Annotated in this window: 55 protein-coding genes and 3 tRNA genes; 20 read left to right on the top strand and 38 right to left on the bottom strand. The window is 66.9% G+C overall.

The genetic code is table 11. The features are described from left to right. Positions 1–300 precede the first annotated feature (300 nt). The 4 genes from EV216_RS18345 to EV216_RS14925 form a co-directional block, all read right to left on the bottom strand. Positions 301–459, bottom strand: a complete 159-nt coding sequence (locus EV216_RS18345; RefSeq protein WP_165899273.1) for a hypothetical protein — start codon at positions 457–459, stop codon at positions 301–303. Positions 460–602: 143 nt separating this feature from the next. After that, positions 603–860 (bottom strand): DUF2274 domain-containing protein, encoded by a 258-nt coding sequence (locus EV216_RS14935; protein WP_132696333.1) that lies wholly within the window; start codon positions 858–860, stop codon positions 603–605. 1 nt (position 861) lies between these two features. Next, on the bottom strand, positions 862–1,260 hold the full coding sequence (locus EV216_RS14930; protein WP_132696332.1) for a TraB/TrbI/VirB10 family type IV secretion system protein: 399 nt from the start codon (positions 1,258–1,260) through the stop codon (positions 862–864). A 168-nt stretch (positions 1,261–1,428) separates the two neighbouring features. Further along, positions 1,429–2,010 (bottom strand): hypothetical protein, encoded by a 582-nt coding sequence (locus tag EV216_RS14925; protein ID WP_132696331.1) that lies wholly within the window; start codon positions 2,008–2,010, stop codon positions 1,429–1,431. Positions 2,011–2,144: 134 nt separating this feature from the next. Between EV216_RS14925 and EV216_RS14920 the strand changes: the two genes are divergently transcribed. Continuing rightward, positions 2,145–3,524, top strand: coding sequence for an SLC13 family permease (locus EV216_RS14920; protein ID WP_132696330.1), 1,380 nt, complete (start codon positions 2,145–2,147; stop codon positions 3,522–3,524). A 75-nt stretch (positions 3,525–3,599) separates the two neighbouring features. Here the strand turns inward: EV216_RS14920 and EV216_RS14915 are convergent, their stop codons facing one another. The 3 genes from EV216_RS14915 to EV216_RS14905 form a co-directional block, all read right to left on the bottom strand. Further along, a complete protein-coding gene (locus tag EV216_RS14915) occupies positions 3,600–4,085 on the bottom strand; it encodes a hypothetical protein (protein ID WP_132696329.1) in 486 nt (161 codons plus the stop codon). A 49-nt stretch (positions 4,086–4,134) separates the two neighbouring features. Then, positions 4,135–4,437, bottom strand: coding sequence for a YcgJ family protein (locus tag EV216_RS14910; protein WP_132696328.1), 303 nt, complete (start codon positions 4,435–4,437; stop codon positions 4,135–4,137). Between the two features lie 119 nt (positions 4,438–4,556). After that, positions 4,557–4,955: a hypothetical protein gene (locus tag EV216_RS14905; protein ID WP_132696327.1), complete on the bottom strand. Its 399-nt coding sequence runs from the start codon at positions 4,953–4,955 to the stop codon at positions 4,557–4,559. 316 nt (positions 4,956–5,271) lie between these two features. Between EV216_RS14905 and EV216_RS14900 the strand changes: the two genes are divergently transcribed. Both EV216_RS14900 and aqpZ read left to right on the top strand, forming a co-directional pair. Continuing rightward, positions 5,272–6,615, top strand: a complete 1,344-nt coding sequence (locus EV216_RS14900) for a YbaY family lipoprotein (RefSeq protein ID WP_165899271.1) — start codon at positions 5,272–5,274, stop codon at positions 6,613–6,615. A 193-nt stretch (positions 6,616–6,808) separates the two neighbouring features. Next, a complete protein-coding gene (aqpZ, locus tag EV216_RS14895; RefSeq protein ID WP_132696325.1) occupies positions 6,809–7,507 on the top strand; it encodes an aquaporin Z in 699 nt (232 codons plus the stop codon). Between the two features lie 445 nt (positions 7,508–7,952). On the opposite strand, the gene EV216_RS14890 is transcribed toward aqpZ, so the two are convergent. Both EV216_RS14890 and EV216_RS14885 read right to left on the bottom strand, forming a co-directional pair. Beyond that, positions 7,953–11,366 (bottom strand): AAA domain-containing protein, encoded by a 3,414-nt coding sequence (locus EV216_RS14890; protein WP_132696324.1) that lies wholly within the window; start codon positions 11,364–11,366, stop codon positions 7,953–7,955. 6 nt (positions 11,367–11,372) lie between these two features. Continuing rightward, on the bottom strand, positions 11,373–11,708 hold the full coding sequence (locus tag EV216_RS14885) for a hypothetical protein (protein WP_132696323.1): 336 nt from the start codon (positions 11,706–11,708) through the stop codon (positions 11,373–11,375). Between the two features lie 468 nt (positions 11,709–12,176). Here EV216_RS14885 and speD point away from each other — a divergent pair, with 468 nt between their 5' ends. Both speD and speE read left to right on the top strand, forming a co-directional pair. Continuing rightward, a complete protein-coding gene (gene speD / locus EV216_RS14880) occupies positions 12,177–12,683 on the top strand; it encodes an adenosylmethionine decarboxylase (protein ID WP_132696322.1) in 507 nt (168 codons plus the stop codon). Continuing rightward, the gene (gene speE / locus EV216_RS14875) at positions 12,680–13,525 is read left to right on the top strand and encodes a polyamine aminopropyltransferase (protein ID WP_132696321.1); all 846 of its coding nucleotides are present in this window, start codon (positions 12,680–12,682) and stop codon (positions 13,523–13,525) included. Before speD ends, speE begins: the two co-directional genes overlap by 4 nt. A 73-nt stretch (positions 13,526–13,598) precedes the next feature. Here the strand turns inward: speE and EV216_RS14870 are convergent, their stop codons facing one another. After that, positions 13,599–14,021 carry a PaaI family thioesterase gene (locus tag EV216_RS14870; protein ID WP_132696320.1) on the bottom strand — a complete coding sequence of 141 codons (423 nt, stop codon included), beginning with the start codon at positions 14,019–14,021 and terminating at the stop codon, positions 13,599–13,601. 59 nt (positions 14,022–14,080) lie between these two features. Between EV216_RS14870 and EV216_RS14865 the strand changes: the two genes are divergently transcribed. Then, positions 14,081–14,869 (top strand): enoyl-CoA hydratase, encoded by a 789-nt coding sequence (locus EV216_RS14865; protein ID WP_132696319.1) that lies wholly within the window; start codon positions 14,081–14,083, stop codon positions 14,867–14,869. Between the two features lie 66 nt (positions 14,870–14,935). Here the strand turns inward: EV216_RS14865 and EV216_RS18340 are convergent, their stop codons facing one another. From EV216_RS18340 to EV216_RS14845, 5 genes are all read right to left on the bottom strand, one after another. Beyond that, a complete protein-coding gene (locus EV216_RS18340) occupies positions 14,936–15,100 on the bottom strand; it encodes a hypothetical protein (RefSeq protein ID WP_165899270.1) in 165 nt (54 codons plus the stop codon). Between the two features lie 194 nt (positions 15,101–15,294). Then, positions 15,295–15,531 (bottom strand): hypothetical protein, encoded by a 237-nt coding sequence (locus EV216_RS14860; RefSeq protein WP_132696318.1) that lies wholly within the window; start codon positions 15,529–15,531, stop codon positions 15,295–15,297. A gap of 72 nt (positions 15,532–15,603) precedes the next feature. Next, entirely contained in the window at positions 15,604–17,082 is a 1,479-nt protein-coding gene (locus EV216_RS14855) for a carboxypeptidase M32 (RefSeq protein WP_132696317.1), read from the bottom strand. Positions 17,083–17,085: 3 nt separating this feature from the next. Next, complete coding sequence (locus EV216_RS14850; RefSeq protein WP_132696316.1) at positions 17,086–18,234, bottom strand: COX15/CtaA family protein; 1,149 nt, start codon at positions 18,232–18,234, stop codon at positions 17,086–17,088. Positions 18,235–18,316: 82 nt separating this feature from the next. Further along, positions 18,317–19,054, bottom strand: a complete 738-nt coding sequence (locus tag EV216_RS14845) for an RNA methyltransferase (protein ID WP_132696315.1) — start codon at positions 19,052–19,054, stop codon at positions 18,317–18,319. Positions 19,055–19,171: 117 nt separating this feature from the next. Between EV216_RS14845 and EV216_RS14840 the strand changes: the two genes are divergently transcribed. Beyond that, positions 19,172–19,792, top strand: coding sequence for a thiamine phosphate synthase (locus tag EV216_RS14840; protein ID WP_132696314.1), 621 nt, complete (start codon positions 19,172–19,174; stop codon positions 19,790–19,792). Here the strand turns inward: EV216_RS14840 and olsA are convergent. The 3 genes from olsA to EV216_RS14825 form a co-directional block, all read right to left on the bottom strand. Next, a complete protein-coding gene (gene olsA / locus EV216_RS14835; protein ID WP_132696313.1) occupies positions 19,789–20,607 on the bottom strand; it encodes a lyso-ornithine lipid O-acyltransferase in 819 nt (272 codons plus the stop codon). The two genes, EV216_RS14840 and olsA, sit on opposite strands and share 4 nt — an antisense overlap. Beyond that, positions 20,604–21,380: an L-ornithine N(alpha)-acyltransferase gene (olsB, locus tag EV216_RS14830; RefSeq protein ID WP_132696335.1), complete on the bottom strand. Its 777-nt coding sequence runs from the start codon at positions 21,378–21,380 to the stop codon at positions 20,604–20,606. The genes olsA and olsB overlap by 4 nt, the downstream gene beginning before the upstream one ends. Before the next feature lie 159 nt (positions 21,381–21,539). Next, a complete protein-coding gene (locus EV216_RS14825; RefSeq protein ID WP_132696312.1) occupies positions 21,540–21,722 on the bottom strand; it encodes a DUF3553 domain-containing protein in 183 nt (60 codons plus the stop codon). A 38-nt stretch (positions 21,723–21,760) separates the two neighbouring features. On the opposite strand from EV216_RS14825, the gene EV216_RS14820 reads away from it, so the two are divergent. The 5 genes from EV216_RS14820 (at position 21,761) to EV216_RS14805 (ending at position 25,105) form a co-directional block, all read left to right on the top strand. Next, positions 21,761–22,354 (top strand): histidine phosphotransferase family protein, encoded by a 594-nt coding sequence (locus EV216_RS14820; RefSeq protein WP_132696311.1) that lies wholly within the window; start codon positions 21,761–21,763, stop codon positions 22,352–22,354. A 95-nt stretch (positions 22,355–22,449) separates the two neighbouring features. Then, entirely contained in the window at positions 22,450–23,415 is a 966-nt protein-coding gene (locus tag EV216_RS14815; protein WP_165899269.1) for an SGNH/GDSL hydrolase family protein, read from the top strand. Positions 23,416–23,552: 137 nt separating this feature from the next. Further along, complete coding sequence (locus EV216_RS14810) at positions 23,553–24,257, top strand: corrinoid protein (protein WP_132696310.1); 705 nt, start codon at positions 23,553–23,555, stop codon at positions 24,255–24,257. 60 nt (positions 24,258–24,317) lie between these two features. Next, the gene (locus EV216_RS18335; RefSeq protein ID WP_165899268.1) at positions 24,318–24,476 is read left to right on the top strand and encodes a hypothetical protein; all 159 of its coding nucleotides are present in this window, start codon (positions 24,318–24,320) and stop codon (positions 24,474–24,476) included. Next, the gene (locus EV216_RS14805; RefSeq protein ID WP_132696309.1) at positions 24,473–25,105 is read left to right on the top strand and encodes a DUF1638 domain-containing protein; all 633 of its coding nucleotides are present in this window, start codon (positions 24,473–24,475) and stop codon (positions 25,103–25,105) included. Before EV216_RS18335 ends, EV216_RS14805 begins: the two co-directional genes overlap by 4 nt. 18 nt (positions 25,106–25,123) lie before the next feature. Here the strand turns inward: EV216_RS14805 and EV216_RS14800 are convergent, their stop codons facing one another. Continuing rightward, positions 25,124–25,555 carry a SufE family protein gene (locus EV216_RS14800; RefSeq protein WP_132696308.1) on the bottom strand — a complete coding sequence of 144 codons (432 nt, stop codon included), beginning with the start codon at positions 25,553–25,555 and terminating at the stop codon, positions 25,124–25,126. Between the two features lie 133 nt (positions 25,556–25,688). Between EV216_RS14800 and EV216_RS14795 the strand changes: the two genes are divergently transcribed. Beyond that, positions 25,689–26,156: a hypothetical protein gene (locus tag EV216_RS14795; protein WP_132696307.1), complete on the top strand. Its 468-nt coding sequence runs from the start codon at positions 25,689–25,691 to the stop codon at positions 26,154–26,156. 19 nt (positions 26,157–26,175) lie between these two features. Here EV216_RS14795 and EV216_RS14790 read toward each other — a convergent pair whose 3' ends face one another. The 6 genes from EV216_RS14790 to purM form a co-directional block, all read right to left on the bottom strand. Next, positions 26,176–26,547 (bottom strand): hypothetical protein, encoded by a 372-nt coding sequence (locus tag EV216_RS14790; RefSeq protein WP_132696306.1) that lies wholly within the window; start codon positions 26,545–26,547, stop codon positions 26,176–26,178. Between the two features lie 61 nt (positions 26,548–26,608). Then, positions 26,609–26,953, bottom strand: coding sequence for a hypothetical protein (locus EV216_RS14785; RefSeq protein WP_165899267.1), 345 nt, complete (start codon positions 26,951–26,953; stop codon positions 26,609–26,611). Positions 26,954–27,165: 212 nt separating this feature from the next. Next, positions 27,166–27,594 carry a hypothetical protein gene (locus EV216_RS14780; protein WP_132696304.1) on the bottom strand — a complete coding sequence of 143 codons (429 nt, stop codon included), beginning with the start codon at positions 27,592–27,594 and terminating at the stop codon, positions 27,166–27,168. A 136-nt stretch (positions 27,595–27,730) separates the two neighbouring features. Continuing rightward, entirely contained in the window at positions 27,731–28,894 is a 1,164-nt protein-coding gene (rnd, locus tag EV216_RS14775) for a ribonuclease D (protein ID WP_132696303.1), read from the bottom strand. A 149-nt stretch (positions 28,895–29,043) separates the two neighbouring features. Further along, on the bottom strand, positions 29,044–29,634 hold the full coding sequence (purN, locus tag EV216_RS14770; RefSeq protein ID WP_132696302.1) for a phosphoribosylglycinamide formyltransferase: 591 nt from the start codon (positions 29,632–29,634) through the stop codon (positions 29,044–29,046). Beyond that, a complete protein-coding gene (gene purM / locus EV216_RS14765) occupies positions 29,631–30,677 on the bottom strand; it encodes a phosphoribosylformylglycinamidine cyclo-ligase (protein ID WP_132696301.1) in 1,047 nt (348 codons plus the stop codon). The genes purN and purM overlap by 4 nt, the downstream gene beginning before the upstream one ends. Positions 30,678–30,920: 243 nt before the next feature. Here purM and EV216_RS14760 point away from each other — a divergent pair. Both EV216_RS14760 and EV216_RS14755 read left to right on the top strand, forming a co-directional pair. Then, a tRNA-Ile gene (locus tag EV216_RS14760) sits at positions 30,921–30,997 on the top strand. 272 nt (positions 30,998–31,269) lie between these two features. Next, on the top strand, positions 31,270–32,826 hold the full coding sequence (locus EV216_RS14755; RefSeq protein WP_132696300.1) for an alkaline phosphatase: 1,557 nt from the start codon (positions 31,270–31,272) through the stop codon (positions 32,824–32,826). A 78-nt stretch (positions 32,827–32,904) separates the two neighbouring features. Here EV216_RS14755 and EV216_RS14750 read toward each other — a convergent pair whose 3' ends face one another. Beyond that, complete coding sequence (locus tag EV216_RS14750; RefSeq protein WP_132696299.1) at positions 32,905–34,224, bottom strand: ATP-binding protein; 1,320 nt, start codon at positions 34,222–34,224, stop codon at positions 32,905–32,907. Between the two features lie 58 nt (positions 34,225–34,282). Between EV216_RS14750 and EV216_RS14745 the strand changes: the two genes are divergently transcribed. The 3 genes from EV216_RS14745 (at position 34,283) to EV216_RS14735 (ending at position 36,563) form a co-directional block, all read left to right on the top strand. After that, positions 34,283–35,182, top strand: coding sequence for an MBL fold metallo-hydrolase (locus tag EV216_RS14745; protein WP_132696298.1), 900 nt, complete (start codon positions 34,283–34,285; stop codon positions 35,180–35,182). Positions 35,183–35,251: 69 nt separating this feature from the next. Then, positions 35,252–35,326 (top strand) — tRNA-Asn (locus EV216_RS14740). 235 nt (positions 35,327–35,561) lie between these two features. Further along, positions 35,562–36,563, top strand: coding sequence for an SDH family Clp fold serine proteinase (locus EV216_RS14735; RefSeq protein ID WP_132696297.1), 1,002 nt, complete (start codon positions 35,562–35,564; stop codon positions 36,561–36,563). Positions 36,564–36,768: 205 nt separating this feature from the next. Here the strand turns inward: EV216_RS14735 and EV216_RS14730 are convergent, their stop codons facing one another. The 12 genes from EV216_RS14730 to EV216_RS14675 form a co-directional block, all read right to left on the bottom strand. Further along, complete coding sequence (locus tag EV216_RS14730; RefSeq protein ID WP_132696296.1) at positions 36,769–38,007, bottom strand: type II restriction endonuclease; 1,239 nt, start codon at positions 38,005–38,007, stop codon at positions 36,769–36,771. Continuing rightward, positions 37,994–38,422 (bottom strand): very short patch repair endonuclease, encoded by a 429-nt coding sequence (locus tag EV216_RS14725; protein WP_481404353.1) that lies wholly within the window; start codon positions 38,420–38,422, stop codon positions 37,994–37,996. The genes EV216_RS14730 and EV216_RS14725 overlap by 14 nt, the downstream gene beginning before the upstream one ends. 31 nt (positions 38,423–38,453) lie before the next feature. Beyond that, on the bottom strand, positions 38,454–39,728 hold the full coding sequence (gene dcm, locus EV216_RS14720; RefSeq protein ID WP_132696294.1) for a DNA (cytosine-5-)-methyltransferase: 1,275 nt from the start codon (positions 39,726–39,728) through the stop codon (positions 38,454–38,456). Positions 39,729–39,837: 109 nt separating this feature from the next. Next, a complete protein-coding gene (locus tag EV216_RS14715; RefSeq protein WP_132696293.1) occupies positions 39,838–40,197 on the bottom strand; it encodes a hypothetical protein in 360 nt (119 codons plus the stop codon). A gap of 598 nt (positions 40,198–40,795) precedes the next feature. After that, positions 40,796–43,243, bottom strand: coding sequence for a phage/plasmid primase, P4 family (locus tag EV216_RS14710; RefSeq protein ID WP_132696292.1), 2,448 nt, complete (start codon positions 43,241–43,243; stop codon positions 40,796–40,798). Positions 43,244–43,264: 21 nt separating this feature from the next. Next, the gene (locus tag EV216_RS14705) at positions 43,265–43,666 is read right to left on the bottom strand and encodes a hypothetical protein (RefSeq protein WP_132696291.1); all 402 of its coding nucleotides are present in this window, start codon (positions 43,664–43,666) and stop codon (positions 43,265–43,267) included. Beyond that, positions 43,663–43,905, bottom strand: coding sequence for a hypothetical protein (locus EV216_RS14700; protein WP_165899266.1), 243 nt, complete (start codon positions 43,903–43,905; stop codon positions 43,663–43,665). Before EV216_RS14700 ends, EV216_RS14705 begins: the two co-directional genes overlap by 4 nt. A 7-nt stretch (positions 43,906–43,912) precedes the next feature. Next, positions 43,913–44,449 (bottom strand): hypothetical protein, encoded by a 537-nt coding sequence (locus tag EV216_RS14695; RefSeq protein ID WP_132696289.1) that lies wholly within the window; start codon positions 44,447–44,449, stop codon positions 43,913–43,915. Further along, entirely contained in the window at positions 44,439–45,074 is a 636-nt protein-coding gene (locus EV216_RS14690; protein WP_132696288.1) for a hypothetical protein, read from the bottom strand. Before EV216_RS14690 ends, EV216_RS14695 begins: the two co-directional genes overlap by 11 nt. Next, entirely contained in the window at positions 45,071–45,262 is a 192-nt protein-coding gene (locus tag EV216_RS14685) for a helix-turn-helix transcriptional regulator (protein ID WP_132696287.1), read from the bottom strand. Before EV216_RS14685 ends, EV216_RS14690 begins: the two co-directional genes overlap by 4 nt. Before the next feature lie 89 nt (positions 45,263–45,351). Then, positions 45,352–46,041: a hypothetical protein gene (locus tag EV216_RS14680; RefSeq protein WP_132696286.1), complete on the bottom strand. Its 690-nt coding sequence runs from the start codon at positions 46,039–46,041 to the stop codon at positions 45,352–45,354. Further along, complete coding sequence (locus EV216_RS14675) at positions 46,038–47,399, bottom strand: site-specific integrase (protein WP_132696285.1); 1,362 nt, start codon at positions 47,397–47,399, stop codon at positions 46,038–46,040. The genes EV216_RS14680 and EV216_RS14675 overlap by 4 nt, the downstream gene beginning before the upstream one ends. 142 nt (positions 47,400–47,541) lie before the next feature. Between EV216_RS14675 and EV216_RS18330 the strand changes: the two genes are divergently transcribed. Next, positions 47,542–47,625: transfer RNA gene (locus tag EV216_RS18330), tRNA-Asn, on the top strand. A 158-nt stretch (positions 47,626–47,783) separates the two neighbouring features. Then, positions 47,784–48,134: an integrase arm-type DNA-binding domain-containing protein gene (locus EV216_RS14670; protein WP_132696284.1), complete on the top strand. Its 351-nt coding sequence runs from the start codon at positions 47,784–47,786 to the stop codon at positions 48,132–48,134. Positions 48,135–48,206 lie beyond the last annotated feature (72 nt).

The following is a 48,206-nucleotide window of genomic DNA, read 5'->3' as shown; positions in this document are numbered from 1 at the left end:
GCCTCGGTCAGCCAGTAAAGATTGCTCATAGATCAGGTCTCCTCGCGGAGCCTGAATCACGCCAAAGACCTGAAATCAATGGGTCTGGAGCCTAGGCACCCGGAACGCAAAGACCGCGCCGCTCGCGGGCTGCTGGCGCAGAACGTCCTGGGCCATACCCGCAGGGGCATCGTGACCGACAGGGGAACACCGCTGCGGTCTGTCGCAAGCGGTCCGCGTAGCGCATTGAAAGCGCGCCATCCGCGGCGATCTCGACATCCGCGACATGCAGCGCATCGAACCAGATCGGCACGGATCGCGTCACAGGTAGTCTCCGAGACCATAGCCTTCAGCGGGGGCATTGCCACCGGTGCTGGCGTCGTCAGTTTGATCTTCGAGCAGGGCCGCGACCGGTACGCGCAGCGCCCGGAGGCGTCGCCCGACATGGGCGAGCAGGTTTGGTTCGATTTCCATGGCCATCGCGATACAGATTGCCTTTTTCGGTAAAATTGGCGACTGGGGGTCCAGGATTTCAAATCGACTTATCTTTATCGGTAAAACGGTGCCGATTTTAGCCGAAGCCAACCCGCTATTACCGTATTCGATAAGAGCCGCGGCGCCAATCAGGCCTCCCCGCGCCCAGATGGCGCCTTTGCCGCCCCGCGCGGCCCACGCCGCGCCTTGGCGAAGCCGCGATCCGTTGCGATGAACCGCTCGAGCATGGGACCCACCAGCTTCTTCGGTTCGATTGGCCCACGCCCTGATTCCCGGCCGAGGAGTTCCCCATAGGCGATCAGGTCACGATGGAGCTCTGCGGGCACGTCCACGGTCAGTTTCACAGGCTTGTCGTCCGGGATCGGTCCGAGTTTCAGCTTGGTCATGTCAGCCTCCGAGTGGCGCGAAGACGAGGTCGCGCGTGACGATCACGCGGACGGGGAAGCCCGGGCGGATGGTGAGCGTTGGCAGGACTTCGAGCTGGCGTTGAACGATGCGCTGCCCGGCCTCGTTGATCGTGTCGAGGGCCCCGTCGCGGAGGGCAGTTGCGAGGCGATCCTTCTCGTCGAGAGAAAGCTCCGCGCCGACGGCGAGCAGGGTCGAAAGCCCTGCTGCGCGCAGGATGCTGCCCAAGTGATTGTCGACGCGGTCCTCGAGACCGGCATAGCCCGCCGTATCCGCCCCCGGCTGGCGTTCGAGGACAAGAGATCGCACATCGAGGAAGATCAGACGGGTCCAGAGATCAAAGCTGCACCGAAACTGTTGGTTTTTCAAACGGATGCACATGTATCGCACATCTGACCCACCTATCCGTTTCCAGATGCGGCTCTTTCGCTCCGATCCTCCATGGCCTCAGGAAAGGCATCGACGCCCTTGCAAGTTCTGGATGGGTCGGGACCGGGAGCGAACGTTCTCCATGTCAAACCTGGTCGGAGAACACGAAACGGCATGGAGCTAACGGGAGACCTGCCTTTCGACATCGGATGCCCTGTCGGAACCGGCGTGTTCGCGTTTGGAAGCAGCCGTTCGTTCGGAATCGGCGAGGTGCGCTGCGCCTAGCCTCAGCATGGTGTTGCTTACGGTCAGGAAACGGTGCGCCATGCGCTCGGGAAGTTCGTCTTGGCCGAGTCGGGCGAGCGTGCCGCCTGACGTCAACAGGCAGCCGCGGCTTCTTTCCACGATCATGCCGCGCGCGAGCAAACCGGCGACCGTGCGGCGCACGGTTTCGAGGGGAATGTCGAGCGTCTCCGAGATCCTTCGTCGGGAGATTGAACCGGCCGCCTCTGGCGGAAGGGGCGTACGACCAAGCCAGCTTTCGTTTGGGTTACGGTCGCGCGCGAAGCGCTGGACGGTAGACATGACGATCAGCATGAAAACCTGGAACTCTTCGGCGCGCAGCCCGAACGTCCTTTGCAGTTCAAGGTTTAGCATCAGAAGCGTGTTGCCGATTTCGTAGGCGACAAGGCGTTCCCGCGCGGCGTAGCCTTCCGGGTCCAGCATCAATCGCTTACTGCCCTTCTCGCCAAAGTCGCGCATCAATGTTGCTCCCATGTTGTCATTCTTGACATATCATGATCCGGAGTGATTGGAAGCACAGGGATTTTCAGCATGCTGGACGGGCTTGCCGCGCGCACGGTGAGGGCTGGGCCTGATCCACGAGATGTCGCGAGATGCGCTCCCTACCTCTCCTGATAGGGCCGATCGGCCCATGCGCAGCGGCGCTGCTTCCGCCGCCCGGCGGGTTGACTGCCGAGGCGTGGAACACCGCCGGGATCGCCTTCATGATGGCGGTGTGGTGGATGACGGGCGCGCTGCCGCTGGCGGTGACGGCGGTGGCGCCGCTCGTTCTCGCACCGGCCTTCGATCTCGGGCCGTTCGATGCCGTAGCCCGCTCTTACGTCCACCCGCTCCTGTTCCTTTTCCTTGGCGGGTTCCTGATCGGGCGCGCGATCGAGCGCTGGGGCCTGCACCGGCGCATCGCGCTCTGGATCCTCGGGATCGCGGGCGATGCGCCCACGCGCCTGATCGGCGGCGTGATGCTGGCCACGGCGTTCCTGAGTCTGTGGATCAGCAACACCGCCGCGGCGATGGTAATGCTGCCCATCGCCGCCTCGCTGACGCTTGCGCGGCCCAAGGGCGACCGTTTCTCCACCGCGCTGATGCTGGGCGTGGCCTATGCGGCCACCATCGGTGGCATGGGATCTCTGATCGGCACGCCACCGAACGCGCTCTTCGCCGCGTATGTCAGCCAGACCTACGGGCGCGAGATTGGCTTCGCGCAATGGGCCGCGGTGGGCCTGCCGGTGGCGGGGCTGCTGCTTGGGGCGGCATGGCTGGTGCTGGTGCGTCTGAGTCCGGGCGTGGGGAATGTGCGGGCGGCCGACGCGGGGGTCGAGCGCCCAGGCGCGTGGACGGCCGCGGAACGGCGCGTCGCCGTCGTGGCAGGGTTGACCGCGACCGCCTGGATCGCGCGGCCCTTCGCCGGGCGCCTGCTGCCCTGGCTGGAGGTCAACGACGCCATGATCGCCATGGCGGGCGGCGCGGCGCTGTTCCTGCTGCCATCGGGCGCGAACGGGCGGCTTCTGGATTTTTCAGCGATCAAGGGCCTGCGATGGGACATTCTGGTGCTGTTCGGCGGCGGGCTGGCGCTTGCCGGGCTGATCGACCGGTCGGGGCTTGCCGGCTGGATCGGATCGCACATGGTGCTGGCCGGGGGTTTGCCGCTCTGGCTTCTGATCCTGGCCATGGCAGCGGCCATCGTCTATGTCGGCGAGTTGGCCAGCAACACGGCCATGGCCGCGGTGTTCCTGCCGGTGGCGGGGGCGGCTGCGCTGGCGGTCGGGGCCGAGCCTGTGAGCTTTCTTCTGCCGATCGCGCTGGCGGCCTCGGTCGGCTTCATGCTGCCGGTGGCGACCCCGCCGAACGCGATCGTGATGGAAAACCCGGCGGTGACGCGACAGGCGATGTTGCGGGCTGGCGCGCTGCTGGACGTGATCGGGTTGCTGCTGGCCGTCGGGCTGTGTCGGCTTCTTGCAGCGGTGGTCTTCTGAACGACGGAGGGACGCCTGTGCCGGCGCGGCGGGCCCGAGGGAAGGGGCCCGCCGCGCCGCCGCTGGTGGCGCAGGTCACTGCGCCGGGGCAAGCACCCAGACACGCCCCTCGGTGTCCTCGGCCAGCTCGGTGCGGAGTTCCTCGCCATGCGCGCAATAGGCTGCGGGGTCGTAGGCCGCCACGGCCATTTGACCGCCCAGCGCCATCTGGTAGGACCCGATCACGATGTCGAAGGCCAGATTTTCCTGTCCCTGTTCGGTGAGCGCCGTGATGTCCTTGACGATGTCCTGCATGACCGCCCCGAACCGCTTGTCGTCCACCTCGTAGCCCGCGCAGTTGATCGCCAGGCCCTTTTGCTGGGCCACCAGCATCAGGCGCAGGATGTCTCCGGGCTTCAGCAGTTTCTCGACGCGCTCGATCGCCAGTTCGAAGACGGCGTTGTTCATGCGCGTGACGGGGTCGATCTGCGCGGGATCGACGGGCGTGTTTTCCTCGGCAAAGGCGGGTGCGGCCAAGGCCATCGCGCAGGCCAGGGCGGAAATGCGGAATGCGGTCTTCATGTCGGTCTCCTGCGTCGTTGGGTCCTGAGGCGGGTCGGCGGGGCCATCCTCACCCGAAGATGCGCTCGGTCCATTTCATGGACAGATGCCCGTTCTTGTAGCAGCGCCTGGGGATGGGCAGGCAGACCACGTTCGGGCTTGGCGAGAAGGGTTCGCCATAGCGGTCCTCGTCCCAGCCGTCGTCGTCCTTGTTGTGCTTTGCGGCGGCGGCAACGATGCCGATCGCCACCAGCGCGGCCAGCGCCTTTTCGAGGTCCTTGTTGGTCGAATCCGCCGCCGCTTGATGCGGCGCGAGCGATCCAAGCGCCAGCGTGGCGGCCAGAACGCCAGCGGTCAGGGTTCGTCCAGTCATCCTGTGATCTCCTTCACTTGGTCGGGGTGCGATGCCCGGCGTCGCGGTTGCGACGTGATGTCCTGCGGCCGGGTCGAGGTCGTGCGCCCGTCCCGGCACGATGTTCGTATTGGTCCCGGTCAGGGCCGCTTCATCGGATTGAGCGTCGCGCGGCCGGTGTCGTACATGAACCTGCACCGGGTGTAGGACAGGCTGACCGTCATCGGATCGCGGCGGGTGCTGAAATAGAGGTCCACGCCCGCGCCGCTGAACGGATAGTTCACGGCACTTGTCCGGTAGATGTCCACGACCCGCTGTCCTTCGTCCCGGATTGCCTGTTCGCAGACCTGCCGCGCGAGCCGCTCCCCGGCACCCGAGGAACCGCCCGAGCCGCCGAAGCCGCCGCCCGATCCACCCGAGCCGCCGAAGCCGCCTGATCCTCCGAAGCTGCCGCCTGAGCCGCCGAATTCGGCCGTCTCGACACAGCCCGCAAGCGCGATGCCGGCAACGAGCGTGACCAGAACCGATTTGATCTTCATGCAGGATTCCCCCGAATCAGAATTTTCCGGGAAGATACCCGGGGAGGTCTCCGGGATTTCTCCAGCATGACCCGAAATGGGTCATCTTCGTTTCCGCCCGCACCTGTGCAGCTGTAGAAGCCGCATCATAAGGAAGTGTCCTGGCGTCGGGCGGATATGGGATCGCCAGTCTCGTCTTAACGGCGTCGGCAGGACAGCAAAGGGAGACATGACCTTGCCTTGCTCTATCCTGGCCGGGAGCGGCCTCCCCACACGATTTCGCCACGTCATCGCGCTGTGGTTTGGCGCCATCGCGATCATGATCGGAGGCCCCGCAATGGCCGACACCCTGACCGGGCGGGCGATGATCGACACGCGGATGGCGCTGCCGACCGGCCTGACCTTCGAGGCCGTGATCGAAGACATCTCGCGCGCCGACGCGCCGGCGACCGTGATCGGCCGCACCGTGATCGAGAACCCGGGCCAGCCGCCGATCGACTTCGCCATCGACTACGATCCCGCCGACCTGCGCCCACAGGCCATCTATTCCCTGCGCGCGACGATCCGGCGGGGCGATGCGCTCATGTTCACCACCGACACCATCACGCGCGTTCTGACCGATGGCGCGACAGGCCCGGTCGAGGTCCGGCTGCGGCCCGTGGCCCGGTCTTCGGGCGCGAGCCCGGCCCCGGTCGGCGCACATGGTCTGAGCCTGCCCGCCAGTTTCACAGGCATTCTGCCTTGCGCCGATTGCGAGGGCATCCGCCATCACCTCGATCTCTGGCCCGACCAAGTCTACCACATGCGCCGCGAGTGGCTGGGCCGCCCCGAGGGACCACTGCGCCGGGACGAGGTCGGACGCTGGTACGCCGACCCGGCCCGCGGAGCCATCGTCCTTTACGGCGCGTCGGAGATGCCCCTCTTCTGGGAGGTCCGTCGCCCCGGCCGGCTGCGCCAGATGGACATGGCGGGGAACCCCATCACGTCCGATCTGCCCTACGAACTGACGAGCGATGGCACGCTTTCGCCGACCGATCTGGACACCCTGTTCCTTTCGGGCGAGGTGCTCATCGGCCCCGAGGGTCCCGCGCTGCGCGAATGTCTGACGGGGCGCGTCTATCCCGTCGAAACCGAGGGCGCCTTCGCCGATCTCGCCGCGGCGGTAGAAGCGCAGCGCGAAAGCGAAGCGACCCCGCTCCTCGTCAGTCTCGAGGCCCGCATCACCCAGCCGCACCCGGGCCTCGCCCCGCAATTCCCGCGCTTGACGGTCCTGCGTTTCGTCAGGGCGTTTCCTGGCGAGTCCTGCACCCGGCCAGAGCCGACCGCCGAACTGGCGAACACCTACTGGCGGATCGACAGCCTGATGGGCGAGGATTTGCCGCCGGTAGACGGCCGGCGCGAGCCGCATCTCGTTCTTCTCGATGCGCCGGAGGCGCGATTTCGCGCGACGGTGGGCTGCAACCAGTTGATCGGCCGATACGAGAGGGCGGGCGACCGCCTGACCTTCGCTGCAGGTGCGAGCACGATGATGGCCTGTCCGCCGCCGCTTGATGCGCTGGAACGGCAGCTGTCAGAGGTTCTGAAGGCGACCCGGCGGATCCGGCTAGAGGGGGAGCGGCTGGACCTGCTCGGTGACGACGGCGCCGTGCTGGCAGAGCTTCGCGCGGTCTACCTGCGCTGACGTGACCGCGCTCCGGACCGTCGCGCGACCGGCTTCAGACGGACCGCCACGCCATGACCCGTTTCGGGTCACTTGGCTCTTAGGAATGGTTTGGAATGGGGTAAGCCAGCCACGATCACCTATCGGGTTGCGGCTCGCGAGGCCCTGGCAATTGTGGCTTTCGCGTCCGAACGAGTAATGTCGGAGTCTTGCGATGAAAAAGCTCTCTGCAGAATTTCTGGGAACCTTCTGGCTGGTCTTCGGAGGCTGCGGCAGCGCCGTGCTGGCCGCCGGTTTCCCGGATCTTGGCATCGGGTTCGTTGGCGTGTCCCTTGCCTTCGGCCTCACGGTCCTGACGATGGCGTATGCGGTGGGCCACATCTCGGGCGGTCATTTCAACCCCGCCGTCACGCTTGGGCTTGTGGTGGCGCGGCGCTTCGCATGGGCCGAACTGCCCGGCTACTGGATCGCGCAGGTCGCGGGCGGCCTCCTGGCGGCCCTGCTGCTCTACGCGATCGCCTCGGGCGCACCGGAGTGGACCGCGGGCGGCTTCGCGACGAACGGCTACGGGACCCTGTCGCCCGGCGGCTACGGCATGACGGCCGCCCTGCTGATCGAGGTGGTCCTGACCGCCGGTTTCCTTCTGGTCATCCTCGGCGCGACGTCCGACAGGGCGCCCGCCGGCTTCGCGCCCATCGCCATCGGCCTCGCGCTGACGCTGATCCACCTGGTCTCGATCCCCGTGACCAACACCTCGGTGAACCCGGCCCGCTCGACCGCGGTGGCGCCTTTCGCCGACACTGCGGCCCTTGGGCAGCTCTGGCTGTTCTGGGTCGCGCCGCTTGCGGGCGCTGCGCTCGGCGCCGCGATCTGGTCCTTTCTTCTGTCGGACCGCGCGGCAAGCGGCAGATAAAAGGCCGGGCCCGAGATCGCCGCGGAATGAGTATCGGTATCACGGGCTCGCTTGCCGCACGAGAAGCAACTCAGCGAAATATCTCTTACAGCTTTTGATCGGACCTCCGCCGATCGCACCAAACTGCGACATTCCACGCGATCAGAACGTGAACACACGCCGCACACGGCACCAGGCAACTCTCTGAAATATAGCCGGAATCGCCACCATCCATCATCGGGGCGACGGACAGCCTGTATGATTGTTTTTTCATCATTTTTCGCTTTCTTCAATCCGTTGACCCGATTTGCCCCTGTGCCGCGACAACGCCCGGAACCGGGCGCGTCGGGTCGGGGGGCGGTCGGTCAGGGGCGGCCGCCCGACAGATCGTCCATGGCCCGCCTGCACATATCCGGTGACCGGCTTCTTCCCCATATTACCCGGTCCGGCAGCGCAGGACAGATGCTCACCCCGGTTTCGCACTCTGTTCCCGGTGCTTCAGGCTGTCCTTGATCGTGCGAATCTCGTCCTCGAGATGTTGCCCGCGATAGACGAAGGACGTCTCGTGCCGCGCGTACTGGCCCTGCCGGTCGGCGCTGAGCCAGTTGTAGGACCCGATGCACAAAAGGTCGTCGTCGATCGCCACGATCTTGCTGTGCAGCTTCGGCAGCTTGTGAAGACGGACACCGATCCGGGCGAACGTCTTCTCGACCGCTTCCATCTGGGTCAGGCCACCGGCGGCCGGACCCTGGTTGAGCAATGGATCGGCGAAGACATCGACCTCGGCACCACGGCGGATCGCCGCCTCGAAGGCGGCAACCAGCCCGACGCGCTCCATCGTTCCCGCGATCACCCAGGGGCTGACGATCATGTAGCGGCGCCCGCCCGCGGAAAGCGCGTCCAGCAGGAAGGCGTCGTGCCCGGCGGCATCCCGCAGCATCTGGATCTGGCCGCTGCCCTGCTTCAGATCCATCCGGGGCTCGGCCGCGAACTGAAGCGCATTCGCATCCGACGCAAACAGGAACCCGGCCAGGATCGAACGGGGTGACCCGGCCCGGGCCGCCGCCATCACATCCATGTCGCCGAACACAAGGCAACTGTCCCTGGCCCGCGAGACCGTCACATTCAGCATGCTGGACGACGCATCTATGAAGCCGCCATCGGCATGCTTCGAATAGACGGGAGAGAAGATCACCACCGGCCGCTCGGCACCCTGAAGGGCGTGGACCGTGCCGATGGTCATGCCGTCGCGCCCATCGACGGAAATCCCCCGGTCGGCACAGGCATCGCGGATTTCGCGCACCTGTCGGCCAAAGGGCGTGACGATCCCGACGATCCGTTCGAGGGGGCTGCGGTAGCGGCCTTCCAGCCCGGCGCGGTTGGCATCGAGCCAGGCGGCGATTGTCCGGGCTTCGAGCAGATTTGCCCGACTGCCGCCCGAGGTCACCGCCCGGCCATCGACATGAAGATACCCAAGCGCCGGAAGATCTGCCTCCGAAGGGGCACTTCCCCTCAATGGCCGGAGCTTTCCCTTGTAGCACAAGGCATTGCTGAAACCGATGATCTCGTCATAGCACCGCCGATGCTCGAAAAGATAGAGCCCCTTCTCCAGATCGGGATAGGGCGACACATGGCACGCCTCCTGCGCAAGACGCATGGCACTGCCGACGGTGCTGCAAATCCCCCTTGCGACAAGCGTATCCATGTCCGCGTCTCCGCCCAGCAGGCCGCAATTCCGCAGATTGCCGATGTCCACCGGACGCGGCACCGACGAGATCGGTTCGATCTGTTGCGTATCGCCGATCACAAGGGCGCGTTTCGCCAGGGCAAAGGACGCCCCGGCAACCTCGGGAAGAACCTGACCAGCCTCATCGACGATCAGCAGGTCAATGAAATCCAGGAGATATTCGGTCGCCCATTTCCCGCCGTCGCGCCGGGTATAGGTCATCTTGCCGGGCAGGCTGGCAAAGGTGGCCACGGCGCAGGGCGTCAGCATCATGCGGCGATGCCACCGGGGAATGACGGTCGCCTTGCCGTTTTTCCCTTTCGCGGCGACGATCGCGGCAAGGTCGGCCTCCATCGCCAGAAGCCAGCGCCCTTCCCAGTAATGCGTCGCCAGAAGGAACAGCGCGAACCGCGTTCCGACATCGGCCCGGCGATCCAGTTCGGCAAGATCGTCGCCGCCGCCCAATGCTGTCGCCGCCTCTTGCCAGCCTCTTTCCGCCTCGACGAAATCGCGACGCACGGCCCTCGCCCGCGCAAGGGCCTGTTCCGCCGATTTCAGCGCGTCCTCGGCCGACCGGAGTTCGGTTCCGACCCGGTCCTCGACCTCGCCGACGCATCTTGCGGTCTCCAGCCCCGGAAGCAGATCGCCGATTGCCAACCGGGCGCGCAGGGCGCGCTTCTCCTTGACCGATGACAGGAAACCCACGACCGCCGTGAGCGAGGACTCGGACGCCAAATGCCGGTCGAGCGCCGCCCGGGCTGCGCGCAGCTTCCCGGCGGCCGCCGTTCGCTCTGCGACCTCCGCGGCCAGCCGGGCCTCCATGGCCTCGGGATCGGGGCCAAGCTGTGCCTCAAGGGCGGCACGGGCCGCCCGCCGCGCACCGGCCGCGCGGTCGATCCGCGACAGTTTCCCGACCTCCGATGCAATCCGCTCTTGCAGGGCCGACACCACCGATGCCACGTCCGGATTCGCGAGTTCAGGCAATGCCTCCCGGGCCGCCAGCAGATAGGCGTCCTTCGCGCGCTGGACATAGGCGACCGTTTCCCGCGCGGCCTGGAACTCCTCGGTCTGGTAGCGGCGGGCGGCTTCCAGGCGCCGCGAATGCGACGCAAGGAACATTCCGAAGCTCTCGACCTCCGGCAGCCAGCGCCCGGCGAACGGCCCCTCCCCCTTGCCGAAATCCTTCCCGAAGGCGTCGATGATGTTCGTCACCGCCTGGTTGTTCGAGGATGCGGCCACGATCACCGGCGGGTCTTCGCCCCGAAGCGCCGCCCGCACCCATAGCCCCGCGACAGCCGACAGCAACATGGTGGTCTTGCCGGTGCCCGGCGGACCGTTGACGGCGATCACCTGCCCGGGCGCGGACGCATCCAGCCAGGCCAGAACCTGCCTCTGGTGCTCCGCCAGCGGAAAACTCGCGTTCGAATGGCCAAGGCGCCGTGCAAAGTCCTGCTCGATCCGGTGATCCGGGCTGGCGGCGCCGCTTCGCGGCCGTGCGATCTGCGCAAGCAGCGACGTATCGGGCCTTTCGGACAGGAGCTTGTCGTAGAGATCGAGGATGCCGCGTACCGTGGCGTTGGCATCCTCGGCCGGTTCAAGAAACCCGGTCCCGATCGGCTGGTAGTCCGCATCCCCCCGCGGCCAGCCTTCGGAAACCGCATCGACCATCCTGCGGCAATGGCCGAGATATGCCTGCCAGGCGCCCTCGCCGGTCATATCCGGCAGCGGGCTCTCCGTGAGAAACGAATCCAGCGCGTCAACCGACCCGATGGCAAACTCGCCCGACGGCAAGGGGGTCAGCAGATCGCGCGCCAGGGCATTCCGGGTCGGGCTGATCCGCCCCGCCCGATCGACCGTCGCCTCGGTCACCACGGGCGCCACGATCTCCGGCAGGCCGCCCGCACGGGCCGCCCCGTGCGACGACTTGCGCGCCGTCACCAGGGGCCAGAACCGAATGCCCATCGTCCTGACCGAGGCCTGGCCCCGGAACACGCGGTCAACGACATCGCCCGGCAGGATACCGGTCTTCAGCGCCTCGGCAGGCATGTCGAGAAACCGCTTGCGGTCGCCTTGCGTGAACTTGCCTTCGCCCAGCGCACCATCGGCAAGCGATGTGCGCCAGTAGCGGAGCGTATTCGTCAGCGCGTCGTCCACGTCGATCTACACCCGGAACGCCTTCTGGACCTCATGCCCGAACCGGCTGATCGCCTCGACGCGGATCGCCCCGCCTGTCGGCCCGGGGCACGGCACCGAGACCGTCCCGCGCCGCACCCCCCGGACATCCTCGGCGACCCGGCAGGCGATGTCCGCGCGGGGGGTGGCCGGGGCCTTCCCCTCGCCCGGCACCGGATCGAGGATGTCCATGCCCCTGATCCCGCCCCGCAAACCGCCGTCCTTGCGCGGCAGGGTCGCGATGCCGGGCGCGCCGGACATCACGAACAGATTGCCCGCCCCGGCGGTCTTCAGCCTGTCGCCCATGCGGATGCCCTTGTTCATCCGCGCCTTCATTACCGTCAACCGGCCAAAGTTCAAACGGCTTTCCTCGATATCGGGCGAGAGCCGGAACCCGCGGACGTTCAGGATGTCGCCCCGGGCAACCGCAACGCCAGGTCACACCGCGCCGCGTCGCAAAGCCCCGGGAACGGCAGCCCCGACCCCGTGCGGCCCGCTACTGGCGCAAGCGTCGGGCCCGGGCGGTTCGGGATACCGGTTTTCGCATGAAATCCGCCCGTTCCACCCCCGGCGTCCCGGATGTCAGGGGCAGCGCGATGCCATCCTGCATGAGCCATGGATCGCCCCCCGGCCAGCGGATGAATTTCGCGCCCGCAGCAGAAACCCCTTGATCGACTCGACCCGAACCCTTAGGTGCCACTCCACATGATCGGAACCGATCCCAACTTCGGAGCACCGGGGGGGCGCTAAGGGACCGACTGGATTCAATCTACTGGTCAGAAGGGGAGCGCCATGAGCGACGCCAACCTCTTCCAACTGGGGATCGGTCTGGAGACAGGCGCCCATGCGGAAGATCACCGCGGCCAATCGGCTGCAAACGTAACCCGTGACGTGTTCGACGATTCGCGCGATGACCATTTCATCCGCCGCGACGGTCGGGTATTTGCCGGAACCCATCTCATCATCGAGGTGGTGAACGGCCACGGTCTCGACGACGAGGCCCGCATCCAGCAGGCGTTCCGCGACTGCGTGGACGAATGCGGCGCGACCCTGCTGCATATCCACACCCACAAGTTCAGCCCCCAGGGCGTGAGCGGCGTGGCCGTGCTGGCCGAAAGCCATATCTCGGTGCACACCTGGCCCGAGATCGGCTATGGCGCCTTCGACGTGTTCATGTGCGGCGATGCGCAACCCTGGCGCGCCGTCGACGTGCTGTCGCGCGCCTTCGGCACCCAGGATGTCCGCGTCAAGGAACTGCTGCGCGGCGACGGTCTGGTGACGGACGTCCAAGCGGCATGACCGACTGGGTCCGCGAAAGCCTGCATCCCGACTACGCGCAGTCCCTGCGCGTGGATCGCCTGCTCTATGACAGCGAGACGGAGCATCAGCGGCTGAAGGTGTTCGAGAACGCCACCTTCGGCCGCGTCCTCACGCTGGATGACGTGGTGCAGACCACCGAAGGCGACAATTTCATCTATCACGAGATGATGACCCATGTGCCGATCCTCGCACATGGGGCCGCGCGCCGCGTGCTCATCATCGGCGGCGGCGATGGCGGCATGGCCCGCGAGGCGCTGCGCCACAAATCGGTCGAGCATGTCACCATGGTCGAGATCGACGCGGGCGTGGTCGATTTCTCGAAGCAATACCTGCCGATGCTCAGCCAGGGCGCGTTCGACGATCCGCGCCTGAATCTCGTCATCGACGACGGCGCGGCCTTCATCCGCAACACGGCCGAGAAATTCGACGTGATCGTGGTCGATTCGACCGATCCGATCGGCCCCGGCGAGGTGCTGTTCACCGACACGTTCTATGGCCATGCGAAACGCGCGCTGACCCCGGGCGGCATCCTCGTCACCCAGAACGGCGTGCCCTTCATGCAGGGCGGGGAACTGACCAACACGATGCGCGCCTTCAAGGCGCTGTTTGCCGACTGGGGCTGCTACCTCGCCTCGATCCCCACCTATGCCGGCGGGCCGATGGCCTTCGGCTGGGGCACCGATGGCGACGCGCGCCAGACCCCGCCCGAGGTGCTGGACCAGCGTTTCGCCGCGTCCGGCATCGACACGGGCTATTACACGCCCCAGGTGCACAAGGCCGCCTTCGCGCTGCCGGGATATGTCGCGCGCCTGATGCCCTGACACCCTGCCTTCTTCTGGCCGGAAATATCCTCGGGGGGAGTCCGCGTCCGCGGACGGGGGGCAGAAGGCCCCCCTACCCCTTGGGCGGAATCGAATAGGTCAGCCCGGCGCGCGCCACCGCGCCCTCCATTCCTTCCGAAAAGATCAGCGCGTCCCCCACCGCCAGCACGCGGCCCAGCTTCAGCAGGCGCGCCTCGCAGATCAGGTCGCGTCCCGCGGCGGGCTTGCGCATGAAGTCGATGGAACAATTCGTCGTCACGGCCAGCGCCTTCGGCCCGATCATCGCAAGGATCGCCAGGTAGATCCCGACATCGGCCAGCGCGAACATCGACGGCCCCGACACCGTGCCGCCCGGCCGCAGATGCCGCCCGGCCACCGCCATGCGCACCCGCACGGCCATCGGCGCGACCGCCTCGATCACGAAATCGTCGCAGACCTGCGGAAATTCCCGCGCAAGGAACGCCTCCAGCGCGGCCTTGTCCATCACTGGCACCATGCCCTTTTCCCTTCCCTGTTTGCCGCGTAGTCTGCCGGGCAAACGGGAGGAGAAACAAGATGACCGATATCCTGTTACGCGACGACACGAACGGCATTGCCACGCTGACCCTGAACGCGCCCGAACGGCTGAACGCGCTGTCGGATGCGATGCTGGCCGCCCTTCAGGCGCAGATCGACGCGCTTTCCGGGGACCGCGAGACGCGGGTGGTGATCCTGCAAGGCAATGGCAAGGCGTTCTGCGCGGGCCATGACCTGAAGGAGATGCAGCAGGGCCGCCAGGCCGAGGATGGCGGGCGCGCCTATTTCGCCGATCTCTTCGCCCGCTGCGCCTCGGTGATGACCGGGCTGATGCGCCTGCCCCAGCCGGTGATCGCCGCGCCGCACGGGATTGCCACCGCCGCGGGCTGCCAGCTTGTCGCCTCCTGCGACATGGCCATCGCCGCCGAGGGCACGCGCTTCGGGGTGAACGGGGTCAATATCGGGCTGTTCTGTTCGACGCCCATGGTCGCACTGACCCGCAACATCCCGCGCAAGCAGGCGTTCGAGATGCTGACCACCGGCGCCTTCATCGACACCGACAGGGCGACCGCGCTGGGCCTCATCAACCGCGCCGTTCCCCATGACAGTCTCGATCCGGAAACCCGCGCCCTTGCCGAAACCGTCGCAGGCAAGCTCAACCCCGCCGTGCGCATCGGCAAGCGCACATTCTACGAACAGATCGAGATGGGAATGTCCGACGCCTATGCCCATGCGGGCGCCGTGATGGTCGAGAACATGCTCTGGCGCGATACGAACGAGGGAATCAGCGCCTTTCTCGAAAAACGCCCGCCGGACTGGCAGGCGTGAACTGGTGGATCCGGGCCGGGCGGGAGCGCGCCCGGCCCTGATCGTTTCATGCGCAGGGCGCAGCGATCACTCGGCGGCGATCCGCATGGCCGACGCCTGCTCCGCAGCGGCTTTTTCAGCCTTGCGGCGGCGGGTCTCGGCAAGCTGCTCTTCGGTCTGACGCATGTTGATATAGGCGAAGGCCACGACGAAACCGATGGTGCCAAGCGCGAGGGGGCCGATGATGTCCATTTCCAGTTCCCTTTGTTTTGTGTGGTTGTGCAAGGGATACGGGGGCTGTCGCGAACCGGATCACCGCCGATGGAAAAAATGTGGCAATAGATCGGCAGGCTTCGGTGGGGTGAATTTCAGACAGTTGAAAACCAATGGAAAAACGGCAATCCGCCCGGCCGGTCACGGCTGCGTGATCGGCCCATGACTGCCGATCAGCGCACCAGGATGATGATGATCAGGAAATAGACCAGAAGCCCGATGACACCGGCATTGGCGAACAGCAGGCTCGTGAACAGCAGTGCCAGCAGCACCGCGAGCACGATGAAGACCTGTTCGTGGATGGGCCGGCGCGAGACCCGTTCCTCGATCTCCTCGGGCGAATAGCGCCGGATCACCCCGCCGAGAATGGCAAAGGCGACCCGCCGTGCGCTTTGCCACAGCTCACCCAAGACTGTCCCGCGCCGCATCATTCCGCCTTCTACCAGCGCCCCGACATCGTTTCCAGCCCGCTGTCCGGGCACTTACAGATCGTAGAGTGCGCCGAACTTCGCGTCGAGATAATCCATCAGCGGACCCTCATGCGGCGCAAATCCGCAGGCGCGCTCGATCGTCTCGGCCGGCAGATACAGCCCGCCATGGCGCTGGACCTGGGCCGCAAGCCAGGCGGTCGCCGGTTCGGCATGACCGCGCGCCAGATCGTCGTCCAGCGCGGGCACCGCGGCGCGCAGCGCGGTATACAGGCACCCGGCATAGACATTGCCCAGCGTGTAGGTCGGGAAATAGCCGAACAGCCCGACCGACCAGTGCACATCCTGCAGGACCCCGTTCGACGGCCGGTCGACCGCCAGACCGAAATCCGCCAGAAACCGCGCGTTCCAGGCCTCTTCCAGATCGGCCACCTCCAGCCGCCCGGCGATCAGGTCGCGCTCCAGGTCGAAGCGCAGCATGATATGCAGGTTGTAATGCACCTCGTCCGCCTCGGTGCGGATGAAGCCGGAATGCACCCGGTTGACCGCGGCATAAAAGGCGTCCGGATCGGGGGCGCCCGAGGACCCGAAGATTTCGGTCATCCGCCCATGCAGCCAGCCGCAGAACGCGCGGGACCGCCCCAACTGGTTCTCGTAGATCCGGCTCTGGCTTTCATGCACGCCCATCGACACGCCCGCCCCCAGCGGCGTCAGCCGATAGGAGGGCTCGATCCCCTGTTCATAGGCGCCATGGCCGACCTCGTGCAGCGTGGAGTAAAGACAGCCCAGCGGCTCGGCCTCGTCCACGCGCGTCGTGATGCGCACATCCGTCCCCGACCCGCTGGTGAAGGGATGCACCGACCGGTCCAGCCGCCCATGCCGCCAGTCATAGCCGAAATGGCTGGCCACCTCGCGCGCCAGCACCATCTGCCCCTCGGTCGGGAAATGCCCCGACAGCGCGGCGGGGGCGCGGCCCGATCCCATGATCCGCTCGCGCAACTCCACCAGCCGCGGCCGCATCCGGTCGAACATGGCTGCCAGCCCCGCGGCGGTGGCGCCCGGCTCGTAATCGTCCAGCAGCGCGTCGTAAAGACTGCCGCCCTCGGCCAGCGCCGAGGCTTCCTCGCGCTTCAGCCGCACGACCTCGGTCAGGATGGGCAGGAAATGCGCGACATCGTCAGCCGCCCGCGCCTCGGCCCAGATGCCCTGCGCACGGCTTGTCACCCGGGCGATCTCGGCCGACAGCCGGTCGGGCAGCTTGGTCGCGCGGGCGTGACTGCGCCGGATATGGCGCAATTGCGCCCGGCCCGCCGGGTCCAGCGCCCCCTCCTCCACCGCCGCCAGCCACGCGCCGACCCTGGGATCGGTCCGGCGCGCATGCAGCACCGATTCCAGCGCGCCCATCTCGTCGGCACGCTGCTGGGCCGCCCCCTTGGGCATCACCGTTTCCTGGTCCCAGCCCAGCCGCCCCATCACCTGCGCCAGCGCCTCGGTCTCGCGCTGGAACGCCATCAGATCGTCGAACGCACCCATCCGTTACCCCCGGATCGTCGATTGCTGCACAGGGTATTGCGCCAGGAACCGCGCATGCAGCACCAGCGTCCAGAGCGTGATCGCCCCGATCTGGTGGGCCACCGCGATCGGCCATTGCGAGGCGAACAGGATCGTCCCGATCCCCAGCGTCGCCTGCGTCAGCACCATCAGCGCCACCAGGTCAAAGGCCCGGCGCGTGCGCCGATGCACGCTCTTGCGCCCGACAACCCAAGTCACGATGCCCAGCACGGCCACCAGATAGCCGTTCATCCGGTGCAGGAACTGCACCAGCCCGTGATTCTCGAAGAAATTGCGCCAGACGGGTTCGATATAGAACGGGTTCGGCGGCAGGAAGCCGCCCGCCATCATCGGCCAGTCGGTATAGGCCCGCCCCGCATACAGCCCCGCCACCTGCGAGCCCAGCAGGATCTGGAGGAAGACCAGCAGCATCAGCGCCGTCGCCATCCCGTAGCCCGCCGGATCGCGCACCCGGCGGGCCTGCAACAGGTCGGCCTCGGTCCGCGACAGCTTGAAGATGAACCAGGCCGTCACCCCGATCAGCGTGAAGCCGAAGCCGATATGCAGCGCCATCCGGTAGGACAGGAAATCGAAGGGCGGCGGCGCGATCCCGCCCCCGCCCACCAGCCAGTCGGCCGCGCCCAGGAACGCGATCAGCACGCCCAGCCCCAGCAGGCGCAGCGTCCAGCCCTTGGGCATCTTGCCCGCCGCCAGAAATCCGACAAAGCCCACCGCCCAGAGCACCAGCGCCGTGGGCGCCAGCTGGCGCGAGCCCCAGCCCCACCAGAAGGCAAGCTGGAACTCGTCGATCCCCAGCCCATGCGCCTCGCCGCGATAGACCGGGCTCTGGCGAAAGCGGTCGAACGCCGCCAGCCAGTCGCCGGGGTCCAAGGGCGGCAGCGCCCCGAACAGCGGGTTCCAGTTCGGCATCGGCACCAGCATCTCGGTCAGCCGGGCAAAGGCGCCGATCACCAGCATCGCGGCGACGATCAGGAACAGCATCATCAGCCACAGCCGCACCGCGCTGCGCGCGCCCCGGCGGGCCGCACGGTCGATCGCGCCGGGCTGCACCACGGGCCGCTCGCGCGGGGCCTCGGTGCCGACCTCCTCGAAGATGTTGCGCTTCTTGCTCATGGATGTCCCTTTCGGCGGCCCGTCCCTGCCGCGCGTCTGAGGCCTGCGGCGAACAGTAGTTCCGCCAAGGGGTGCCTTCAAGTCAGAGCCCGTCGCCGCGCCCCCGCATCAATTGCCGCAGCATCCCGTGCAGCGTCTGCACATCGGCCCGCGTCAGCGGCATCCGGCTCCACATGTTGCGCAGGTTCAGCTTCATGTTCGCGGCCTTGGTTTCGGGAAAGAAGAACCCCGCCGCCTCAAGCCGTTCCTCGAAATGCTCGGCCAGTTTCTCGACCTCCAGCCCCGTGGCGGGCGCGGCCCCGGCCATCTCCAGCCGTTCGGCCACGATCCCGGGGCCCTCGCGGCGCCATTCATAGGCCGTCAGCAACACGCATTGCGCCAGGTTGAGCGAGGGGAATTCCGGGTTCGCGGGCACCTCGACAATCGCATTGGCCCGCGCGATGTCCTCGTTTTCCAGCCCCGCGCGCTCGGGGCCGAACAGCACCGCGACCCGGCGGCCCTGCGCGATCATCCCGCGCGCCTCCGCCATCGCGCGTTCGGGGGTGACGACCGGCTTGGTCAGCCCCCGTGCGCGCGAGGTGGTGGCATAGACATAGTCGCAATCGGCCAGCGCCTCGGCGGTGTCGGCAAAGACGCCCGCATGATCCAGCAGCCGACCCGCCCCCGAGGCCAGCGCCACCGCGCGCGGGTTCGGCCAGCCATCGCGCGGGTCCACCATCCGCATGCCGGTCAGCCCGAAATTCCACATCGCCCGCGCCGCCGCGCCGATATTCTCGCCCATCTGCGGGCGGACAAGGACAAAGACGGGTTGATCGGCCATGCGCGGTTCCTGAAGCCAGAGGCGCCCGCCTCTTACGCGCAGGCGCCCGATGGTTCAAGCGATGGTCAAGCCCCGCAAACCCCGCTATAGGGGCGCGAACCTCCCAGGAGCCCCGAAATGGCCGAGATCGAGCGCCCGCAAATCTACCTCATCACCCCCCCCGCCTTCGAGCCCGAGGCGTTCGCCCCCCGCCTTGCGGCGGTGCTGGATGCCCATCCGGTGGCCTGCCTGCGGCTGACAATGGCAACGCGGGACGAGGACCGCGTCGCGCGCGCCGCCGACGAGCTGCGCGAGATCGCCCATGCCCGCGACGTGCCGCTGGTGATCGAGGCGCATCTGGGCCTGGTCGAGCGGCTGGGGCTTGACGGCGTCCACCTGACCGATGGCGCGCGCAACGTGCGCAAGGTGCGCACCGCACTGGGCGCGGATGCGATCGTCGGCGCCTATTGCGGCGCCTCGCGCCATGACGGGTTGAACGCGGGCGAGGCGGGCGCGGATTACATCGCCTTCGGCCCCATCGGCGCGACGGCCCTGGGCGACGGGACGCTGGCCGAACGCGACCTGTTCGAATGGTGGTCCGAAGTGATCGAGATCCCCGTGGTGGCCGAGGGCGCACTGGATGAGGAACTGATCGCAAACCTTTCCCCCGTCGTGGATTTCTTCGCCATAGGCGAGGAAATCTGGCGCACCGACGACGCCTGCGCGACGCTCGCCCGCCTGATCGCCGCGATGGGCTAGGCCGGCGGCATGGCGCTGCGCACCGCGTCCTCGCAGGCCCGGGCCAGCGCCTTGCGGTCGGGGTAATCGGCCACCCTCAGCGGCGCGTGATAGACCAGTTCGACCCCCCCCTGCGGTCGGGCCGCCAGCACGTTCAGCAGATGCGCGCCGAACCCCATGTCGCCCCACCAGCCATAAAAGGCCGGATGCGCGCCCGGCGGCGCGGCATAGATCACCGTCACCGGCTGGATATGCAGGATATCCTTCAACTCCTGCGTCAGGAACGCCGCGAAAAGCGTTGTCTTGAAAGGCAGAACCCGCCGCCCGTCGGTCGAGGTACCCTCGGGGAAGAACAGCAGCTTGTGACCCGCCTTCAACCGATCCTCGAAGACATGGTTATGCGCCTTCGCCTCGCGCCGGTCGCGATTGATGAAGACCGTCCCCGTCGCCCGCGCCAGCCAGCCGATGCCGGGCCAGCCCGCCACCTCGGCTTTCGAGACGAAATAGATCCGCTTCCTCGCATTCAGCGCAAAGATGTCCAGCCAAGACGCATGGTTGGCCACCACCGCCCCCCGTTCGCGCATCTGTCGGCCGCGCACGGCATAGCCGATCCCGAGGATGACAAAGGCCATCCGGCAGACGAATTGCGTGATGAAGGGCGTGACCGGCCGGTGCCAGCCGAAAACCGGGCGCTCCACCAGCCGCACCAGCAGCAAAAGCCCCAGGCAACCGAAGGTCACGCCCCCCAGCGCCACGCCGCGCCAGACCACGCGCACCCAGCCCGCCAGCGAAATCGGCGGCGCGGGCGGCGGCTCGGCGCCACGCCAGGTGCTCACCCCCGCCCCCGCACATAGCGCGCGCTGCTCTTCGCGTTCATCTGCGCGGTGTCCATCACCAGGCAGACGTCGATCGTGTTGAACGCCCGGTCGATATAGGCCCCCTCGCCCACGAAGCCGCCAAGCCGCAGATAGGCCTTGATCAGCGCGGGCATCGCCAGCATCGCGCGCTTGCGGTCGATCGCGGCCTCCGCCAGCAGGTCCATCCGCTGGAAATGCCCCTCGACCGCGCGCACGCGCAGCGGTTCGGGCGCAAGGAACCGGTGATGCAGCAGCGACAGCGGCTCGGCCAGCGCCTCGACATCGGTGCCGTGGAAACTGGCCACCCCGAACAGGATCTCGACCCCGCGTTCCTGCACATAGTCGGCCAGCCCGTTCCACAGGTGATACAGCGCCGTGCCGCCGCGATAATCGGCATGCACGCAGGACCGCCCCAGTTCCAGCAACCGCCGCCCGCTCTCCCCGAGCCGGGTCAGGTCGTATTCGTCCTCGGTATAGAACCGCCCCAGCGCCGCCGCCCGTTCCGAGGTCAACAGCCGGTAGACCCCCACCACATGATCCAGCGCGCCCGCATCGCGGCGCGTGTCGACCAGAATCAGGTGGTCGTAATGCGGATCGAACGCATCCCGCTCCAGCCGGTTTTCGTGATCGACCAGCGGCCCGTCGCCGCCCAGTTCCGCCACGAACACCTCATAGCGCAACCGCTGGGCGGCGCGCAGATCGGCCTCGGTCTGGGCAAGGCGCAGCTCGAAATGGTCCTCGGGCGGGTGCATCGGCGCGGGCTCCGGCGGCCCCGGCGGGGCGGTCTGGGCGCGTTCTAGGGGGCCGGGCACCAAAGCGCAACTGCGCGTGCCGCCGCGCATCCCCCCCGGCCGGGCGCATCCGTTAATGCCGCGTTAACCATCTTGGGTCAGCCTTTCGCGAACCAGATGTTAGGATTCGTAAACAGGCATGAGTTCGATCCGCGCCCCGTCGATCACCACCTTGCCCGCCTCGCGGAAATTGACCGTGATCCGTGCCCCGATCACCGATTGCACCTGCCCGATGCCCCAATCGGGCTGGCCCGGATGGCGCACCAGCATGCCGGGTTCGAGGATGGAATTCATTGGCTGCATCGACTTTTCCCCCATCGCCCGCCACGCGGAGTTGCGACATGGCTGATCTGACCGCCCTTGTCGGCTCGCGTATCTGTCACGACCTTATCAGCCCGATCGGCGCGATCGGCAACGGGATGGAGCTTCTGGCCATGTCGCCGGGCCTCTTGGGACGCGAGGAATTCGAGCTGATCGCCGACAGCGTCGCCCGCGCGAACGGCCGCATAAGGCTGTTCCGCCTGGCCTTTGGCGCCGCCGGCGAAGGGACCGAGGTCGCCGGGGCCGAGATCGCCGACATCCTGTCCGACTATTACGGCGGCAGCCGGATCGAGATCGCCGCCGATCCGCCCGCCGCGCTGCCCCGGACGCTGGCCAAGGTCGTGCTGCTGGCGGTCCTCTGCGCCGAGACCGCCCTGCGGCGCGGCGGGCGGATCGCGATCAGCGGATCCGGCAGGGACCTGGCGCTGACGGCGGAAGGCGCCCGCCTGCTGCTCGATCCGCGGCTCTGGCTTCCGATCGCCGAGAACCGCGCCCCGGAGGGCGAGATCGCCGCCTCGGAGGTCCAGTTCGCGCTCTTGCCGGTCGCCGCCCGCGCGGCCGGGCGCACGCTCGCGCTCTCGCGCAGCGAGACGCGGTTCGACCTCTCGATCTGACCCCGAAGGGCCGGTCCGGCGCCATGGGCAAGGGAATGGACAGATTCCCCGCGCGGCGCTCTAATCCCTCGCACCAGGGAACGAGGGAGACCCCGATGAAACATCTTGCACTTGCCGCGGCGATTCTGGCCGCACCGCTGCCCGCCTGCGCCGGATCGCTGGGGCCCTACACCGATTTCGTCGTCTTCGGCGACAGCCTCAGCGATCCGGGCAACACGCTCTCGCAACTGCCCGGACCGAACCCGGTTCTCGCCGCGATCTATCCGCAGGGCCAGTTCACCGATGGCACGACATGGGCGGCGCAACTCGGCGCCGATCTCGCCTCCGGCGCCAATTTCGCCTTCGGCGGCGCGACCGCGGTGACCCAGGGCACGATCAGCGTCAACCTGCCCGGCGGCCCCTATAGCGTCGACCTGCCCGATTTCGCCGAACAGCGCGCGCTTTACGAAGCAACGGCGCCCGTTCTGGGGGCGAACCCGCTGGCCGCGGTCTGGTTCGGCGGCAACGACCTGCGCGACGCGTTCCGCGCCGACGATCCCGCGACCGCCGCAGCGGTGGCCATCGGCGCCGCCGTGACCGAGATCGTCACCGGGGTCCAGGCCCTGATCGGCGGCGGCCTCGGCACCGTCGCGGTCTTCGGCCTGCCCGATCTGGGCCGGATCCCCGAAGCGCTGGCCCTGGGCAACGACGCCTCGGCCGCCGCAACCGCGGCCACGATGGCCTTCAACGCCACCCTCCAGACCGCCCTTGCGGGCCTCGGCGGCGGCGATGTGCGCTATGTGGACATCTTCGGGCTGTTCGACCTGGTCCAGACCGACAGCGCCGCCTATGGCTTCACGAACCTCACCACGCCCTGCCTCGTCGCGCTTCAGGCCGGTGCGGCACCGGATTGCACCGGCTTCCTGTTCCACGACAGCATCCACCCGACCCAGGCCGCGCATGCGCTGATCGCAGATCGGTTCCTCGCCGCCATCGCCCCCGTGCCGCTGCCCGCGGGGGGCGTGTTGCTGCTGGGCGGGCTGGGCGGGCTGGTCCTTCTGCGTCGTCGCGGGCGGCCCTGACCCGGCCGGCGCATGCGAAAACGTCGCGCGTTGTGCGGACGATGTCGCAACCGGCCAAGTCGGACGGCCGGAAATGCCGATAGATCGCGCGAAGGGTCCGCCTTGCCCGGCGGACCCGGGGAACCGGAGTGACGCGAATGGCCGAAGACGACGACGAGCTGATCCTTGCCGACCTGCCCGACGAGGAGCTCGTCCCGCAGATGCATGACGACCTTTACGACGGGCTCAGGGACGAGGTCGTCGAGGGCGTCGAGATCCTGCTCGCCCGCGGCTGGGAACCCTATCGCGTCCTGACCGAGGCGCTGGTCGCCGGCATGACCATCGTCGGCAAGGATTTCCGCGACGGCATCCTGTTCGTGCCCGAGGTGCTGCTGGCCGCCAATGCGATGAAGGCGGGCATGGGCCTGCTCAAGCCGCTGCTGGCCGAGACCGGCGCGCCCAAGATGGGCAAGATGGTGATCGGCACGGTCAAGGGCGACATCCACGATATCGGCAAGAACCTGGTCTCGATGATGATGGAAGGCGCGGGGTTCGAGGTGGTGGACCTGGGCATCAACACCGATGTCGACCGCTATCTCGGCGCGCTGGAAACCGAACAGCCCGACATCCTGGGCATGTCGGCCCTGCTGACGACCACCATGCCCTACATGAAGATCGTGATCGACACGATGGCCGAGCGCGGCATCCGCGACGACTATATCGTGCTGGTGGGCGGCGCCCCGCTGAACGAGGAATTCGGCCGCGCGATCGGGGCGGATGCCTATTGCCGCGATGCCGCCGTCGCCGTGGAAACCGCCAAGGCCTTCATCGCGCGCAGGCATAACCAGGCCGTTGTCGCCTGACCCCTTGCGGGCGCCGGGGTCGGGGCCCCACATCGGCCCCATGACCCGAGGGGAGTGCCCATGCCGTTCCGCATCTTCGCCCTGATCCTGGCCGGCGTGATCGCCGCCGCCGCGCTGACCGTCGCGCTGGTGACCGCCCTGCCTGGCCACGGCATGGCGGTGCTGATCCCGCTGGCGCTGGTGGCGGCGCTGGCGCTGCGCTTGCTGCGGCGGAAATGATCCCGCCCGGCGACCATGCGCTGACCGAGACCGGGCTTGCGCCGTCGGGCAAGGGCCGGGTGCTGGTGATCGCCTGCGGCGCGCTGGCCCACGAGATCCTTGCGCTGAAGCGGGCCAATGGCTGGGACCATCTCGACCTCGCCTGCCTGCCCGCGATCTGGCACAACCACCCCGAGCGGATCGAACCGGGCATCCGCGCCGCCGTGGCGCAGCATCGCGCCGATTATGCCACGATCCTCGTGGCCTATGCCGATTGCGGCACCGGCGGCGGGCTGGCGCGGCTCTGCGCCGAACTGGGCGTCGAGATGATCGCGGGGCCGCATTGCTACGCCTTCTTCGACGGGCTCGACGCCTTCGCCGCGCGGGCCGAACCGACCGCCTTCTACCTGACCGATTTCCTCGCCCGCCAGTTCGACGCCTTCGTCTGGCGCCCGCTCGGCCTCGACCGCCACCCGGAGCTGGTGGCCAGCTATTTCGGCAATTACGACCGGCTGATCCATCTTGCCCAGACCGACGAACCCGCGCTGGACGCGGCCGCGCGCGCCTGCGCCGCGCGGCTGGGGCTGGCCCATGAACGGCGGGTCACGGGCTATGGCGATCTGGCGCGGTTCCTCGCGCCGCGCGCCTGAACCCGGGCGACAGCCGCGTCAGACGCCCTCGGCGACGCAAGCGGCCTGGCTGCGGATGCGCTCCACCATCGCGCGCAGCCCGTTCGAGCGTTGCGAGGACAGATGCTCGTCCAGACCCAGCCGGGCCATCTGCGCGCCCGCATCGGTGGCCAGAACCTCGGCCACCGTCCGCCCGTCATACAGCGCCCGCAGCACCGCGATCAGCCCGCGCACGATCATCGCGTCGCTGTCGCCCCTGAAACGGTAGACCGCGCCCGCGCCCTGCCCCTCGATCTCGGGCATCAGCCAGACCTGGCTGGCGCAGCCGTCCACCTTGGTCGCGGGCACCTTGAAGGCATCCTCCAGCGGGTCCATCGCGCGGCCCAGTTCGATCACATGGCGATACCGGTCCTCCCAGTCCTCCAGGAACTCGAAGGTCTCGACGATCTCCTCGAATGCCGCGCTTGCCACCACCCGGGCCTCCTTGCCATTGCCCCTCCCACTTAGGACCGGCAGCGCGAAAGGTCCAGCGCAGCGCCTGTCGCGGCTTTTCAACCGCCCGGCTTTCGGCTAACCCGTGGGCAGAGACAACCCTGGGGGACGCATGCGCGCACGTTTCATGGTCATCCTGTCGACCGCGCTGATCCTTGGCGGCTGCTCCACCGTGAGCGAGTCGCGCCTCAACCCGTTCAACTGGTTCGGCGGCGCCACCGAGGAAGGCAGCACCACCGGTCCGGTCAGCCGCCAGATGGCCGATCCGCGCCCGCTGGTCGATCTGGTGGTCGAGATGGGCGTCGATCGCGCGCCCGGCGGCGCCATCGTGCAGGCGACGGGCCGGCCCTCGCGGCAGGGGTTCTGGGACGCCGAACTGGTGCGCGACCCCGCCACGCCCGGCGAGACCGGCGTCCTGGTCTTCGATTTCCGCCTCGCGCCGCCCGACCGGGCCACCCGCGTCGGCACCGAACCCTCGCGCGAACTGACCGCGGGCACCTTCCTGACCGATCAGGATCTCGACGGCGTGCGCGCCATCGTGGTGCGCGGCGCGCAGAACCAGCAGCGCGTCAGCCGCTGATCCGCGCGCCGCGTCCCGCTCACGGCGCCAGCAGATAGGCCCCGCCATACAGCACCGTCAGCACCGCGATGGTGAACAGCCAGTGCCACAGCGTGGTCCAGCCCGCGCCCTTCGCGGCCGCCTGCTTGCGCGCGCAGATCGGACAGATCCTTTCGCCACCCGGAATCATGGTCCCGCAGGCGTCGCAGGTCGTGTCGGGCAGTTCCGCCCGGTGGCGGCGGGCGGGGGCCGGGGCAACCGGCAGTTCCCGCGGCATCGGCGGGGAGGAGGCATGCGCCGCGGGAAGGGCGACATCGCGCGTCCCGCGCCAGCGCCACGCCGCACGGCCCACGAGGGCCAGCGCGCCCGCAGCCGCAAACAGGCTCGTCAGAGCCGGAAAAGTCGTTGTCATGGTCAGTCCTGTGAAAGGGGCCGCAGCCTGTGGCGCGGCAGGGTCGATCGGGTGACTAAACTCAGCCCCGAACGCCCGGCGGCGCACGCGCCCCGTTGGCCCCGTCACGCGCCCCCCGCAGATACCCCGCGACCGTCACCGCCGCGATTGCGCGGCCTCCGGTGACCCCGCAGGTCGCGGCCCCCGGGGTCAGTCCCGGCGGCACATCCCCGGCGGTGGCAAGCCCGGCATCTCCGGCGACCCCACGCCCGGACAGGTCCGCAAGGGCCGGGGCGACAGACAGGGCCGCGGCCTGAAACACCGCCACCCCGCCCCGCTCGCCCGGCCGCACGCCCGTCGCAAGAACGAGACTCACCGCCAGAAGCACCGCGACAGCGGCACCGAACCAGCCGCGCAAACGCGTCACGGCCGCCGCGCGATGCGCCGCAGCCGGTTCTTCCGAAGCAATGCCCAGAATGCGGGAATGGTCCAAGCCGGATCGCCCGAAAAGGCGGGGCGGCGGAATGACCGCCCCCGCTATCCGAACCATATGGCCGCAGCCGCCACCGCTTCAAGTGCAAAGCCCGCCGACCGAAGCCGACGGGCCATCTTCACATCCCGGTCCGGACCGGGTGCGGCCTATTTCTGGACCTCGCCCGTGATGATCTGCCGGATGAACCGCCCGAACGCACCATCCGGCAGGCCCGAGCCGCCGCCCGACACCTCGCCGCCCGCGACGGTCGCCCGGTCGCTCAGCAGCGGAAGGTTCAGCTTGGAGGACAGCGGCGTGGAATCCCCCGTCGACAGCTCGACATTGCCGCGGCGCTCGCTGAGAAGCGGCCAGTTGAACCGGCTGGAAAACGGCGTCGGATCGCCGGTGCGCAGTTCCATCGCCCCCGCGCCCGACCGGCTGGACAGCAAGGACAGGCCCAGCGCCGACGAGAACGGCGTGGGGCCGACCCCCGCCAGATTGACCGCGGATTTGCGACTGCTCAGAAGCGGCCAGTTGAACCGGCTCGACAGCGGGGTGGGGTCGTCGATCAACTGGTCATTCTTCTTGTCGGCCATGGCAGACTCCCGTGTTCGCCCAATACTGCCCCAAAGGTGATGCCCGCCGCCGTCACGGCAAGGGCATGGGCGCCGGGAAACCGCCGCAGCGCAGAAATCTCATGCAAACGTGAAGTGCGCCCCGTCCCCGCCGCGCTCAGAGCCCGACAACTTCCACATTGCTGCCCCGCGCGGTCAGCGCGATCTCGCCCCGGCACAGCCGCAGCGCGTCCTCGCCGAACACCTCGCGCCGCCAGCCCCGCAGCGCGGGCACGTCGCGTTCGCCCGCCGCGATCAGGTCCAGGTCCGACGAGGTCGCGATCAGCTTCTGCGCCACGCCCGTCTCCTCGGACTTGGCCTTCAGCAGCACCCGCAACAGATCGGCCAGCGCCGGGTTCACCTGAAGCCGCGAATTGGTGCCCGGCACCTTGGGATAATCCTCGGGCGCGGTCTCCTGGGCGACGCGCACGGCGGCGATGATGCCATCCGCGATCTCGCCCCGCCGCGCCTCGCGCAGCAAAAGCCGCGAGCGCGACAGTTCCTCGATATTCTGCGGCCGGGTCGAGGCCAGTTCCAGCAGCGCGTCGTCCTTGAACACGCGGGTCCGCGGGATGTTGCGCGACTGGGCATAGCCCTCGCGGAACCGCGCCAGTTCCCGCACCACGGCCAGGAACTTGCCCGAATTGGTGCGCGTCTTGATCCGCTGCCACGCCTCCGAGGGGCGCACGATATAGGTTTCGGGGTCGGTCAGCACCCCCAGTTCCTCGTGCAGCCATTTCGCCCGGCCGGTGCGGTCCAGTTCGGCGGCCAGATGCTCGTAGATCACCCGCAGATGCGTGACATCGGCCAGCGCATAGGTCTTCTGCGCATCCGACAGCGGCCGACGCGACCAGTCGGTAAAGCGCGAGGTCTTGTCGAGATTGTCGCGCGCGATCTTGCGCACCAGCGTCTCGTATCCCACCTGCTCGCCGAACCCGCAGACCATGGCCGCGACCTGGGTATCGAACAGCGGCTCGGGAAAGACCTTGCCCTCGGTATAGAAGATCTCCAGGTCCTGACGCGCGGCGTGGAACACCTTGACGACATCGGTATTGCGGAACAGCGCGTAAAGCGGGTCGAGCGACAGACCCTCGGCCAGCGGATCGACCAGCACCGCCGCCCCCTCGGGGCCATCCGGGCCGGGGATCGCCAGTTGCAGCAGGCAGAGCTTGGCGTAATAGGTCCGTTCGCGCAGGAACTCGGTATCGACCGTCACATAGGGCCGGGTCGCGGCCTCCTTGCAAAAGGCGGCCAGCGCCTCGGTGGTGGTCACTGTCTTCATCTGCGCCCGCGTCCTGCCGTGTTCATGCGTCTCTCTGCTCCGGCACCACTCCCCCCCCCTGATAATGAATGCCGGGGGGCTTGGAAAGGGTGCTTTCTGTCCGCGCAAGGATCGGAAAACCTACGAGAATCGGGCCATTGCGGGGCCGATCAGGGCAGCAGGACGGGGCTTTTGTCCCCCTCCGCAAAGCGGCGCAGGACTGCCGGATACAGAAGGTGCTCCATCGGCAGCACGCGCGCGGCCAGCGTTTCGGCGGTGTCGCCCTGCAGGATCGGCACCCGCGCCTGGCCAAGGATCGGCCCGCCATCCAGTTCCGCGGTCACCTCATGCACGCTGCAACCCGCCTGCGTGTCGCCCGCCGCAATCGCCCGGGCATGGGTATCAAGCCCGCGATATTTCGGCAGAAGCGAGGGATGGATGTTCAGCATCCGGCCCGCCCAGGCGGTCACGAACCCCTCGGTCAGCACCCGCATGAAGCCCGCAAGGCACAGGATGTCGGGGTCTGCACGCTCAAGCGCGGCCTGCAATGCGGTCTCGAACGCGGCGCGGTCCTTGCCGAAGGGGCGGTGATCGACCACCGCGGTCGGAATGCCCATCGCCTGCGCCCGTGCCAGCCCGCCCGCGCCCGGCACGTTGGACAGCACCAGAACGGGCCGCGCCGGATGATCGCCCACCATGCTCTCGGCCAGCGCGACCATGTTCGACCCGCCGCCCGAGATCAGGATCGCGACCCGCTTCACACCAGCCGACCCCGATAGGCCACCCCCTGCCCCGGCACGACCCGGCCGATCCGGTGAACTGTTTCACCTTCTGCCGCCAGCAGATCGGCCAGCGCCTCGGCCCGCTCGGGCGCCACCGCCAGCACCATGCCCAGCCCGGCATTGAAGGTCTTGAGCAGTTCCGCCTGATCCATCCCGGCCGTCCCGACCAGCCAGCGAAAGACCGGCGGCAGGTCCCAGGACGACAGGTCGATCTCGGCCCCCAGCCCCTCGGGCAGGACACGCGGCAGGTTCTCGGTGATCCCGCCCCCGGTGATATGGGCCAGCGCATGCACGCCCCCCGCCCTTATCGCCGCCAGCGCGGGGCGCACATAAAGCCGCGTCGGCACCAGCAGCGCCGCCCCCAGCGGCCCCTCGGCAAAGGGCGCGGGCGCGTCCCAGCCCAGCCCGGCCAGGTCCACCACCTTGCGCACCAGCGAATAGCCGTTGGAATGCACCCCGTCCGAGGCCAGCCCCAGCAGCACGTCGCCCTCGGCCACGCCAGCGGGCAGATCGGCGCCCCGCTCCATCGCGCCCACCGCAAAGCCCGCAAGGTCGAAATCGCCGTCGTGATACATCCCCGGCATTTCCGCTGTCTCGCCGCCGATCAGCGCACAGCCCGCCCGGGCACAGCCCTCGGCGATGCCCTCGATCACGGTTGCGGCCTCGTCGACCGACAGCTTGCCGGTCGCGAAATAGTCGAGAAAGAACAGCGGCTCCGCGCCCTGGCAGACCAGATCGTTCACGCACATCGCGACAAGGTCGATCCCCACGCCGCCCAGTTCGCCGGTGTCGATGGCGATCCGCAGCTTGGTGCCCACCCCGTCGGTCGCGGCCACCAGCACCGGATCGGTGTAGCCTGCCGCCTTGAGGTCGAACAGCGCGCCGAACCCGCCCAGCCCCGACATCACGCCGGGCCGGGCGGTGCGTCTGGCGGCGGGCTTGATCCGCTCGACCAGCGCATTGCCCGCGTCGATATCGACCCCCGCCGCGGCATAGGTCAGGCCATTCTTGCGCTCGCTCATCGACGCCCTCCATCTGGTCGGCGCAGCGTTAGCCGATCCCCCGCCGCCTGTCCACGGGGCCTGCCGCTCGCCCCGTTAACCGCCCGCCCCTCCGCAAAAGGTCATATGGAATTCATATGGAAATCATATGCGTTTCCGATTGTCCCGGCCCTGCCGGACAAGCCCGTTAACCCCGAGTCGCGCCGCGCCGCCTCACGGCCACCTTGACGGGCGGCCCCGGTCTGCTACTCAGGGCCACAGGTCGGGCCTGTAGCTCAATTGGTCAGAGCAGGGCGCTCATAACGCCTTGGTTGGGGGTTCGAGTCCCTCCGGGCCTACCATCCCCTCCGCCTTCACTTTCGGCCGACGATCCCGGCGACACTTCTCCTAGCATACTGATTCTGTTCGGCTATTGCGGCCCCGGATGTGATCGGCCCGGATACCGATCCTCGCTGCGACGCACGACCGCAGGGGCCACCGCGATTGTCGCGGAAACGTTACCCGAACGCCAATAAACCTTAACACGCCAAGGCGATCTTCCTCTCGCGTCTCGGGCGAGTCCTGCTCGGCCTGACCGTCCGCCCATTCATCGAAATGCATCGACGAGGACAGAATGTCGTTCAAAATCTCCCGCCGCGCCCTGCTCGCGGCTTCGGTCTGTGTTCCGCTCGTAACGCCGATCGCCGCGCCCGCCGCCACCTTCGACACGGCCAAGAACGTGATCCTGTTCATCTCCGACGGCGCCTCCTGGGGCACCTGGGACATGGCAAGCTACTGGGAATACGGCGAAAAGGGCCAGCAGGCCTATGACAGCTTCGACGTCAAGCTGGGCATGATCACCACGCCGCTGAACACCGCCAGCACGCCGCAATACTCGGGCGAGCAAAAGGTGTTCTACGATCCCGACAAGGCATGGGACACCACCCCGGTCAGCGGCAGCTATGGCGGCCGCACCAGCCATTTCGCGGGTTACGACTACATCAAGCGCGACTACACCGACAGCGCAGCGGCGGGCACGGCGCTTGCCACCGGCGAGAAATCCTACAACAACGCCGTCGATTTCGACGATTTCGGCCAGCCGCTGGGCTTCATCTCGCAGCAGATCAAGGAAGAACTCGGCAAGGCCGTGGGCGTGGTGTCCAGCGTGCCCTATTCGCACGCCACCCCCGCGACCTTCGGCGCGCAGAACATCAGCCGCAACAGCTATGGCGAGATCGCCAAGCAGATGGTGTTCGAAGGCACGCTGGACCTTATCATGGGCGGCGGCCATCCGCTTTACGACTCGAACGGCCAGCTGCGCGCCAACCCGTCCTTCGCCAACGAGACCGGCTCGGGCGGCGGCTACACGCCCGCAAGCGTCTGGAACGCGCTGAACGATGGCAGCGCGGGGATGTCCCTGATCCAGACGAAAGAGCAGTTCGAGGCGCTGGCCTCGGGCGATCTGGTGATCGACGGCAGGCTTTTCGGACTGCCCCAGGTCGGCGACACGCTGCAATACAACCGCAGCGGTCATTTCGCCGGCGCCAACGCCTTCGAGGTGGCGCAGAACGACAATGTGCCCACGCTGGAAACCATGACGCTGGGCGCGCTCAACCATCTCAGCAAGGACGAAGACGGCTTCTTCGTGATGATCGAAGGCGGTGCGGTCGACTGGGCGGCCCATGCCAACCATACCGCCCGCATCATCGAGGAACAGGTTGATTTCAACCGCTCGGTCGCGGCGGCGGTCGACTGGGTGAACACCTGGTCGTCCTGGGAAGAAACCCTGATGATCGTGCTGACCGACCACGGCAACGCCATGCCGATGGGCCCGAACTCCAACACCATCGCGTTCGAGCCGATCCAGAACAACGGCCAGGGCAACCTGCCGGGGGTTCGCTGGCACTATGGCACCCACACCAACGAGAACACGCTGATGTGGGCGCATGGCGCGGGCGCCGATCTGTTCCTGAGCCAGATCATCGGCACCGATCCGGGACTTGTGACCTTCACCGGCCACAACGAGACCGGTGAATATATCGACAACACCGCCGTTTACCGCGTGATCGCGCAGGCGAGCGGGCTGGGCGGCGACGACCTCGCGCCGGTGCCGCTGCCCGCGGGCGTTTGGCTGTTCGGCTCGGGCCTGCTGCTGCTGGCCGGTCTGCGCCGCCGCACCCGCGCCGCGTAAGCAGGGCCTGATTTCGGGCGGGGCATGATCGCCCTGCCCCCTCGCGTCGCCGCCTCGCCGCGGCGGCGCGTTCTGCCCCTACCGCGCCAGAACCAGTTCTGCCCTCAGCCCGCCCAGCCGCGCGCTTTGACCCAGGCGTAACTCCCCGCCATGCCCGCGCGCGATGTCGGAAGCGATGGCCAGACCAAGCCCAACCCCGCCGCCCTTCTCCTGACCGCGCGCCGCGTCGAGCCGCTGGAACGGCTGAAGCGCCTGTTCGCGTCGATCCGCGGGGATGCCGGGGCCGTCATCCTCGACCGTGAAGATCACCCGCCCCGGATTGACCGAAAGTCCCAGCGCCGCCCTTTTGCCGTAGCGCAGCGCGTTGTTCACGAGATTCTGAAGCGCCCGCTCGACCGCCAGCGGGCGGAGCAAGACCTCTTGCCCGGGTGGCATATCACCGACCTCCACCGGACCTCCGATGCCACGCGCCCGCTCGGCCACGCGCAACAGCAGATCGGCCGGGTCGCAGGGCCGAAGATCGTCCAGCGCCTCGGACCGGGCGAAGTCGAGAAATGTGTCGATCATCTGCTCCATATCGGCCAGATCGCGCAGCATCGCCTCTGTCTCGGGCGTCTGCTCGGCCATGGACAATTCGAGCTTGAGCCGGGTCAGCGGCGTCCGCAAATCGTGGCTGACGCCCGAGAGCATCAGTGTGCGCTGTTCGATCTGCCGCTCGATCCGCGCGCGCATGTCCAAAAAGGCCCAACCCGCCGCTCGCACCTCGGCCGCGCCCGAGGGTTTGTAGGGCATCGCCCGCCCCTTGCCGAACGCCTCGGCAGCGGCGGCAAGCCGGGTGATCGGTCGAAGCTGGTTGCGCAGGAACAGATAGGCAATCAGCGTCATCAGCACGCCCGTGACCACCATAAGCACCAACAGTTGATGCGGATTCGAAGCCGAGACCCGACGTCGGTCGAACCCCACTTCCATCGGGCCGTGCGGCGTTTCCAGCCCGACCCGCACCAGCCGCGTGCTGGTGGCAAGATCTATGCCAAGAAAGTCCGGCAACCCCTCGGCCAGGGTCGCCGTCACCGTCTTGCCCGAAAGATCGTAGAAAAGCCTCGCCTCCCCCAGGGGCACCGCCTCGGGAAACGCCACCGACAGCGCCAGCGGCCCGCCCACCGCGCGCGCGCGCGCCAGCGCCGCCTCCCGGTCGGGAGCCTCCTCGACCAGATCCGCCAAAAATACCAGTTCCAGCACGATCGCGCGCGACATCTGCCGGGTCAGATCCTCGAACTGGCGCTGGATGAAGACGACCGAGACCACCAGTTGCAGCGTGACGACAGGCACCAGAAGGATCAGCGCGGCCCGGCCGTAAAGCCCCCGCGGCAGCATCCGTTTGATCGAGGCCCGCCACATGCTAAAGCCTTAGCCGCCCAGCGCCTGCTTAGGAAGACTGCACGGAGGGACGCCACCGATGAGCAACGAGGATTTCGACCCCAGGCCGGGCGCCTGCGACTGGCTTCGCACCGGGCTGCGCCGCGTGCTTGCGCCCAATCCGTCGCCTATGACCTTTCGGGGAACGAACACCTATCTGCTGGGCGAGGGCCATGTCGCGGTGATCGACCCCGGCCCTCTGGATCCCGCGCATCTGGATGCGCTGATGGCCGCACTCGGCCCCGGCGAGACGATCAGCCATATCTTCGTCACCCATTCCCATCTCGATCACTCGGCGCTGGCCCGCCCTCTGGCACAGGCGACAGGAGCACCGGTGCTGGCCTTCGGGAACAGCGCGGCCGGACGCCGGGTCGATCTGGCCGCGCTGGCGGGGCTTGGCGGCGGCGAAGGGATTGACGCCGGGTTCGCGCCGGATGTCCGTCTTGCCCATGGCGACCGTCTTGTCGGCGAAGGCTGGCAGATCGAGGCGCTGCACACGCCCGGCCATATGGGCAACCACATCTGCCTCGCCTGGCAGGACGCGCTGTTCACCGGAGATCATGTGATGGGCTGGGCCAGTTCCATGGTCTCGCCCCCCGATGGCGACCTTGCCGCCTTCATGGCCTCGCTCGATCTGCTGGCCGGGCGGCCCGAACGGGTGCTGTTTCCCGGCCATGGCGCGCCGGTGGCGGATGGCCCTGCCCGGATCGTCGAACTGACCGCCCACCGACGGAAGCGCGCGGCCCGCATATCCGAGGCGCTGGCCGCCGGCCCCGCAACAGCCCAGGCCCTCGCCCGCGCGGTCTATACCGACACCCCCCCCGCCCTACTGCCCGCCGCCACCCGAAACGTCCTCGCCCATCTCATTGAGATGGCAGACAAATCCCTGGCAGAACCCGAAGGCCAGATCACCGCCACGGCACTCTGGCACCGGCTCTGACCGAGAGGCAATTTTCTCGCGCAAACCCTCTGGACGGGGCGAAACCGTCTTGTTATACGGCCCCCGTGTTCCGGCGTAGCTCAGCGGTAGAGCAGTTGACTGTTAATCAATTGGTCGTAGGTTCGATCCCTACCGCCGGAGCCAGAAATCCCCCGCAAGATCAGCGGATTACGAGCAAGCCCCCGCAAGGGGGCTTTTCTCGTTCGAGCATGAATCGCCACCGAGTCGCCACCGTGACGGAAATCGGCCAAGTGGTGCGGCTGGACGGGTAGTTACGGTCTTCTTGACGCTGCGGCCGTTGCGCGCACCAACTCAGGAAAGTTGACTTGTGCAGAACTGTGTGGAAAAGCTCTGCAACACGGGGAGAACAGGGCCAAAGATGGATTTCGCGACGCGCAAGCGGCTCTACGAGCAAATAGAGCAGGAACGCGGCACCAAGATTATCTCGTATGTGACCGGAGACCGGCCGAACGCGGAAACGCAGATCGGTGCAGACTGCATCGACATTTTTGTTGATGTGCTGGACGCCATCGGACCAACGCAACGCATTTCGCTTCTTCTGCACACAAACGGGGGCAACACCGCCGCCGCGTGGAGGCTTGTTAACCTCATCAAAACCTTCTGCGACGAATTTGAGGTTCTGATTCCATACAAGGCCATGAGCGCAGGCACGTTGATCTCGTTGGGGGCGCAGCGGATTGTGATGTCAAAGCAAGCGGCCCTTGGGCCGATTGACCCTAGCTTGGTTCACCCGCTTGGTCCGCAGGTGCCAAATGGAAACCAGTTGGCTCGCCTGCCGGTCAGTGTTGAGGCCGTCCGAGGGTATATGGACGCTGCAACGCAGGACCTTGGCATTAAAGATGACAAGGTTCTCGGCAATCTCCTCACTGATCTTTCCAATAAGGTGCACCCGCTAGTTTTGGGCGAGATTTTCAGGTCTAGGGCGCAAATCCGGTTCTTGGCTGAAAAGTTGCTCAATGGGCATGTGAAAGATGCAGAGAAGGTAAAGGCTATCGTGGACTTCTTGTGCGCGGACTCAGGAAGCCATGATTACACTGTCAACCGCCGCGAGGCTGAAACACTCGGGCTTCCAGTCGAGAAGCCTAGCGCAGAGTTCTACGACAAGCTGAAGGCTCTTCACAGGAGCTATAGCGGACAAATGCGCCTCTCGGAACCTTTCACGCCGATGGCAGTTGTCGGGCCAGACCAGACCGCCCAATACCAGTTGGTTCGCGGTGTGATCGAAAGCGTGGACAGTGGTTCCTACGGGTTTGTGACCGAAGGGCTGATAAGCCGTGCCACAATCCAGTTGCCGCCCCCGAACCCGCCGCAAGAGCAGATTCAGGAACAACGAACCTTTGAAGGATGGAAGGCGCTATGATCACTTATCAAGAGACCACCGACGCCACTTACATCTATCGTGATACCACCGCTTTCAGCACGATACGGATGGATCGCACGGCCGACACCGGCAATCTGCTTCAAATCATGCGCGATTCAGTCGTGATCGTTGGCGCGCCTGCGTTTAGGTCAGAGGGGAAAATACCCGAAAGCCCCGTTGGGAACATAGAGGCCGTTTCTCGGCTTTAGGCCGCGCCCGGCACCAAAAGCCGCAGATCGCCCAAGAAGCTCTCAAGCGTCACAATGTCCGTTCGGATGCTGGCCGGGAACTTGGCAATCAGGGGCTCGGGCACCACAAGCTGCACATTGGCCTGCGTCATCTCGCGGAACTGTGCCTCGGACACGCCCTCCTGCAAGGTCAGGAGGTGCTTGACCGGAATCCGGTCTGCCTCGTTGATCACCTGCCGCCAGCGGTCGCGGCATGTGGTCTTGGTGGCGAGCATCCGAAGCCGGGCCTCAGGAAAGCTCGGGTCACGATAGGCAGCCTGCGAGGGGAAAAGGAAATCGGGGCGCTTGCCGGGCTCCGATTGCGGCCCGTGTTGGAAATCCACGCCTTCGCGGAACCGCTCCTCTATCAGGATTTCCCGGGTGTGCAGTTCCAGCGAGCGGCCCGAGCGCGCCTTGCGCCGTTGCAGCACGGTTTGCGCGCGGGCAATGAAATCGTCCAGCGTCGTGAAGCCCACTCGGATCGCCGGAAGCTCAATCGCCTCTTCCACGCTTCGGAAGATTTCAAACTCACAATCGCGCCGCCGCAGAAGCCGCTTGTCGGGCGGTGTGCCATGCTCGGGCCGAAGCTCCACCGTCTTGCGCACAATATCCGCGCCAGTCGGGAATTGTGCCAGCCATGCGGGCGGAATCTCGGCCGGTTCCAGCCAGCACCGGGCGGGCCGGGCCGCAAAGGGCGGGAACAGCCCGGGTTGATCGGGGGACCACATGACAAATCGGCCGGGCTCCACCGGCCCGAACCGCTCCTCGGCAATGTCTTCCTCTGTCTCGTGGCGGCACACCCACACATGGCAGCGGATCGCCGCGCCGTTCTCGTCCAGCGGAAAGGCAAAGATCGTCAGAGCGCCCGTGCTCTCCGGGTCCAGAAGTGCCGAGGCACCGCCGCCGAAATTGGTCAGGCGGGTTTCATCCCGGCCGTTCGGCTGCCCCTCGGATCGCTTGGAGTTGTAATAGATCGCCCGGACCTGCCGCACGTCCATGTGCGAATCTACCGCCAGTTCAAACCAGTGATCGGGGTTTTTCTCGTCCGTCCGGTTGATCGCCGGGAATATGCGGAACAGGAACTCTTTCGGGATATAGGGGCCTGCCTGATGCGTCCGGTTGGCGAGCGTGTCATTGCCCGAAAGCCGCTTCACGCAAAGGGCGATGCCAGGTGCGCAGAACTCGCCGAGCCAATCCGTCAGATCAGATACCGCCATACGCTCCCCCTGCAATCTCCTCGTGCGCCGGGCCATTCACGAGCCATTCCGCCGCGCGGTCAAGCACCGTCTCCGCAGGCAGCCGCCCGCGCCCTTTGAGGGCGCATTCCCAGATCGTCAGCACCCGCCAGCCATCGGCCAGAAGCGCCGCCTCTGCGGCCTTGTCGCGGGCCGCGTTGCCTTCGATCTTCGCGCGCCAGAACTCTTGCCGCGTGGCGGGCAGCCGGAACAGCGGGCAGGCGTGCCCGTGCCAGAAACAGCCGTGAACGAATACCGCCGAGCGGCGGCCCGGGAACACCAGATCGGGCGAGCCCGGCAAGCGCCTGTCATGCAGCCGGAACCGGAAACCCCGGGCGTGAAGCCCCCGCCGCAGGATCATTTCCGGCCGCGTGTCCTTCCCCCGGATGCCCGCCATCATCCGGCTTCGGGTTGCGGCGTCCACAACGTCAGCCAACGAGCGGCAGCCGCCTTTGCAGGTGCGCAGGGTCTTGTGTCGCCTCGGCCGCGATATAGGGCAGCATGTGCCGCGCAACGGCTTCGATCACCGGCACCGCAACCGAGTTGCCGAACTGCTTGTAAGCCTGCGTATCCGAAACCGGGATTTTGAAGGCCGACTCGCCGGGCTTGTCGAAGCCCATAAGCCGGGCGCATTCGCGCGGGGTCAGGCGGCGCGGGTTCTGCCCGTCCCCCCGGTCAATCAGGATTTCGGAGCCGTCCTTGTAATAGCGGGCCGAGAGCGTGCGGGCCACGTCTCCCGGCCCGACAAGCCCGAAGCCGAAGCCGTTCCCGGCCGCGCGGTGCTTGGCGGCATAGTCTTGCAGATAGCGCCACAGATGATCGGTCAGGATGAACTTCGGATTCACCCGCCCCGTTGCATCGGTATAGTGCTTGTCCGGCCCCTTCTCGCTGCCGTCTTCCGGGTGCAGGATCGCCTTGAGCTTCGGCCCGTTCAAGGGCGAGGGCACGTCCAGATCGTCAAAGGTGAAATCGCATTTTTCGCGGAAACCGGCGATCAGGATGCGTTCGCGGTGTTGCGGCACATAGCCCTTCGCGTTGATCACGCGCGGCGCGGGGACGTGATAGCCAAGCTCGCGCAAGGTCCGCAGGATCACGGCAAAGGTGCGCCCCTTGTCGTGATTCACGAGGTTCTTCACGTTCTCAAGGAGGAACGCCTTCGGCCGGTGCTCGGCGATGATCCGGGCCACATCGAAGAACAGCGTTCCTTGCGTCTCGTCCGCGAAGCCGTGCGCCCGGCCGAGCGCGTTCTTCTTGGACACGCCCGCGATGCTGAAAGGCTGGCACGGGAAACCGGCAAGCAGGAGGTCGTGCGCGGGAATGTCCTTCGCGTCGATCTTGGTTATGTCCCCGTCAATCTCGTGATCGTCATGAGGGAAGTTCGCGCTGTAGGTCAGCTTCGCCCAACGATCCCATTCCGAGGTGAAGACACACTTGCCGCCGAGCGATTCAAAGCCCCGGCGAATCCCGCCGATTCCGGCGAAAAGGTCGATGAACCGGAACGCGGGTTGCCCGGCCTCTGTCGCACCTTGGCCGCGCGCGAGGTCTTCCAGCACCGAAAGCGCCGCCTGCCGGGGCAGTGCCTCTCCGCGTTCCCAACGATAGAGCGTTGCAGGCGAGTAGCCAACGAGGGGTGCCAGGGCTTCTACCGATATGCCTGCCCGTTCACGGAGCCGGGAGAAGTCGGAACGGGATTCATCAAGCATGGTGCGCCTCTGGGACAATTTTTGTCATTCTTGCAGCATCTGACACGCGGCGACAAGAACAAAAACGGAATACCTCGGCCTTTGATGCCGCGTTTTGCCTAGGATCGGGTTAACGGTCCTCGGGCGGCCGTGACGCTGGCGGCCGGGCCTCGGCGGTGCGCCATGCCAGATCGGCCGCCCATGCCTCGGCCAGAGCCTTGCGGCGGGCCTCGGCGGCCGGGGCATCCTTGATCGCTGCCACCTCGGCACGCAGGGCGGCAAGCTCGGCTTGCACGGCCGCCAATTCGGCCGGATCAATCGCAGGTGAGGCGGCCACGGGGGAAGCCGCCACGGGCTCCGGTTCGGCGGCTGCCGCCTTCTTCCGGCGCGGTGCAGGCGGTGCCGGTTGCGCGGCCGCTTGCCGCCTTGGCCGCGCCACGGGATCGAAGGTGCCGAGGTCAAACGAGGAAACGCGAGTCGGGTCGTGCATGGGCTCACTCCTTGCAGCATGATCGCCGGAAACCGGCTTCGGGTCGTGAATCGGGCGGGCGGCATGGGCGGCCCGCTTGTGCCGGAATCCGTTGGCGCGGATCGGCCGGGCAGGGTTGAGCGGCACTAGATCGAAGGACGGCAGGCGCGGTGCCGGATAGCAGGAGGGGCGGCCAGTCAAAGAGGAGGCAAGGACGGGAAGCGCGCGAGGTGATCCCCCGGCGTTGCAGGTGCCGGATGAACGGGCACGGCCGCCAGCGGGCAGCCGATGCGCCGCCGCGACACTGGCGGCCGGGCGAGCGTGCTGCCGGTAGCCCGTCCGCTCGGCAACCTCCTGCACATTGTCGCTCCGGCTCCCTTCTGTCGGGGGCCTCGGCCGGGGGGTGCGCGGAGCCCCGGTATTCGACGATTCCCGGGCGCGCTATGGCCCATCTTTTCGGAATCCGCCCCCGGCTCGGGGACGCATGGGGACGCATTTGATCGGGAAATATATTGGCTCTAGGGAAATATCCCTCGCGGGGATTTATGGAAAAACCTTCCCAATGCGTCCCCATGCGTCCCCGAGCCTGTTTTTCTGCCGGATTGTGTTTCATGGCGTTTCAGATCAACCGGGAAAAATCGTCCGCATCATCGTCGAAATCTTCTTGCCGCAAACGTTCGCGGAGCCGGAAGCCCATGAACCGGCGGCCCTGTTTTCGGCTCGGATCACGGTTCACACCTCGGGATGACATTGCGCGGGAAAACGTCATTGCCGTGCCCGCGTTCGCGCCGAGCGAGCGGCAAAATTCCTCGTAATCGCGGAACGCCTCGGCCACTGGCACCCGGCTCTGCGGGTCGCGCTGCGTGCGCTCGGCAATCCACTGGCCGAGAAGGTCCGTCTCCTCGCGGTAGGTTTCCACCTCGCCCCGGATCGAACGCGGCACCTGCAACCCGCCGCGCGCCCATGCCACGGCACCCGCCACGGCCCAATTGAGCACGCCCGAAAGCTCGGCCGCGATTATCTGCCGGTCCAGATCGGGCACCCGGCTTTCCGCCGCAATCTGTGTCGTGAAGGGGATCGGCACGCAGCGCCGCCAGAATCCATCGCCCGCGTCCAGCGAACCGGGCAGATGGTTTGTGCGAATCCAGAGTTTCGCCGTGGGCATGAAATCGAACGCCTCTTTGTGCAGGAGGCGGGCAGACATGCGCTCGCGCGAAGCCAACTCCTTCATGCGGCCTGAATCCCACAAATCGCCGACTCCCGTCTCGTTCACGAGGGCGAGCCGCAGGCCGGGCAGCCGGGCCACCATGCGGTGTGCCTCGTTCTCGTGCTTTTGCCGAGTCACCAGCGCCGCACCGAAGCTGCCCGAGAACTCGCCGAGCATCGCCGCAATGACGTTGGCGAAGACGCTTTTGCCGTTCGCCCCGGTGCCGTGCGCGAGAAAGAACACCTCCTCGTCAACGCTGCCGGTCAGGGTGTAGCCCACCGCCCGCTGCACAAATGCCCGCACTTCGGAATCGGGGATCACGGTTTCAAGGAAGCGTTCCCAGACCGGCGCGCGGGCGGCAGGTTCGAACGCGGCCCCGGCCAGCTTGGACACGAGGTCGTGCGGCCGCGCCTGCCGCAGGAGCCCGGTTCGCAGATCAAGAATCCCGTTCCGGCAAGTCAGGTCCAGCGGGTTCGCGTCAAATTCGGCCGGGCTGGCACCGTGCATCCCGCGTTCGGATTGTGCCATCTCTACCATGCGCGCGAGGGCGGCCGCGCTGCCATGCAAGGCCATCGCCTTCGCCATGCGCCCCTTGGCGAGCCCGCCCGGGTCGCGCCGGGCCTCCCGTGCGACACGGGAAACCATTGCCGCGCTTGTCGCCTTGGCATCGCGCATGGTTTCCTCGGCCGTCTGTGCCGCCCATCGCGCGCCGGTCCATACGAGCCATTGCCGAGTCGCCGAGACATAGCGGCGCGTGCCCCGGATGCGATCCGCGTGCGCGGCACCGTTCGCAATATCCCCGAACTCGGCCAGCCGATCCGCTGCCGCTCGCTCGGCAAGCTCGGCTTCTTCCTCGTCAGTGGGCAGGTCATCGAAGGCGGCAAGAAGGCGTTCGCGCTCGGCCTCGGCCCGGGGATCGGACCAGCCGTCGCGCCGGGCATACATGAAGATTGTGCCCGCACTCGCGCGCGGGTCATGGATCGACTCCCACACCCGGGCGAACTCGTCCGGGTCGTGATCGCCCTCAGACCATTCCGCAGACCACGCCTCGGCCGCCTCGCGCCCTTCCTCGCCGAGGGCATTGCGCACGGCCGCGATTGTTTTCACCCATTCGTGCCGCCCGAACCGGGAGTCATTTCGGATCGCCGCCAAGGCCGAGAACAGCACCTCGGGCGGCACCTCGCCTTCACCGGCCAGTGCGGGAAGCACCTCGCCGATAGCCGGGGCCGCGCCCGGCTCGGGCCAAACCTCGGCTGCGCCCCCGTCGATCCATTCGGCCGAGAAATCCGCGCCCGGCGCGTGCCGAGGCAAGAAGAAAAGCCGCGCGGGGTCCATCGCGGCCGGATCGGCGGCAAGCCCGAGCACTTCGGCCAGATTGGCCAGCCCGGCCCGGTATGCGCGCGCTGCCGTGCCGGTGTTCGCATAGTCTGCCGCCCGCCAAGGCCGGGCCGGGAACAGGATCACCCGAACCTTCGGATGCTCGGGCCGGTGACTGTGTGAAGTGTGCAGGATCGCCGCCAGACCTGCCGCCCGGACAAGTTCGGCGATTTCGTCAACCGGCTGGCCGGAATCGAGGTCCAGCACCGCGACCTGCACCGCCTCTGCCGCCGCGCCAGATCGCCGGTTGCCGGTGAACGTGGCAGGCATCCAGCACGGCCCGGCCTTCGGGCCTTCGGTATGGTCAAGCAGAAGCGCCTTGAAAGCGGCCAGCGGCAACACCTGCCGCCGCACACGCGCCGAGGTTTCAGATTGCCCGCGAGAGAACGCGATTTCTTCGAGGAGTGAAACACCATGAAACCCGAGGAGGGTCGCAATCTGTTGTTTTTCTGTGGTTTTCATGCGATCCTCTAGGCGTCTCAATGGCGGGACAAGCGATAGCGGTTAGTCTTCGGTGACGGCCCGGGATGCCATCTCCCGGGCCGTTTCGCATTCCAGCGCATCGCGGATCACGGATTCAAACTCGCGCCAGACGGACGCGCCCGCCGTGATCGCCTCGGCGCACGCGCGCCTTCTCCGCAGATACGCCCGCAGATCGGCCAACGTCCGAACGTCCGGTTTCCCACGATCAAGGCGGAAGTCCGTTGTGAAGTCGCCGCGCGGGTCATCGGTGTGCGGCCGGGCCGCGACATAGGCAGAGAACGGCACCCGGGAGGTTTCCACTCCTCCCGCGCGCGCAACCGCCCGCAGAAGTGCGAGCCGCCGTGCCCGGACGGCCGAGAGCCCGGCATCTCGCAACGCCCTTGCCTCGGCCGGATCGGCGGCCGGTTTCTTCTTCCGGGTCACGCCTCGGCCTCCCTCGCCCTGCGGATTGCTTCTTCGGCCGCCTCCGATCCGGCAGGCGCGGCGGCCTTGGCCCGGATCAGCGCGGCGGCCGTGGCGGTATCGGAGGTGAAGGATTCACCCGGCAGGATCGGCGCGGCCACCGTTTGAAAGATCGGCGCTCCCTCGGCATCGGTTTCGCCCGTGGCGATCTGGCGCGCGCCCCGCTGGCCGAGGATTTCGGCCAGGGCGATCAAGTTCATGGTCATGTCAGATTCTCCCAAGGTGTTGAGTTTCGGTTGCGATTTCGAGGAGTCCGCGCTGCCGCCAGATGAACGCCCGGTCGAAGCCGTGCGGTGTTGCGAACGAGAACAGGGGCACGGCATCGGGCTTTTCGGCCCAGATCGCCCGCGCCTCGGCGGCTTCGGCGAAGCGGGCAGAAAATCCACCGCGCCCGGGCCCCAAGGCTACCGGAGCGGGGCACCAGTGCGCCCCCTGCCGGGTTGCGTGCCACGGCCGCACACCCGGCACCGCAAGGGCTGCCAAGACGGCATCAAGCGGCGTTTCAACCGCCAGAACGGCGGCCGCGAGGGCAGCGAGCTTTTCGGCGAGCAACGCCTTTTTCGCGTGCCCTTCCGCGATCAGTCGCGCCGCCACCTCGGGGGGCGCAACAAAGAACTCGCCCCGTTCGCGTTCGACTGTCGCAAACTTCACCTCGGGCGAGCCATCGGGCCGCGCTCCCGACACTTCTGCGCCGCCCACGCGATACACCGTGAACCGCACCGCCTGCTGGACTTCAAAGCTCATTGGAATCTCCGTTCATGTTGGCAGCGATTGCCCGTGCGCCCCGTTCGATCCCCTCGGCCCATCCGTCCGGCGTGAACCGGGGAGGCATCGCAGCGGCAAGTGCCGTCACAAGCGGGCGCGGCTGCCAGAGGTCGGCGGGCGGATGCCGCGCCGGATCGAATACAAACCGCCGCCCGGTCATGGCTTCGCGCGCGAGGTCGGCGGCGAGGAGGCGGGCGAGCGCAAGGCCGAGTGCTTCGGCGGCCGCCAGCACCTCGCGGTGCGCCGCATCCCGTTCGGCTCGGAACGCGGTCAAGGCCGAGTCCACAATCCCGCGCTCGCACTCCTCAAGGGCTTGCTCAAGCGCCGGAATCTCTGCCTCGGCCAGTTCCGCCGCCCGGCTCGCGGCAACGGCCTCGCGGTCAGCATCGGTGCCCGGTTCCACCTTGCGCGATGCCGGTTTCCGATCCTCGGCCAGCGCCAGCGCATCCGCTTCGGCAGCATTCGCCCGCTCGGCCGAGGCACGGGTTTCCGCGTTCTCAGCGCGGGATTGCAGATCGGTTGCGCGCTTGCGACGCGCTGCGATCTCAGAGGCGATGCGATCCCGCTCGGCGAGCTTCGCCCGAAGTTCGGTGCGGCCGGTCATTGCTCGGCCTCCCGGGCCGCTGCCCACGCCTCAAGATCGGAGACGCGATAGCGCACTGCCCGCCCGATCCGCACATATGGCGGCGCATCGGCAGCGCGATAGAAGCGGTATTTTTCGAGGGTTGAAAGGGAAAGGCCGAGCCGTCGCGCGGCCTCTTGCGTGTCAACGAAAATCGGTTCTGCGGGCATCGAAGGGGCTCCTCGGGTGGATCAATTGCCCCGAAGATGCCGAAGTCAGCACTGGAAGTCGCTGAACCGCCAGCGGTTCGCCTAAACGCTTAGCGATTCATGCGATCCTTGTATGCCCGAAAACCTGCCGTCTGTGCCTCGGCCGAAATGTTCTTGCTGAATTTGCGCGTCCAGACCGCAATCCCGCCTTCAGTTTTTGCGGGGAAACGATCCGCCAGCGCATCGGCGATCTGCTTGTTTGTCTGCCCGTCCCTCCAACGGCGTTCAGCCTCGGCAACCTGCAAGTCCCAATCGGGGTCCTTTTTCAGCTTCGCAGCGTAGCTTGCATTCGCACTTGGGTTTGCCTCTCTGGACTTTCCAAGAGCATCACGCAGCAACGAACGGACCATCGCCGGGAGCGCCTCGGCGTGCGATTTGCTGTCCAAGAGTGCAGCGGCCCAAGGAGGAAGAAGTTTGCCATTTCTTCTTGATAGATAGGCGAGGAGTTCCGCAGGACTCATTATCCCGATGTTGGGAATCGTCGCCAGTTTTCTTTCCATTTGGTCAACTTCGGCCGCGACCAAGTTCTCCCAGATTTCCCGGTCATGCTCCCACGGCTCCTGACCGGGAAGCCATGCGCCGAATGGCCGATCATCAATACCAAAGCTGGGCTCTGGTGGCAGCACACCAACCAGAAGGCAGGCAGCCTGTCTTGGGGTCCATTCAGATTTTTGCAGCCAGTCCAGAATGCTATCCGACTGCCGGGCTTCCCGTGACCTTTCGGTGAATGCCGCCGTCATGCCCGGCCCCGCCGTTCTGCCATGTCGATCACCTCGGCACCGCCGAGCCCGAGAGCGGCCGCGATCTCGTTTCCGATCAGATCGGCCGCCCGCCGTTGCGGATCGGCGGCAAGGTGCGCGTATCGGCGGGTCGTGCTGGCCTGCGAATGCCCGAGAAGCCCGCCGATCTGGTGCAAGGAAAGACCGGCCCCGGCCCCTACTGCGGCGTTGGAATGCCGCAGGTCATGCAACCGCGTGCCTTCGATCCCCGCCACCCGGCAAACCGCCCGCCAGAGGCGATTCACGTCGGCCCGGGGCTTCTCCTCCTTCGTCCCTGCCGAGGTGCTGGCGATCACATAGCGGCCGATCCGGGGCAGCCCGTCCAGAACCGCCAGCGCCGCGCCGCCGAGCACAATCACCTTTGCCCCGGTCTTGCTGTCAGACAGGCGCAACATGCCCCGTTCCCAATCCACATGCCGCCATTCCAGATCAAGGATTTCCCGAACGCGCGCGCCGGTCAGAAGGAGGAGCCGGATTGCCGCAACCGCGTGGGCATCGAACTTGACGCGCCGAAGCTCGGGCGCGGGCAGATGCTTCGCACCCGGGGCTGCCTCGTCAACCTGCCAAGGCAGCCCCTCGCCCTCGGCCAGAGAAAGGGCATCGCCGAGCCGGGCCATCTCTTCCGATGACAAGAACCGTTCGCGCCCCTTTTCCTTGAATGCCTCAACACCCACGGCCGGATTCTCGCTTCCCTTCGGCAGAAGGCCGAGGTCGATTGCCCACGAGAGCATTGCCTTGAGCACGGCAAGGGCGCGGTTGGCGATGATCGGGCCGCCCCGGACCTTCTGCGGCGCGGTGCGCTTCGCCCCCGCCTTTTTCGGGCCTTTGGCCTTGTTCGCAATGGCGCTGTGCAGCCGCGCCACGTCTTGCCGGGTCAGGGAAACGGCCTTGCGGGTGCCGATAGCGGGCAAGATGTGCGTATCCAGCACCGCCCGATAGAGCGTTGCCGTTGCGGCCTTGCGCTTGGGCTCCACATGACGGGCAAGCCATTCGCCCGCCAACTCGGCAACCGTGTCCGCCGCTCGCTCCTCGGCCCGGGCGGCCGCAGGGTCCGCGCCGAGGTGAACTCCGGCAAGCATCTCTTTTGCCGCCGCTCGGGCCTGTTCTGGCGTCATGGTCTCCGGGTCGCCAAGCACAATCCGCCGCTTTGCCACGCCACGCCCGCCCGCACCCGGGCGATATTCGATGATCCACGAGCGCGAGCCCGTGGGGCGCACCAGAAGGCCGAAGCCCTTCAACGCCTCGTCATACCAGATCACCGGCCGTTCAGGGGTCGGGATTGCAGCTATCGTCCGGCGTCCGATCTTGATGATTGGCATTCGCTGCCTCCCTCTTGTGGCCGGTGGCGATTCAACCGCATGAATCGCCACCGAGTCGCCACCGTGACTTGAAACCGAAGGATACACGTTCCGGCAGAGTGAGGCAATATGAGAGCAATATCAGATGCTTGATGAAAGACTGTCCGGCTCCATGAAACCCCATGAAAGGGTATTTCCATGACTGTTAATCAATTGGTCGTAGGTTCGATCCCTACCGCCGGAGCCATATAACTTGCCCATACCGCTACGCACGCGGGCAAGATCATGACTGATCCCAATAAAATCAACATCCCACCTCAAATGCTCGGTTGAGCATTCACCCGTGCAGACCCGACAACACGTTTGACTTAGCGGTCAAAAATCGGTCAAACGCAGGGGTTGCTCATGCCGCATACCAAGATCACGCAGGCCTATGTTGACGGCCTGCCCTACCAGGACTCCGGAACGCTCTGGGTCCACGATACCGAACTCGCCGGGTTCAACCTGTCCATCGGCCAGCGCACGAAAACCTACTACGCCGCAGGCGAGCACGGGAACCGCTTCATCCGCGTGAAGATCGGCCGCGCCGACGTGACGAAGGCGAACGAGGCGCGCGCGGTTGCCCGTGACGTGCTGCTGCCGGAAATCCGTCGAGGCGTCGATCCTCGCGCGAAGCAGCTTTCGGACGACGACCAGGCCTATGCGCGCATCCTCGCTGGCATCCGCGAGGCCCTGTTGGATGTCACTGAGAACTGACCCAGCGGCAGTCGGAATTGTCATTGAGATTTGACCCATGTGGAACCTTGCCCCTGACGGAGTTCGTCGGGG

The sequence above is a fragment of the Rhodovulum steppense genome (assembly GCF_004339675.1).
GTDB classification, from domain to species: domain Bacteria; phylum Pseudomonadota; class Alphaproteobacteria; order Rhodobacterales; family Rhodobacteraceae; genus Rhodovulum; species Rhodovulum steppense.
Note: the sequence above shows the minus strand (reverse complement) of the source record. Positions and strands in the feature narration are given on the sequence as shown.

Excerpts from the sequence above, each read along its gene's own strand:
- speE (WP_132696321.1), top strand. The coding sequence starts at position 12,680 with ATGACCGACTGGGTCCGCGAAAGCCTGCATCCCGACTACGCGCAGTCC.
- EV216_RS14745 (WP_132696298.1), top strand. The coding sequence starts at position 34,283 with ATGAGCAACGAGGATTTCGACCCCAGGCCGGGCGCCTGCGACTGGCTT.
- EV216_RS18345 (WP_165899273.1), bottom strand. The coding sequence starts at position 459 with ATGGCCATGGAAATCGAACCAAACCTGCTCGCCCATGTCGGGCGACGC.
- EV216_RS14735 (WP_132696297.1), top strand. The coding sequence starts at position 35,562 with ATGGATTTCGCGACGCGCAAGCGGCTCTACGAGCAAATAGAGCAGGAA.
- EV216_RS14920 (WP_132696330.1), top strand. The coding sequence starts at position 2,145 with ATGCGCTCCCTACCTCTCCTGATAGGGCCGATCGGCCCATGCGCAGCG.
- EV216_RS14840 (WP_132696314.1), top strand. The coding sequence starts at position 19,172 with ATGGCCGAGATCGAGCGCCCGCAAATCTACCTCATCACCCCCCCCGCC.
- EV216_RS14870 (WP_132696320.1), bottom strand. The coding sequence starts at position 14,021 with ATGGTGCCAGTGATGGACAAGGCCGCGCTGGAGGCGTTCCTTGCGCGG.
- EV216_RS14815 (WP_165899269.1), top strand. The coding sequence starts at position 22,450 with ATGAAACATCTTGCACTTGCCGCGGCGATTCTGGCCGCACCGCTGCCC.
- EV216_RS14865 (WP_132696319.1), top strand. The coding sequence starts at position 14,081 with ATGACCGATATCCTGTTACGCGACGACACGAACGGCATTGCCACGCTG.
- EV216_RS14855 (WP_132696317.1), bottom strand. The coding sequence starts at position 17,082 with ATGGGTGCGTTCGACGATCTGATGGCGTTCCAGCGCGAGACCGAGGCG.
- olsB (WP_132696335.1), bottom strand. The coding sequence starts at position 21,380 with ATGCACCCGCCCGAGGACCATTTCGAGCTGCGCCTTGCCCAGACCGAG.
- EV216_RS14690 (WP_132696288.1), bottom strand. The coding sequence starts at position 45,074 with ATGACCGGCCGCACCGAACTTCGGGCGAAGCTCGCCGAGCGGGATCGC.
- EV216_RS14680 (WP_132696286.1), bottom strand. The coding sequence starts at position 46,041 with ATGACGGCGGCATTCACCGAAAGGTCACGGGAAGCCCGGCAGTCGGAT.
- EV216_RS14885 (WP_132696323.1), bottom strand. The coding sequence starts at position 11,708 with ATGAACAAGGGCATCCGCATGGGCGACAGGCTGAAGACCGCCGGGGCG.
- EV216_RS14925 (WP_132696331.1), bottom strand. The coding sequence starts at position 2,010 with ATGCGCGACTTTGGCGAGAAGGGCAGTAAGCGATTGATGCTGGACCCG.
- EV216_RS14750 (WP_132696299.1), bottom strand. The coding sequence starts at position 34,224 with ATGTGGCGGGCCTCGATCAAACGGATGCTGCCGCGGGGGCTTTACGGC.
- EV216_RS18335 (WP_165899268.1), top strand. The coding sequence starts at position 24,318 with ATGCCGTTCCGCATCTTCGCCCTGATCCTGGCCGGCGTGATCGCCGCC.
- purM (WP_132696301.1), bottom strand. The coding sequence starts at position 30,677 with ATGAGCGAGCGCAAGAATGGCCTGACCTATGCCGCGGCGGGGGTCGAT.
- EV216_RS14935 (WP_132696333.1), bottom strand. The coding sequence starts at position 860 with ATGACCAAGCTGAAACTCGGACCGATCCCGGACGACAAGCCTGTGAAA.
- EV216_RS14915 (WP_132696329.1), bottom strand. The coding sequence starts at position 4,085 with ATGAAGACCGCATTCCGCATTTCCGCCCTGGCCTGCGCGATGGCCTTG.
- EV216_RS14805 (WP_132696309.1), top strand. The coding sequence starts at position 24,473 with ATGATCCCGCCCGGCGACCATGCGCTGACCGAGACCGGGCTTGCGCCG.
- EV216_RS14910 (WP_132696328.1), bottom strand. The coding sequence starts at position 4,437 with ATGACTGGACGAACCCTGACCGCTGGCGTTCTGGCCGCCACGCTGGCG.
- EV216_RS18340 (WP_165899270.1), bottom strand. The coding sequence starts at position 15,100 with ATGGACATCATCGGCCCCCTCGCGCTTGGCACCATCGGTTTCGTCGTG.
- EV216_RS14780 (WP_132696304.1), bottom strand. The coding sequence starts at position 27,594 with ATGGCCGACAAGAAGAATGACCAGTTGATCGACGACCCCACCCCGCTG.
- EV216_RS14695 (WP_132696289.1), bottom strand. The coding sequence starts at position 44,449 with ATGAGCTTTGAAGTCCAGCAGGCGGTGCGGTTCACGGTGTATCGCGTG.
- EV216_RS14900 (WP_165899271.1), top strand. The coding sequence starts at position 5,272 with ATGGCCGACACCCTGACCGGGCGGGCGATGATCGACACGCGGATGGCG.
- EV216_RS14790 (WP_132696306.1), bottom strand. The coding sequence starts at position 26,547 with ATGACAACGACTTTTCCGGCTCTGACGAGCCTGTTTGCGGCTGCGGGC.
- EV216_RS14905 (WP_132696327.1), bottom strand. The coding sequence starts at position 4,955 with ATGAAGATCAAATCGGTTCTGGTCACGCTCGTTGCCGGCATCGCGCTT.
- EV216_RS14715 (WP_132696293.1), bottom strand. The coding sequence starts at position 40,197 with ATGCACGACCCGACTCGCGTTTCCTCGTTTGACCTCGGCACCTTCGAT.
- EV216_RS14725 (WP_481404353.1), bottom strand. The coding sequence starts at position 38,422 with ATGGCGGGCATCCGGGGGAAGGACACGCGGCCGGAAATGATCCTGCGG.
- speD (WP_132696322.1), top strand. The coding sequence starts at position 12,177 with ATGAGCGACGCCAACCTCTTCCAACTGGGGATCGGTCTGGAGACAGGC.
- EV216_RS14675 (WP_132696285.1), bottom strand. The coding sequence starts at position 47,399 with ATGCCAATCATCAAGATCGGACGCCGGACGATAGCTGCAATCCCGACC.
- rnd (WP_132696303.1), bottom strand. The coding sequence starts at position 28,894 with ATGAAGACAGTGACCACCACCGAGGCGCTGGCCGCCTTTTGCAAGGAG.
- dcm (WP_132696294.1), bottom strand. The coding sequence starts at position 39,728 with ATGCTTGATGAATCCCGTTCCGACTTCTCCCGGCTCCGTGAACGGGCA.
- EV216_RS14825 (WP_132696312.1), bottom strand. The coding sequence starts at position 21,722 with ATGCAGCCAATGAATTCCATCCTCGAACCCGGCATGCTGGTGCGCCAT.
- EV216_RS14845 (WP_132696315.1), bottom strand. The coding sequence starts at position 19,054 with ATGGCCGATCAACCCGTCTTTGTCCTTGTCCGCCCGCAGATGGGCGAG.
- EV216_RS14755 (WP_132696300.1), top strand. The coding sequence starts at position 31,270 with ATGTCGTTCAAAATCTCCCGCCGCGCCCTGCTCGCGGCTTCGGTCTGT.
- EV216_RS14685 (WP_132696287.1), bottom strand. The coding sequence starts at position 45,262 with ATGCCCGCAGAACCGATTTTCGTTGACACGCAAGAGGCCGCGCGACGG.
- EV216_RS14795 (WP_132696307.1), top strand. The coding sequence starts at position 25,689 with ATGCGCGCACGTTTCATGGTCATCCTGTCGACCGCGCTGATCCTTGGC.
- EV216_RS14810 (WP_132696310.1), top strand. The coding sequence starts at position 23,553 with ATGGCCGAAGACGACGACGAGCTGATCCTTGCCGACCTGCCCGACGAG.
- EV216_RS14820 (WP_132696311.1), top strand. The coding sequence starts at position 21,761 with ATGGCTGATCTGACCGCCCTTGTCGGCTCGCGTATCTGTCACGACCTT.
- EV216_RS14850 (WP_132696316.1), bottom strand. The coding sequence starts at position 18,234 with ATGAGCAAGAAGCGCAACATCTTCGAGGAGGTCGGCACCGAGGCCCCG.
- EV216_RS14670 (WP_132696284.1), top strand. The coding sequence starts at position 47,784 with ATGCCGCATACCAAGATCACGCAGGCCTATGTTGACGGCCTGCCCTAC.
- EV216_RS14730 (WP_132696296.1), bottom strand. The coding sequence starts at position 38,007 with ATGGCGGTATCTGATCTGACGGATTGGCTCGGCGAGTTCTGCGCACCT.
- EV216_RS14930 (WP_132696332.1), bottom strand. The coding sequence starts at position 1,260 with ATGTGCATCCGTTTGAAAAACCAACAGTTTCGGTGCAGCTTTGATCTC.
- EV216_RS14700 (WP_165899266.1), bottom strand. The coding sequence starts at position 43,905 with ATGAACTTGATCGCCCTGGCCGAAATCCTCGGCCAGCGGGGCGCGCGC.
- aqpZ (WP_132696325.1), top strand. The coding sequence starts at position 6,809 with ATGAAAAAGCTCTCTGCAGAATTTCTGGGAACCTTCTGGCTGGTCTTC.